We start from the raw sequence: 42549 nt of genomic DNA on the forward strand, positions 1-42549 counted from the left end.
TATTTTAATCATACAACACCATTCTCAGTGGCAGAAAAAGAATGTGAAAAAGGTAGTGAATGGTTAATGCCATTCACTACCAACATACTCACTATTTCTCTCCACCAACACAATTTGACGAAGAGCCGATATATTTTGAATAGTATTTTCATTTGGATAAGACTCCATTTTTTTACTACCTACATATAGAGATAGTTCACTACTTACTAAATAATCTTTATCTGATAGGTTTTTGACGTCATATATTACTTTTAAAACACGTTCAGGATTTGATTTATCAAATTGATTACGTTGATCCGTAAATTCTGCACTTTTTATGGTGATTTCAGCAACACCTTCAAATGTAATGGTATCACCTATTTTATATGATTTTTTAGCAGCCATAGTTGTTGTCGTTGTATTTTCTACTTTTGTGGTGTCTTTTTGATTATCTTTTTGTACTGTTTCTGTTTTGCTAGAAGTATCTTTTTGCTTATCTTTTGCTAATTGTGAACCAATTCCTCCAATAATAACAAGTGCGCAAACAATAATAAACTATTTACTTTTATAAAAAGGTTTCTGTTTCTTTCTTTTATTGTATAACGCTTTTCTTGATGTAGTCATAATCCTATCTCCTTTTCATGTTATTATAATATTATGTTGTATGTATATTATATTGAGTTTGGAATACTTAGTCAATGTTTCATTCAACAAGATAGACTAATATGTTTCATCTACTAGTTTATTTGATGAGTAACAATAATAAAAAACCGATACATGTATTTGTGTCGGTTCTTTATGTTATGCTCAGTCTTGCTCGGTTAGGAGAAAGATAAATGATTAACGGCGTTTTTTGGGACAGATTTCACAGCCGATGCCGTCGCCATCTCTATCTAAATGTTTAGCATATCCGGGTTGTCCTGCGTAAATGGGAGCTTTTCCTGCTTCACATACATCTTTGCAATTACGATAATAAACATTAGTTTGTGTTTCTTCTTGAACTTCTTGAGTTTCTTCGGTTTGAGGAGGCACAATATTTGTTTGTCCACTGTTCGTATTTTGAGAGGGTTGTATATTATTTGATATGTTTTGTTTCGTTTTGTTTTCTTTTGTATGATGTGGTGTATTTGATTCAGTATTTTCTGTATCGCTCGCATGATGCGTAGTACTTTGTGTAGTCGTTGTCATTTGTGTTGTTGTTTTGGAAGTAGTCGTGGTTGTGCGATGTGTTGTTGATGTTGATATTGTCGTATTTATTTCAGATGTCTTTTCTATTGTCTTTTCTGTTTTTGTTGTGTTATCGCAACCTGAACATACTAAGCAGTATGAAAGAATAGCCGCAAAGATTATTTTTCGTCCCATAAAATCTCTCCTAATATGATAAAGATACCGCTTACTTGTTCTTTATGATACAACTTTTAAACATTACTTGCAAATGTAAAATAGACGATTTTTCATGTTGAATATGATAGAATAAACATGATATCTATATAAAATGAGGTAGATGACATGAATGAATTAGGATATAAAGCATTAAACTCTATACAAGATAACCAAATGGAACTAACAGTACAATTATTTCAAAAATCAGTATTACAAGCTATGAGTGATAATGAAGAAAGTGATGCGTATGATGTTATTGTTTCTTTTGCACAACTAGGGTTTGTGGAACATGCAATCGAAAATTGTGAGCATGCCTATCAACTTTGGGAAAGTGAAGATTGGTTATTATTGTTAGCCGAATTAAAAGTGGAGATAGATGCTTTAGATGAAGCACTGGAGCAGTTATTGATGATACCTGAGCAGTCACCATTGTATGTTAATGCTTTGTTAATGATTGCTGAGATTTATCAAATTCAAGGTGTGTATGAGGTTGCACAGTATAAATTAGAATTGGCAAAAGATATGATGCCAAATGAACCAATTATTGATTTAGCATTGGCAACCTTGTATCAATTTATGGGAGAACACCAAAAAGCGTTACAACACTATGAAGTGGTACTACAACAAGAAGATGAGTATGATATGGTGGATATTTATTATAAAGCAAGTAAGTCATTGATTGCTTTAGGAGAATTTGAAGAAGCAATTTCGTATTTAGAAAAAATAGATATGACAAATCATCATTCAGAATCGTTATTTGAGTTGGCATTATCGTATTATCAGCTAGAAGAATATGAGCGGGCATTAAAATGGTTTGATGCTTTATTAGTGAGAGATCCAGACTATTTATCAGCACATTATTATATGGCAGATGTGTATACAAAATTAAAACAGTTTGATAAAGCAAAAGCGTTATTAAGAAAAGCGTTGAAAGAAAATCCTTATCAAGCAGCGTTATACATACAATTATATCAGATTGAAAAAGATATTGACGTTTTAAAAGAAGCGATTGTATATGTACCAGATGATATTCAAGTACAATTATTATATGCACATCGTCTAAAAGAGTTGGAAGATTATGAAGAGCTTGTAGCGTATGTGGAACCATTATTGACAGATGAGGAAGATAGTGAGTTGTATTGGTTACTAGCCTATGCTTACGGTAAGCTAGAAGATGATGATAAGGCACAAAAATATTATGAGTACGCCTATCCAATCTATCAAGAAGAGATTACTTTTTTACAAGAGTATGCATTATATTTACGTGAAATTGGTCAGCGAGATAAGGCAAAACAGATGATTGCTAAAATTAAGCAATTAGATCCTTTGTGGGAAATATATTAAGGAGATTATATGTTAAAACACCATTTATTTCAACAAGCATTACCTGTTCTTGAGCAAATCGAAAAAGCGGGTTTTGAAGCGTATTTTGTCGGCGGTTGTGTGAGAGATGCTTTATTAGGAAAGGATATTTCTGATGTGGATATTGCCACGAGTGCTTTTCCACAAGAAGTGAAACATATTTTTAAAAAGACAGTAGATGTTGGTATTGAACACGGAACAGTAATGGTGTTATTTAACGACAACACTTATGAAGTGACGACGTTTCGTACGGAGTCAACGTACCAAGATTTTAGACGACCAGATAAGGTAGAATTTGTACGTTCTCTTGAGGAAGATTTAAAACGACGTGATTTTACAATCAATGCATTGGCAATGGATAGACGAGGTCATTTGTATGATTTTCATAACGGGCAAGTTGATTTACATCATCAGTGTATTCGTGCCGTGGGATGTGCACATGAACGGTTTCATGAAGATGCGTTACGTATGATGAGAGCCGTGCGTTTTGCTGGGCAACTAGGATTTGAGATTGATGATAAAACGCAAGAGGGTATTGAAAAAAATGCACATCTATTAAAGAAAATAGCCGTGGAACGTATTCAAGTGGAATGGGAAAAATTGATGATGTCTTCGTTTAAAAAGAATGGGATTGATATATTTCTTAAAACAGGGTTATATAGATATTGTCCAGAATTTGCTGAACATAAAGATGCGTTACAAAGATTGGGAAATGATGTATTCGTACTTGAGACGGATGCTATGTATTGGACAATTTTATTATACTATATGGGTATCAAAGATACAGATGCTAAACAAGTATTAAAAAGTTGGAAATTATCCAATCAACTAATTGATGATGTGAGCATTTTGTTACGTATTTTGTTTTTTAGAAAAGAAAGAGATTGGACGGTTGATGATTTGTTCCAAATCGGGAAAAGATTGTCTGTTCAAGGAGAAACATTGGCATATTTATTATGTTTGACATCAGAAAAAACAGAGGTGGCAGACTTGTATGATGCTTTACCTATAAAAACTGTAAAAGATTTAGCGTTAAACGGTAAAGAAATTATGGCATTGTTACAACAAGAAACGGGTGGAAAATATTTAGGAGAATTGATTGAGAAAATACGTGTGAATGTATTGCATAGTGTGTTGGAAAATAATAAAGAGGAACTAACACGTTTTGTGAAAGAAAATCGTGAGTAAAGACATGAGTGTGAGGTGCTTATGAAAATAAATAGTCAAGTATTGAAACAACGTGTGCAATCTATCAATGCTTTTTTGAAAAAGTATCATGTGATAAAATGGGCAGTATTTATCATGCTTTGTATCAGTTTTGTTTTTAGTAGTTATCTTTTGTTTTTAGCACGTACAACAGATGTAAAAGCGTTAAAAGCCGGGTTGGAACAAACGACAAAAGTATATGATTTACACGATCAAGAAGCGGGGGAATTGTTTAGTCAAAAAGGGACATATGTTCCTTTAGAACAAATTTCTGAGAATATTGTTAATGCCGTTATTTCAACTGAGGATAAACGTTTTTATGATCATCAAGGCATAGATTATATGGGTATTGCGCGTTCTTTGGTAGGTTTTGTCACACATGGGTTTAAGCTAACTGGTGGTGGCAGTACTTTAACACAACAATTAGCAAAAAATTCATATTTAACGCAACAACAAACGTTTTTAAGAAAAGCTCAAGAAATTTTTTTGGCTTTGGAAATCGAAAGACACTATACCAAAGATGAAATTTTAACGATGTATTTAAACCACGCTTATTTTGGACATGGAGTCTGGGGAGTTGAAGATGCCTCGAAAAAATATTTTGGAAAGTCGGCAAAAGATATTAGTGTTTCAGAAGCAGCAGTCATTGCGGGGATGTTAAAAGGTCCGGGATACTACAATCCGATTGATCATGAAGATCAAGCAAAAAATAGACGAAATACAGTATTGCAGTTAATGGCTGATAATGACAAGATTTCAAAGGACATTTTAGATACAGTTTCTCAAGAACCGATTGTATTAAAAGATGCCTATGAAACGGCAACATCTTATAAATATCCTTATTTTTTTGATGCGGTTATTCGTGAGGCAAAAGAAAAGTATGGCTTAGATGAGGAAGATATTTTAACGAAAGGTTATAAAATATACACGACATTAGATCAGACATATCAAGATCAATTAGACAATGCGTATGCAAGAGGAGAGTTATTTCCAAATGCAGATGATGGCACACTTGTTCAAAGTGCTTCGATTTTAGCTGACCCAACAACAGGCGGTGTTATGGCGTTGATTGGGGGACGGGGAAATTATGTGTATCAAGGATTTTCACGTGCGACACAGATGTATCGTCAACCGGGTTCAACATTAAAGCCTTTAGTAGTGTATACACCAGCTTTAGAAAATGGATATACACCAGAATCGATGATGATTGATGAAGAATTATCATATGGAACAGATAACTACACGCCTAAAAACTGGGATCATCAAACAGTAGGTACATTACCGATGTATCAAGCATTAGCCTTGAGTAAAAACACTAGTGCTGTTTGGCTATTGGATAAAATTGGTCTAAAAAAAGGAATTGATAAATTGTATCAATTTGGTATCGAAACAGAAAAGGCAGATCATTATCTGGGTATTGCTTTAGGTGGAATGACAAAAGGAGTAACTCCTCTTGCTTTAACAAGTGCATATACAGCTTTTGCTAATAAAGGTGTTCGACAAGATGCTTATTTTATTCGACGTATTGTTGATGCGACCGGAGCGGTAATTGTGAATAAAACGCATACCGATAGCCAGCGTGTGATGAGTGAGAAAATTGCTACAGATATGACACGTATGATGTTAGGTGTTTATACAAGTGAGGGGACAGGTCAAGTACGATTACCAGCTGGGTTACAAATAGCAGGTAAAACAGGCACAACTGAGTTTGCCGATAAAGGCGTACAAGATCAGTGGGCTGTTGCTTATACACCTGATTTTGTGTTTACTTCGTGGATGGGATTTGATAAGACAGATGATACACATCATTTAAGTATTGACTATCAAAATAGCATTCACCCATTTTTTAATGTTGCTGTGAATAATATCATTGCTGTTTCACCAAAAACATCTTTTGAAACAACATCTATCCAATCTGAAAAGCAAGCAGAACAAGAACAGAAAAAACAAGATTGGTTAAGTGGTGTGAAAGATTTGGGAGAAACATTGAAAAAAGGTGCTGAAAATTTATGGAATGGTGTTATTGATTTTTTCAATGGGAAAAAATAAAAACGTCATACCTCGACATCTGAAGGTGTCAAGGTATGACGTTTATTTTCGGCTCTATAATAAATCGTGTTGGTGGAGAGCTTTTTTTGCTACTAAAAAGAAAAAACGCATTGTAAGACAATGCGTTTTGCTGTGTGATTAAACACGTTCAACTTTTCCAGATTTTAATGCACGAGCTGAAACCCAAACTTTTTTAGGTTTACCATCTACTAAAATGCGAACTTTTTGTAAGTTAGCTTTCCAAGTACGACGTGAAGCGTTCATCGCATGAGAACGTGAGTTACCTGTTTGACTTTTACGTCCAGTAACGAAACATTGTTTAGCCATTGTCTTACCTCCTTTGTCTGTTTAACTGTGAAGAGTATCAAACTTACATTCACATACTCCAATAATTTAGCATATATCGAAAAAAAATGCAAATAGAAAACAATAATTTTTGCTCTTTTTATTTGTAATTATAGTTTAATTATGCTAGAATTTGCAAAAGAAAAACCTTTAATATCGTCCGAGAGACGATCAAGGCAAAAAAGAATGAATGGATTGTTGCATTTGCCTTGATAAACAGTATCAAGGCATTTTGGTTTTTCAATAATAAAAAGGAGCCGAAAAAAATGACAGAAGTAATTGTTGCATTTGATGTATCAACACAAGAGGAATTAGCCTCAATGTTAGATATGTTTCAAGAACCTATTTATGTAAAAATTGGTATGGAGGCAATGTACCGCTTTGGAGCAAGTTTGTTAACACCAATTAAAGAAAGAGGGCATAAAATTTTTTTAGATTTAAAATTACATGATATTCCAAATACCGTGTATCACGCAATGAAACAATTAGCAGCCTTGCCTGTTGATATGATCAATGTACATGCCGGTGGTGGTATTGACATGATGAAAAAAGCTGTTCAAGCAGTCAAAGAAATCAATCCGAATATATTGTGCATTGCTGTAACAGTCTTAACGTCTTTAGATGATAAGGTTGTCACAGATGAATTATTATTAAATCAAGGACTAGAAAAAACAGCCTTACACTATGCTAAAAATGCTAAAGAAGCAGGTATGGACGGGGTAGTATGTAGTGTTCATGAAGTGGAAAAAATTCATGAAGTATGTGGTACTGATTTTTTATGTGTCACACCGGGTATTGCACTGTTAACAACACAAAAAAATGACCAAAAACGTATCGCAACACCACAATATGCCAAAGAAAAAGGCTCTGATTATATTGTTGTCGGTCGTGCTATTACAACAAGTGAAAATCCTTATCAAACATATAAACAAATTAAAGGAGATTGTGATCATGAGTAAAGATATAGCACAAATACTATTGGATACACAGGCAGTTTTTCTATCGGTAGAAAAACCATTTACGTGGGCAAGTGGTATTCAATCCCCTATTTATTGTGATAATCGAAAAGTATTGGCTTTTCCAAAAGAAAGAGAAACTATTAAACAAGCATTTTTAAATATTTTAAAAGAATATGACTATGATGCAATTATTGGTACAGCGACAGCTGGTATTCCAATGGCAAGTATATTAGCAGATGCAACAAATAAACCATTAGGTTATGTAAGAAGTAGTAAAAAAGACCATGGTAGACAAAATCAAATTGAAGGATTTTCGAAAGAACACAGTAAAGTGATTGTCGTTGAAGATTTAATTTCAACGGGGAAAAGTGTGCTAAAAGTTGTAGATGCATTAAAGGAAGCAGGTATAGAAGTCATTGCTGTTATTGCTATTTTTAGCTATAATATGCACTTATCACAAGAGCAATTTAGTGCATCAGGTGTGTCATACCGTGTGTTAAGTGATTTTAACACATTGATGCAACTTGCTTTAGAACAAGGCATGATTACCTCTCAACAAGAAAAACAGTTAAAGAAATTCCAAAAAAATCCTCAAAATAATGAATGGATACAAGCGTAAAGTTAGTAAGCAAAAGCAATATGATGATATGTTGTTTTTGCTTTTTCTGTTTATTTTTTGTGTTTTTAGAACATTCCTCCCTTTGATTTATAAAGCTTATTTTTGTATAATGGATAATAATGAAAGATGTTCTACAATTTATGTAGCACAATAAGAAAGCAAAGAGGTCATATTCATGATATATCAAGATGATAGTTTAGCGTTACACACAGATTTGTATCAAATTAACATGATGCAAACATATTGGTTAGAAGGAATTGCAGATAAACGTGCAGTTTTTGAAGCGTATTTTAGAAAAGCACCTTTTTCAAGTGAATATGCAGTATTTGCTGGGTTAGAACGATTGGTTCAATATATTCAAGGGTTACATTTTTCAGATACTGATATTGCATATTTAAGAGAGCAAGGACAGTATTCTGAAGAATTTTTAGACTATTTAAAAGCGTTTAAATTTAATGCAACAATTCGTGCACCTCATGAGGGTGAAATTATGTTTGCCAATGAACCATTGGTACAAGTTGAAGGAAGTTTAGCAACGTGTCAGCTAATTGAAACAGCCTTATTAAATATTTTGAATTTTCAAACACTCATTGCCACAAAAGCATCTCGAATACGTACAGTTTGTGGAAAAGATGATACTATTTCAGAATTTGGAACACGTCGTGCACAAGAAATGGATGCAGCAATTTGGGGAACAAGAGCAGCTTATATAGGTGGATTTGATTCGACAAGTAACATTAGAGCAGGTAAAATTTTTGGTATTCCAATTACGGGAACGCATGCTCATGCACTTGTACAAGCATATCGAAATGATTATGATGCATTTAAAGCTTATGCTCAGACACATAAAGATGTTGTTTTTTTAGTAGATACATACGATACATTACGTTCAGGTGTACCAAATGCTATCAAAGTAGCAAAAGAAATGGGAGATCGTATCAACTTTTTAGGTGTTCGAATTGACAGTGGAGATATGGCGTATACCTCTAAAAAAATTCGTGAACAATTAGATGAAGCAGGATTTCCAAATGCTAAAATTATTGCATCGAATGATTTAGATGAAAGAACGATTTTAAACTTAAAAATGCAAGGTGCAAAAATCAATTCATGGGGTGTTGGAACACGTTTAATTACAGCGTATGATCAGCCAGCTTTAGGTGTTGTGTATAAATTGGTTAGTATTGAAGATGAGAATGGCAATATGGTAGATACAATGAAAATTTCAAGCAATGCTGAAAAAGTGTCAACGCCAGGTAGAAAACAAGTCTGGAGAATTACACGTAATAGCGATGGAAAATCTGAAGGAGATTATATTGCATTATGGCATGAAAGACCAGACTTATTAGAAGAATTGTACATGTTTCATCCTGTACATACTTATATCAATAAAACGGTTAAAGATTTTACAGCACGTCCATTGCTTCATGATGTATTCGTTGATGGTCAATTAGTGATTGATTTACCTACTTTAGAAAGTGTTAAACAATATGCAGAACAATCGCTTAATCATTTATGGGACGAATACCGTCGTATTTTAAATCCAGAAAAATATCCAGTCGATTTATCTACAACATTGTATGAACAAAAGATGACCAGTATCGAAGAGATAAAAAAACGTGTCAAAAAACAAGTAAAGGAGGTGAACTAATGCGTCCATTACAACAAAATATTATTGAAACATTAAAAGTCAATCCGATAATAGAGGCTCACGATGAGATAAGGCGTAGTGTTGATTTTTTAAAGCGTTATTTATTGAAAAATCCTTCATTAAAAACATTAGTATTAGGGATTAGTGGTGGGCAAGATTCCACACTAGCAGGAAGATTATCACAGTTGGCTGTCGAGGAATTAAGACGAGAAACTGGAGATAATACATACCAGTTTATTGCTGTGAGATTACCTTATGGCATACAAGCCGATGAAGATGATGCACAAAAAGCATTAGCATTTATTTGTCCAGATAAAGTGATGACAGTTAATATTAAAGATGCTGTCGATGCTACACAAGCAAGTTTAGAAATATCGGGTGTCGTGATTAGTGATTTTAATAAAGGTAATATTAAAGCAAGACAACGTATGATTGTGCAATATGGAATTGCTGGTGCTACGCATGGCGTTGTAGTTGGTACAGATCATGCAGCAGAAGCAGTTACAGGTTTTTATACAAAATTTGGAGATGGTGGAGCAGATATTATGCCGTTGTGGCGATTAAATAAACGCCAAGGAAGACAACTATTGCAATATTTACAAGCAGATGAAGCTTTATATTTAAAAATACCCACAGCAGATTTAGAAGAAGATAAACCATTACTTCCAGATGAAGTTGCTTTAGGTGTTACATACGAAGATATTGATGATTATTTAGAAGGAAAAACCATTTCTGAAGAAGCTGCTGAAAAAATTGAATACTGGTATATACGTAGTCAACACAAACGTCAAATGCCATTAACGGTTTTTGATAATTAAAATATATTTTATTGGGTGGGAAAAATTATGGAAAATAATAATACAAATAATATAGTAGAAAAAATAAAAACGTATGTGATGTCAAATAAGAAAAAAGTAGGCATTATTTCAGGGATTGTCATTGTATGTTTGATTATCATGACAACTGTATTATCTGGACCAATTAGTGTGATAAATGATGTCAAACCGGAGTTTTCTGGTTATGATGGAAGTGGAACGTTAAGCTATAATGAAAAAGAAATTCGTCAAAAAGTGGAAGCTGCTGTTTTGAAAAAATATGGTGCTTCACAAGCAGATATTGATAACACATTACAAGGGGATATTACAAAAGTATTATCTAATATTTTTTCAAATGGGAAAAAATATTTAGAGATACAAAGTGTTTTATCAAGTATCTCTTATAAATTTGACAAAACAAAAGAATTGAAAAATGGCGATAAAGTCATGTTTACAATTAGTGCAACAGATAAAAATGCACCAATTCGACCTGAGAAAAAAGAATTTGTTGTGTCTGGATTGAAAGATGTTCAAAAAGTAAGTGCAGAAGATGTTGTCAAAGATAGTAAAATAAATGTAACTGGTTATAATGGTTTCGGTTCTTTAGAGTACAATCAAGATAAAGTAACGCTTGTATCTAGTAAAAATAAATCTTTCTCAAATGGTGATAAATTAACATTTAAAATAAATGATTACTATATTACTGGAATGAAAAAAGAAGGTAAAGTTGTAACAAATGGTACAGATGAAACGACTGTAACGGTTGAAGGTTTAAAAGAAGTTACCGATATTACGAATTTAAATACACTTATTGATAAGATTGATGATTACGCAAAAGCTGAAAATAAAAATGTACCTGAAAGTAGTTATGAAAAGAAAAAAGAATTTGTACTTGAAAGAGCAACAACATTCTTTAAATACTCAACTTCAAACTATAATTCAACAGATACAATGAATGTGGTCAATATTTATAAAATTACAGAAACAAAAGGTTCTGATACAAAAACATATTATAAAGTATATGGATATACAGTTAAAGTATCCGTTTCTGATAATCAGCTTATCTTAGCCGATTTAAGCAACAATAAATACAGTCTATATGATACATTTGAAGATTTAGAGTCTGCTAAAGTAAGTTTAAGATCTTCTGATTTTGTAGAATACACAAAAAAATAACGTTAAATCCCCTACGCAAACCGCTTAGCTGGTTTGCGTAGGGGATTTCGATTAAACGTATAGAAAAATTGAAAAGTACATAAATCCTGCACCTAACATCACAAATAGATGCCAAATAACATGCATAAATTCGATTTTTTTCATATTGTAAAAAATAGTACCGATTGAGTAACTGATACCACCTAATACAAGAAGTAAAATACCATTAAATCCAATTGCTTGATATAAGGGAACAATGAGTAAAAGTGAGAGCCACCCCATACCTAAGTATAAGATAGAAGATAATAGAACATTTTTACCGATGTTAAAGCATTTTACAATAATACCGATAAGGGCAATTATCCAAATGATGAAACACATCAACCATCCTTGTGTACCTTTGACAGCTAATAAACAATAAGGTGTATAAGAGCCTGCAATCAGTAAATAAATGGCAGAGTGATCAAAAACACGCATGATTTTTTTTGCTTTTGTAAATGAAAGGCTATGGTATAAAGTTGAAAATAAAAAGAGTAAAATAAGTGTTACACCGTAAATAGTATAGGAAATAATGTTTAATGTACTGATATGTATCCCTTTTACAATTAAAAAAATAAGTCCTATGATACCTAAAAGTGTGCCAATTCCATGAGTAGTAGCATTGAAAATTTCAGCAATAAGTGTTTTTGTTTCCATTTTGTGCATAAACGTTCCTCCTATATGAAGATAAAAGTATTTTACATAGAACTTTTAAATGAAATTTGTTATAATGAAACATATCATTTATTATAAAGCAATTTCAATAATAAAGAAACAAAATACAATCGATGAGGTGACTTCATGTCAAAAATTAAAATTGTAACAGATTCAATTGCTAATTTAACAGATGAAGAAATAAAGGTGTATGATGTACACATTGTAAATCTAAATGTGTTAGTAGACGGTGTGTCGTATATAGACAGTGATGAAAAAATTGCTAAAGAAACATTTTATCAAGTGTTAAAGGAAGCAAAAGAATTACCTAAAACAAGCCAACCATCTATTGGTACATTTTTAGATGTATACGATAGTTTTGAAGACGGTACAGAAATTATCTCTATTCATGTAGCGTCATCGTTGAGCGGTACAGCAAGTGCGGCTCAACAAGCAGGAGACTTGTCTAAAAATCATGTTACAGTGATTGATAGTGAATTTGCAGATAGAGGCCAAGCTTATCAAGTTATTGAGGCTGCAAAATTGGCACAAGCAGGTGCTTCTAAAGAAGAGATTTTAGAAAAAATTAAAGATGTTAAAGAAAAAACAACATTATATATTAGTGTGTTTTCGTTAGATAATTTAGTCAGAGGAGGACGTGTTAGTCGTGCCAAAGGTTTGTTGTCTAATTTATTAAATGTTAAAGTGATTTTTGAATTTAAAGATGGTGTATTAACACCAATGCAAAAAGGCAGAGGTTCAAAATCTATTCAAAAATTTTTAGATGAACAAGTATATCCAAAATTGGAAACATTAACGGTTAAGGAATGCTCTTTATCATACGTTTGTTTGACAGAATTTCTTCATGAGCAAATCGACAAATTAAAATCCATGTTCCAAGAACAAGTATTACATATAGGATTTACTGTTCCAACTGTATGTATTCATACTGGAGAAGGTGCTTTTGCCATGATGTATTATCATGACTAAAAAGATAGATAAACAGTTACAAAAACGTGGATGGAAATATGCCTTTTTATCTCTGGCATGTGTCAATCTACTAGTTGTTGCATTTTTGTTTTATGCTATCTCTAAACCAGCAGATATGGTCGTTAGAGAAAAAACAGGAGTCGCTGCTTCTAATAGTAAAATTCAAACAACATTATCGTTAAATAAAGCAGAAGTAGAAACGATTTTTTCATCATTTGTATCAGGAAATCAACAAAATGAATATGTATTGACACTTGATGATAAAATGCACATCACTGGAAAAGTTTCTATTTTAGGTATTCAGACTACTTTTGAATTAGTGGGTATGCCTTATCCAACAGAAAATGGTAATTTACAAGTAAAAGTTGATACTATTAGAGTAGGACAATTAAATATGCCTTTAAATGTTGTTTTAGGTATTATTGGACAACAGGCAAAAGATATTCTTTCAGTAGATGCGAAAAATCATGTGTTATATATTGAATTGGCATCGAAAGAATGGAAAAATGGTGTCGTTGTGAAAGTGAAAGCTTTTGATATTGAAAAAGATGAGTATATCTTTGATGTGAGTGTACCGAATGAAACCATTTGGCATTTATTACAACAGCATAAAGGAGAGTAGCATGTATCGTTCGTTTTATCAGTTTATGTTAACGTACGCAGATCCATATAAAAAAGATAAACAAACAGCCTTTGCCAATGTCGTATCAAACGATATTGGATTTCCAAAGCATGCTGAAGATTATGACACTATTGTGAATTATGTTGAATTAACAGATTTATATAGTAACTATTTAACTATATTTGATGAATTATGGGAAACTTATATGCAACGAAATCAAATGATTTAAGAAAGAAGGAAAAAAGAATGAGTATACATATTGCAGCAAAACCAGGAGATATCGCAGACATCGTATTATTACCAGGAGATCCGTTACGTGCAAAATTTATTGCCGAAACATTTTTAGAAGATGTGGTACAATACAATACAATTCGTAATATGTTTGGCTATACAGGTACTTATAAAGGAACACGTGTATCTGTTCAAGGAACCGGAATGGGTATTCCGTCTATGATGATTTATGCGAATGAGTTGATTACACAGTATGGTGTAAAAACATTGATTCGTATTGGTTCAGCAGGTGGTATGAATCTTGATGTAAAAGTACGTGATATTGTATTTGCACAAGGTGCAACGACAGATTCAGGTATTTTAAATCATATTTTTGAAAATCAAGTATCTTTTGCGGCGTTATCAAACTTTGCTTTATTAGACAAAGCATACCATACAGCAGAACGTTTAGGACATCATAATATTCACGTCGGAAATATTTTGTCTTCAGACCGTTTTTACAATGCAGAATTAAATACAAAAAAATTAGCTGATTATGGTGTATTAGCTGTTGAAATGGAAGCAGCAGGTTTATATGCTTTAGGTGCTCAACATCATGTACAAACATTAGCAATGGTAACAATTAGTGACCATTTAATTACAGGAGAAGAAACAACAGCACAAGAACGTGAGCAAACATTTACAGCAATGATGGAAATTGCATTAGAAACAGTAGTAAAGTAGTGTGAACCATGGAAGAAGAATTTTTAGAAGAAAAAGAAATACAAACAGGTCATGAAAAGAAAAAAGGTACCATTCATTTATCTGTTTCAAAATTCATTATGATTTTATTGGTAACAGTTTTAGGTTCTGTTGGCATTACGTGTGCAGCAATGATTGCTAGTGCACAATTACAAACACACATGTTATCGAGTACATCAAATTTACCGCCAAAATTGATTGAAGGACTATCTAAAAGTTATACATTATTGAAAAACGCCTATATGGGTGATTTAGATGACCAAAAATTGATTGATGGGGCATTAAGTGGTTTTGTTTCAGGTGCAGAAGATACATATACAACATATTTGAATGAGAAAGAATTCTCTGCATTGATGCAAGCAACAGACAGCACATTAGAAGGTATTGGTGTCGAAGTAGAACAAGTAGGTGAGTATATTCGTGTGGTCAGTCCTTATGGAGAATCTCCAGCAGCAAAAGCAGGTCTACAAACAAATGATTTATTTGTCGAAGTCAATGGAGAAAACATTGTAGGGAAATCTATTTCAGAAGTTGTGACTTTAATTCGTGGTAAAAAAGGAACATCTGTGACGCTGAAAATGAAACGTGGTAATAGTGAGTATACAGTATCTGTGGTTCGCGATAAAATTTCATTAACGACAGTCAAACATGAATTAGACAAAACCAATCAAAACGTCGGTATTGTCCGCATTTCATCTTTTGCCAAAACGACGTATGATGAACTTGTTGAAGCAGTAAAAGATTTAAGAACAAAGGGTGTAACATCGTTTGTTATAGATGTTCGTTCAAATCCTGGAGGTTTATTAGACTCTGTTCAAAAAATTGTGAATATGTTTGTAGAACCAAATAAAGTTATCTTTGAAATGGAAAATAAAGCAGAAGGTATTCAAAAAGTATTCTCTAGTGAATCTTTAGGTAGTTTCAAAGTAACAGAACCTATTACAATCTTGATTGATAAAGGTAGTGCTAGCGCATCAGAAATTTTTGCGGGAGCGTTATCTGATTTAGGACGTGCAAAATTAGTTGGTGAAACAAGTTTTGGGAAAGGAACTGCTCAAACAGTTCAACAATTATCAGCAGAAACAGGTATTAAAATCACGTATTCAAAATGGTTAACACCTAATGGTACTTGGGTACATAAAGCAGGTATTAAACCAGATTATGAAGTTGCTTTACCAGAATATAGTAAATTGTCGTTTATCAATCCAGATGATATACATCAGTCTGGCGAATCTTCTGATAGTGTGTTAAATATACAAAAATTATTACGTGCATTAGATTATGGTGCTCATTTGACGGGTACATACGATGAGGAAACTGTGCAAGCAGTGAAACAGTTCCAAAAATCTGCTCAATTAGAAGAAACAGGTGTTGTTTCTGGTGATACAACAAGAGCACTGCTAAAAACATTACGCGAGAAAATTATACAAAACGATACACAACTACAAAAAGCTGTAGAATTATTAAATGAAAAATAGGAGGAATTATGTCTGAAGAAGTTGTTTTAAGAAAGAAAAAGAAAAAATCAGCAAATAGACTAAAAGAAAATATCCTATTTGTGTTGTATATTTTAGGGGCATTGGCGTTGGCGATGGTATTGAAAGCGTATGTGATTACGTCTATGAGTATTGTAGGGCATTCCATGTCACCGACTTTAGAAACCGGTCAAACAGTTGTTGTATATAAATTAGGAAAACCAAAACGTTTTGATATTGTCACATTAAAAGCTCCTGACGGTGCTATGGAAAATGGGCAACGTAAAGTTTATATTAAACGTGTTATTGGATTACCCGGAGATGAAGTAGAATATAAAAACGATACTTTATATATTAATGGAAAACCTTATGATGAACCATATCTAGCGAATTTAAGACAATCTTTAGGAGAAGGTCAAACACTAGAGCCAAATAGAACCTTGAAACAAATATTAGATAGTGTTAAATTAACAAACTCGACCTTACCGGAAGAAAATACGACTCTCGTACAAAATGAACAAGGAAAATACGTCATTCCAGAAAATCATTATTTTGTTTTAGGAGATAATCGTTTAAATTCTAAAGACGGAGATGAGTTTGGTTTAGCAAATGCTAATTTATTAGAAGGCACGGCGATTTTCAGATTTATGCCACTAGATAAAATTGGTCCGTTAAAATAATTATAAAAAACTGATTAAAGGTCAATCTTTAGTTAAATAAACGTTCAAAAGCCCTTGCAATCAACTTATGCAGTATGTTGATGGCAAGGGCTTTTAGTGTATCTGAAAAGGTTTTCTTTGAATAATTTTTATATATTTATATTATTTATGATAAAATATACAAAATATTTGTGTTGTAGAAAATATTTCTAAAGAGGAACTACTAGATTTATTAAGAAAAATTATATATAATGAATAAGTAGAAAGAAATTGGAGGGTATCAAAATGAAAGATGCATTAGGTATGGTAGAAACAAAAGGTTTAGTCGGAGCAATTGAAGCAGCAGATGCTATGGTTAAAGCTGCTAATGTGACACTAGTCGGCAAAGAACAAATCGGTGCTGGATTAGTAACAGTTATGGTTCGTGGTGATGTAGGTGCTGTTAAAGCTGCAACTGATGCAGGTGCTGCAGCTGCTGAAAACGTTGGGGAATTAGTATCTGTTCACGTAATCCCACGTCCACATTCAGAAGTTGAAGTGATTTTACCAAAAAAATCAACTGAAAACTAATCTAAATTAACCTTTGGTTTTTCCCTCAATACCGTTAAGGTATTGAGGGATTTTTCATTTATTGATTGGTGTTAATGTAAAAAAAGCATTAGCACTTTTTTGTGCTATATTATCTCGTATTTTATATAAATTGTTTCTTTTTGATATTTTTTGTATGCGTTATCAGAAATGTGTTGACATCCTTTGTCACTAGTGGTACTATCACTTTATAAAGTTGTTCAACCAATTTTATATTTTGTTAGACAAATTATCCGAGTAATGACATTGAGAGAAAATGAGAGGAGGCACTATATTGTTATGTATCTAAACAATGTGATTTCATTGGATAATAAAAAACTTAGAGGAGAATAATTATGTCAAAATCTTTAAAAATGGTCTATAAAGTGGTAATTGCATTATTGGTTGTGGTATTAGCAGCGTGTTCTTCACAATCAAGTGAGAAAACGGATACAAAAATGATGTCTGATAAAAATGAAAAATCATCTGTACGAGTAGGCGTTGTATTTACGACTGCTGGATTAGGGGGAGAGTCGTTCAATGATTTAGTATTTGAAGGTGTAAAACGTGCTAAAGATGACTTAGGCGTTGAGTTTGATTATGTAGAACCAAAATCTGTTTCTGACCAAGAAATTACATTAGATGAAATGGCAAGTTCTGGTAAATATCAACTTGTTATTGCTGTAGGATTTGAACAAGTTGACGCTATAAAAGTGGTTGCTAAAAATTATCCAGAACAAAAATTTGCTTTAATTGATGCTCAAGTGGATTTACCAAATGTTTCTTGTTATGTATCACGTGAAGAAGAAGGTACTTTCTTATTAGGTGCATTGGCAGCGCTTGTAAAAAAAGAAGGTACTCTTAATATGTTGAATAAAGAAAAAGTAATTGGTTTTATTGGTGGTGTTGAAAGTCCTCTTATCAATAAATTTGCAGCAGGATATACAGCAGGTGCAAGATATGTTGATAAAGACTTAACTGTATTAGTTGATTATGCAGGTAGCTTCAATGATCCATCTACAGCAAAAGTTATCGCAGAAACAATGCACAGTAAAAATGCAGATATTGTTTTCCATGCAGCAGGTGCATCAGGTATGGGATTATTCCAAGCAGCTGAAGAAAAAGGATTTCTTAGCATGGGAGTTAACTCAAATCAAAATAAAATTAAACCAGACTATATTATGGCAAGTATGTTGAAATTAGCAAATCAAGCGTCTTATGAAGTGATTAAAAGTGTTGTAGAAAATGCTTATAAACCTGGTATTAATACACTTGGTTTGAAACAAGAAGGTGTTGGTATTACATTAGATAAAAGTAATATCAAAGTATCTGAAGATATTGTGAAAACAGTTGATGACATTAAGAAAAAAATTATTGATGGTTCAATTGAAGTGCCTACTGCATTAGATAAAGTAGACAGTTTTGTTGAGAGTCATCAATTAGGAAAATAACAGAACCTCTCGTGTAAAGGAGGAAATAAAATGGCTTATGCTATTGAATTAAGAAACATTACAAAACAGTTTCCCGGAGTATTGGCAAATGACAATATTACTTTAAAAGTTGAAGAAAATACAGTCCATAGTATTTTAGGAGAAAATGGTTCAGGGAAATCAACATTGATGAATGTTTTATTTGGATTACATAAAGCTGATCAAGGTGAGATTTATATCAATGGACAAAAAGCTGTCATTCACAATCCAGAGGATGCCTATAGATATGGTGTCGGAATGGTACATCAACATTTTATGTTGGTAGAACAAATGACTGCTTTGGAAAATATTATTTTAGGAAAAGAAGTCGGTAACTTTTTTATTGATAAAGAGCAATCTTATAAGGAAGTCAGTGCATTAGTTGAAAAATATGGTTTCCAATTAGATTTGAATGAAAAAGTTGCGAATTTATCTATCGGTATGAAGCAAAGGGTAGAAATATTAAAAACATTATACCGAGGTGCTGATACTGTAATATTAGATGAACCGTCTGCTGTATTGACCCCACAAGAAGTATTAGAATTATTCGATATGATTCGTTCATTAAAAGAAAAAGGAAAAACAATTATTTTTATCACACATAAACTTAATGAGATTATGGAAGTAGCCGATACAATTACGGTTATAAGACGTGGTAAAGTCATCACGTCTATTGATAAAAATAGTACAAATACGGAAAAATTAGCGAATGCTATGGTGGGACGCGATGTCACGATTATTCAGTCGGTTGAACAAGAGATACAAGGTGATGTCGTGTTAGAAGTGAATGCGTTACCACTATTATCTCATACGAATAAAACAGTGTCATTTTCTATTCGAGCAGGTGAAATTTTTGGTGTAGCAGGTGTTGAAGGAAATGGACAACTTCAATTAGAAGAGTCAATTGTCGGATTGATTAAATCATCAGAAAATCAAGTGATGTTTCATCAACAAGATATTGGTCAATTAAATCCGGCTTCACGGAAAAAATTAGGGATTGGATATATTCCATCAGATCGCTTTAAACGTGCTATTTTACCAGATTTTTCTGTTTTAGAAAATATTCTATTAGGTTTTCAAGATAGTGAGCCGTTTGTGAAAAATGGAGTTATCCAAGAAAAAGAATTGTATAAGTATAGCAACGAATTGATCGAAAAATTTGATATTCGTTTACCAAATGCATCTGTACCAATTAAAACATTATCTGGTGGAAATCAGCAAAAAGTTGTTGTTGCCAGAGAAACGAGTAGACATCCTAAATTAGTAGTGGCTTGTCAACCAACTCGTGGATTAGATGTTGGTGCTATTGAGTTTATTCATGAAACATTATTAAAACTACGTGATGAAGGAAAAGCGATTTTACTCATTTCGGCTGAATTGACAGAAGTCATGAATTTAAGTGACCGTATAGGTGTGATGTTTGAGGGAGAATTCCAAGATATTTTAACGCGTGATGCATTTGATCAAGAGCATATTGGAAATCTTATGGCAGGAAATAAGAAAGTAGGTGAATCATCATGACTAAAAAAACATTTATGAAATATTCGATATGGTATGACTTATCAGTATCTTTATTTGCGATTGTTGTGGCATTAGTCATTGGTGCTATTGTTATTGCTGTTATGGGAGAAAATCCTGTTAAAGTTTATCAATCATTGCTAGCAGGAGCATTAGGTAGCCCTCGTGATATTGCCAATACAGTAAGTAAAACTATTCCGCTCATTTTTACAGGTTTAGCTGTTGCTGTAGGTTTTAGAAGTGGTGTTTTTAATATTGGGGCAGAAGGGCAATTAACTTTTGCTGCTATGGTATCTGTTATCGTTGCTTTAGCCATGCCAAATATGAGCCCGTTCATTGCTTTACCAATTATTTTTATCTCTGGTATTTTAGCAGGAGCATTGATCGGTGCTATTTCAGGTGTTTTTAAAGCTGTATTTCAAATAAACGAAGTAATTGTTGCGATTATGTTGAATTATATCGTTAAACATTTTACATCATTTTTAGCAAACGGTCCTTTAAAAGCGCCTGGTACTGTGGCACAAACAGAAATGATTGCTGAATCATTTCAATTACCAAAATTGTTACCAAGAACACAACTAACAAGTGCTTTATTTATTGCTTTAATTGTTGTAGCAGCTATTTATATTTTATTATGGAAAACAAGTATTGGTTATAAAATTCGTGCTGTAGGTTCTAATAAATCAGCTGCACAAGCAGCAGGAATAAATAGTAAAGCAACTATGATTTTTGCTATGGCACTTAGTGGAAGTATCGCTTCTTTAGCAGGTATTACCGAAGTGTTAGGAAAGCAGTATCGTTTCATTGAAGGATTTTCTCCTTCGTTTGGCTTTACAGGAATTGCAGTTGCTGTTTTAGGGAAAAATAATCCTCTTGGTGTTATTTTATCAGCTTTCTTATTTGGTATTATGGATAATGGTGCTTTGAGAATGAGCCGTGAAACAGCTGTTTCAAGTAGTATTATAGTGGTTATTCAAGGTTTGGTTATTTTATTCATTTCAGCACCTAAAATTATTAGTTTTGTATCGAAAAGAAAGGAGATGATTAAAAAATGAATCATGTCACATTTGTACTCGATATTTTGTATCTTGCTATTCAACTATCTATTCCCATTGTATTAGGTGCTTTGTGTGGAACTATTGCGGAACGTAGTGGTGTTATTTTACTTGGTGTAGAAGGATTGATGTTATTTGGTTCTTTCTTTGGTGTATTAGGCGTATATTTAACAAATAATCCTTGGATAGGTGTCATAGCCTCTATTGTAATTGGTGGATTGATGGGATTATTGTATGGTGTATTTGTTTTACGTTACCGTGCCCAACAATCAGTTGTAGGTGTTGGTTTTAATTTTCTAGGAAGTGGTGTAACGGCTGTATTATTAAAAATGATATGGGATGCAGAAGGATTATCAACAACTGTTCAAACTGTTCCAACAGTTACTATTCCTATTTTGAGTGATATTCCGTTTATAAACCGTTTGTTCTTAGATCAAAGTCCATATTTGTACTTTATGGTTATCATTGTCGCAGCGACATATATTATCATGTATAAAACAAAAGTTGGTCTACGTTTACGAGCAATGGGAGAAAATCCTTATGCAGTACAAACAGCAGGTATTTCTGTAAATCGTTATCGCTATATTGCGTTGATGATAAGTGGGATGATTGCAGGTCTTGCCGGTTCTTTCTTATCTATTTCACAAAATAATTTATTTGTAACAGATATGGTTGCCGGAAGAGGATTTATGGGATTAGCGGCAAATATTTTTGGTGGATGGCATCCACTAGGCTCACTAGGTGCAAGTTTTATTTTCTCAACAGCGCAAGCAGTGCGTTTTAAATTAGTTGATGCAAGTATTCCAACGCATTTAATATCGCTTTTACCATATATGACGACATTATTTGTATTGTTAGTCGTTGGATTAAAATCAAAAACACCAACAGCTCCAGAGGGACTTGGAAAGTTGGTGGACTAAAGATTGAGTAAAACTAGACAATATATATACCTAATCACTGGACTATTGGTGATGAGTTTAGGAATAGCGCTTTTTCTAAAATCTGGGCTAGGAGCTAATCCGTTAACTACTTTTACTAATGGCGTTTCTTTAACAGTAAACATTAGTGTGGGAACTGCTTCTCAACTAATTATGTTATCGTTATTGATTGTTGTGTTTGCTTTAGATAAAAGCCGCATAGGAATAGGGACAGTGATAAACGGGGTATGTGTTGGCATATTTATTGATATGTTTATGAAATTACCACTTGAAGCAACTCATTGGAGTATACAGTGGATACTTTTGATAGTAGCTTGTGTGCTATTTTCAATGGGGTTAGGCTTATATGTATCATCTAATTTAGGTGAAGGAACAGTCGATGCTTTTATGATTATTATTAAAAATAAATGCCATGTGCCAATAAAAATTGCTAGAATTATTTTAGATATGATTTTAGTAGGATTAGGGTTTTTATTAGGAAGCAATATTGGAATCGGAACAATTATAGGCATGGTAACGACTGGACCAATAATGAATCAAACAATGAAATATATAAAGAAAAAGTGAGGTTATGATAATGGATGAAAACATGAAAATGTTACATATTGCATTAAAAAAAGGAGATGTAGGAGAGTACGCTTTTTTACCTGGTTCTCCAGAACGTGCATTAAAAATATCAAAATATCTTGAAAACAGCGAAAAAGTTGCACAAAATAGAGAGCATACAACATATTCTGGATATTTAGACGGTGTAAAAGTAACCGTTACATCAACAGGTATGGGAGGCCCATCAACAGCCATTACAGTTGAAGAATTGGCTAAATTGGGTGTTAAAACATTTATACGTATAGGGACATGTGCTTCTGTTTCTCCAAAAGTGAAGAGGGGGGATGTTGTTATTCCTAATGGATGTGTTAAAATGGAAGGAACAAGTCTACATTACACACCAGTTGAGTTTCCAGCTGTTCCGGACTATTATTTATTGAAAGAACTTGAAAAGGCAGCAATTAAGTTGGGGTATGAATATAATATTGCACCGTCTATTACAAAAGATTCTTTCTACACACAAACAGAGCCTGAAACAAAACCAGTTAGCTATGAGTTAATTAATAAATGGAATGCTTATGAGCGAAGTGGTGCAACAAGTACAGAAATGGAAAGTGCAACATTATTTTCTGTGACAGGAACAATAGAAGGTTGTCGTTCCGCAACAGTACTTGTTTCTGCGACTAATTATAAAAATTATAGTTCAGATGCAAAAACATATCCTGGTGATTTAGAAGAGCGTGCTATCTTAACTGCTATTGAAGCAATGAAAGAAGTCATTAAGGCAGATTCGCAACAAAAATAAAAAATACAGGAGTTTATATTATGGTAAAAGAACAAACAGAAGTATCTAAATCAAAAGTCCCTTTATATGTCAGTGCTTATGAAACATTATATAGTTTGATGGCAGATGGGCATTATTTACCAGGAGATAAACTCCCAAATGAAAACGAATTGGCTAAAATGTTAAACATTAGCCGAGGTACTTTACGACAAGCGTTACTTCTTTTTCAAGAGGACGGACTTATCATTAATAAACATGGCTCGGGTAATTATGTCACAGAAAAAATTGCTAAAACATCAGAAGGTTTAGAAAAAAAGACCGTTATTTGTGATCGCTTTTCGAGAGAAAAAGGAAAATGGACACTGACAAATATTTCTTATCAACCTGCAACTAAAATTATTAGTGAAACTTTGCGTATTGATAATGAAAAGTTAGTTGTTCTCTTTGAATTGATTTATTGTGTCGATGATAAGAAAATCAGTTGCATGGATATATTTTTACCGTATGATATTTTACAACATGAAAATATATCATTAAATAATTATGATGACATGCAAACGTTCATTTTTAATTATATTGCCCAAAAGACAAATGAGTCTTATGTTGATTTGCGTGTTATTGATGTTAGAAGTCGTATCGCAAAACGATTAGAGATTACAGAAGGCAGTTCATTGTGTTGTTTTTATGAAGTAATGTATACAGAAATGGGCATACCGACTGTTTATACAAAATCATATTGTGTACCGTCTGAATATAATTTTTATATTCATTCTAAAAGATAATATTCTTTTAAAAAGATTGAATTTTGATTTTATTATATTGAGAAAATTTTTGGTAGGAATGGATAATATTCATTCCTACTTTTTGGTGTTGATGGCTTCCGAAAGGAAGCTATCAACACCTTTTCATTATTTTATAGTGTTTATAAAGTTTTATTGAAATAGAGGCATAGAAGATTTTTTAATCATACGTTATTTTTCTCAGTGGGAGAAAAGTACAAAAAGATTTCTTGTTTTTATTAACTCATATTATTTGACAGAGAACTTTTTTATGTTTAGAAGATAGTTTCAAAGAATACGTTAAAAACCGACTATCCTATTTGTTTTTATTTTCCTTTCCTAATAACATAAGCTATAATAAACAAGCGTAGATGAAACAGTAAATAAAGGAGTTGCAAATATGAGCACAATTCAATGGTTTCCAGGGCATATGGCAAAAGCCAAGAGGGAAGCAATCGAGAAATTAAAATTAGTGGATATTGTCATTGAATTATTGGATGCACGCATTCCTTATTCAAGTCGTAATCCGATGATTGATGAGATTGTGGGTGAAAAAAAGCGTCTTGTAGTATTAAATAAAGTTGACTTAGCTGATGACAAACTCACAAAAGAATGGGTATCCTATTTTAAAGAACAAAGCATTGATATTTTAACTATTTCTGCAAAAGACGGAAAAGGATTAAAACAAATTCAAGAAAAACTCAAAGACATGATGTCTGAAAAGTTTGAAAAACTACGTGCAAAAGGCTTGAAATCACGTCCGATTCGATTGATGATTTTAGGTATCCCAAATGTTGGAAAATCAACGTTAATCAATCGCTTTATTAAAAAAAATAAAGCTGTGACAGGTAATAAACCGGGAGTAACAAAAGGACAACAATGGTTAAAGTTAGGAACAGAATTTGAATTGTTAGATACACCGGGAATTTTATGGCCGAAGTTTGAGGATGAAAGTATTGGGAAAAAATTAGCCTTAACAGGTGCCATTAAAGATACGATTCTTCAATTAGAAGATGTGTCTTTATTTGCGATTGACTTTTTTGCTCGTTATTATCCTGAATCATTCAAAAAATCATTTGGTTTAACCCAAGAAAACTTAGACTTACCAAATGCAGAATTATTGATGTATATGACGGAACGTATGGGACTAAAAGACGATTACGATAAAGCAAATGAAAAAATTATTTTTGATATTAGAAGTGGCAAATTAGGTGGCTATACATTGGATCATGTATCGGATATGTTATTGGAAGAAGAGGATATGTAATGACAAAATGGACAACGTCGCAAATTAAGGATGCATTGAACAGTATACAACATAAACAGGATATACCTGTGGAATGGTATAAAGATGAGAGAAAAAGTGTTCAACAGGCGTTAAAAAGTTGGGAAGACAAGCTAGTAAAATTCAAGAAACTTCAAGAAAAATTAGATAGTATGCTATCTTTTGAAAAAGCATTGACAAAAAATGGATACAAAGCTATTGCAGGAATTGATGAAGTTGGGCGTGGGCCACTAGCAGGACCAGTTGTTGCAGCGTGTGTTATGATGCCAATGGATACCTTTATTTTATCAGTGAATGATTCAAAACAATTATCTGAGAAAAAAAGGGAGCAATTATATAAAGAGATTATGGCAAATGCAATTAGTGTTGGTATTGGCATTGTTGAACCGAATGATATTGATACATTAAATATTTATCAAGCAACAAAAGTAGCTATGCAACAAGCCGTTGATAAAATGTCAATAAAACCAGATTTCTTATTGATTGATGCGATGACATTAACAAATGATTTACCACAAGAAAGTTTGATTAAAGGTGATGCAAGAAGTTATAGTATTGCCTGTGCAAGTATTATTGCTAAAGTAACACGAGATAGAATGATGTGTGAGTATGCTCAACACTATCCACATTATGCTTTTGATAAAAATGCTGGATATGGCACAAAAGACCATTTATTAGGTTTAGAAAAATATGGTATAACGCCTATTCATCGTAAAAGTTTTGAACCGATTAAAACGATGTTAAACAACAATTTTCACCAATAAAGTGAAAATTGTTGTTTTTTTGCATATATAGTATATAAAAAAGAAAAGGAGAAAAGAAATGTTTCAAGATGTACTTTTACTTTTTATTCATGCGTCTTACGGTACTTGGAAAGACGGTATTGATTTGGTGAAGTGTCTATTACACTATCAACATATACAAACAGCCATTTATCATGTGTTGGATAAACAGAAAGCTCAGCAGTTTTTATTTGATTTAAAGCAGATTGAACAGATTAGGGCAATGTATCAACAACATCAAATAAAAATTATAACGATTTTTGATAGTATTTATCCGATAGATTTATTACAAACACGTAAACCACCTCTCGTTTTGTTTTGTAAGGGACAGATTGATTTGCTTAAGGCTAAAAAGATAGGTGTTTTTAGTTCTAGGTATTTTGATCACTATGGTGAACAAGTGCTTTCAAATGTGTTAATGAAAAGTCATTATGACGTATTTGTGAGTAGTTTATGCGACAAGCATATTGGTCAATTATATGAACAAACGTTAATAGCACATAAAAAATGTATTGCTGTTTTGGCAACAGGTTGTGATGTGTCCTATCCTTTAAAATATATTTTCTTACAAAGACGCTTACAAGAAAAGGGCTTGATTATTACAGAATATCCGTTAGGAACATTTTTTAATAAACAAGTATTAAAGCGACAAATGGAGTTAGTTGTAAGTTTGTCCGATAAAATCTGTGGTATTCAAACTTGTTCACAGCATATTGCGGTTGAGTTTACACTCGAGCAAGGAAAATCTTTATTTGTACCACCGCATTCATTATTTTTAAAACAGGGTGACAATCAACTCATAAAAGAAGGTGCTATTCCATTATTAAGTCCAACAACATTAAACGAGGAATGAGAGTACCTATTTAGTTGTATTTATGGTATAATTTTTTTATAAAGGACATTTTTGGAGGTTATTATGACACAAAATTTATATGATATTGCTAACGAATTGGAACGTGCTTTACGTGTATCAGAACCAGTGAATGCATTAAGAGAAGTGATTCAAAAAATTGAAGGAAATGCACAAGCGAAAGAACAGTTTGAAGCATTTAAAGCATTGACAGAAAAATTCCAAACAATGCAAATGACAGGTACACAGCCAACAGAAGAAGATTTAAAAGAAGCTGAGGAAGTATCTAAAAAAGCACAAGATAATGAATATATTATGGAATTGGTGAAAGCTGAGCAAACATTAAGTGTTCTTATGGAAGACTTAAATCGTATTATTACAAAACCACTTTCAGAATTATATCATCCAGAGAACGCATAGTTCTCTTTTTTCTTACAATATGGAACGGAAAGGTACTGTATGAGTATTCAATTTTTACACATTTCAGATATACATTTGGATAGTCCATTTCATCATATTCGTAATATTTTTCCAGAGTTGATGATAAAATGCCAAGAGGCGAGTAAAATATCTTTTCAATATTTGGTAACGTATGCTATTGAACAGCAGGTTGATATTGTGGTGATTGCAGGGGATAGTTTTAATAGTGTGTATCCAAGTGTGTCTGCACAGTTATTTTTTAAGGAACAATTACAGCGATTAGTGGATCATCATATTCAAATTGTGCTATGCCATGGAAATCACGATTATGTACGCTTACCTAAAATTGTTGCTTTGCCAGAGAAAGTGCATGTATTTGATGAACATGTTGAAACATTTGTTTTAACGACAAAATCTCAAGAAAAAGTAGCCTTTAGTGGTTTTAGTTATCATCATCTACACGTGCAAGATAGAAAAGTAACGCATTATCCAGTACGGTTTTCAAATGTTGATTACCACGTAGGTGTGTTACATGGTGCATTAGAAAGTATCGCAACAGAAAAGGGATTGTATGCACCTTTTTCTGTAAGTGAATTAAACAGTAAACACTATGATTATTGGGCATTAGGACATATTCATAAACGATCTATTTTACAAGAAAAGCCTCCTATTGTATATGCTGGTAATATTCAAGGATTAAATCGCAAAGAAACAGGAAAAAAGGGAGCATATCTTGTGACTTTAGACAAAGGCAAAGAGGCAGTACTTGAGTTTATTCCTGCGGAAACAATTTTATGGGAACATGTGACACTTTCGTTATCTGAATGCTCTACTGTAGAAGATGTGCAATCTTTACTAAAAAAAGAGGAAATAACATTTTCACAGCAAACAAAAATTATATCGATCGACTTCATAGAGCATGCACATATTCCAGAAGAATTACGACAATTTTTACAAACAGATGAGGCATTACAAGTGTTATCACAAAACGCTATGTATATATATCGTTTAACATTTTTATCATCCCATACACATACATTAAATTTAAATGTATCCATGGAGAAAAAATGGGGGAACATACAACAATATGGTGTGGAAAATAAAGAGTATCAGACGGCTCTGCAATCATTGTTTAAAAATACAACGATAAGAACGCTCTTTCCTGATTTATTACATGATGATGTCTTTAAAGAAGAAGTTTTCTCAAAAGCAATAAATACTGTTGAACAGCAGATAAATCATTAAAGAGAAAGGAGGTAATTCATGCGTCTGTCAAAATTACATATATATGGATATGGGAAATGGAGCAATAAAATCATTGATTTAACGGAAGATTTGGTGGTTTTTACAGGTCATAATGAAGCGGGTAAGTCCACTTTACAATCGTTTATTAAGAGTATTTTATTTGGATTTCCAACAGCACGTAAAAAGGATATTAACCAATATATTCCAAAAACAGATACGCAATATGGTGGACAAATTGTACTAGAAGATACCCAATATGGAACGGTTATTGTTGAACGAGTTAGACAGTTAAAAGGTTCAGCCAGTGGCATATTAACAATAAAAAATGAAAAAGGTGATGCACTTCCAGATAATGTATTAGATGATATATTAGGGAATGTCACACAAGATATTTATGATAGTTTTTATGCACTACAATTATCTCATTTACAAGAGTTGACAAAAGTAGATGCCAATGATTTAAATCGTTATTTTTTAACGATTGGTACAAGTGGTAGTGATACATTGTATCAATTAAGAGATATGTGGCTATCTAAAGCACAAGGATTGTATAAACAATCTGGAAGCAATCCATTACTCAATCAAAAATTAACATTATTGAAAAAACTAGATGAAAAATTACAATATTTACAAAATCAACAAGAAACCTATGCACAATTATTAGCGGATAGACAAGACGTTTTATCTTCTAAAGAAGAATTATTTCAAAAAGAAACAGCATTGAAACAAGATATTCAATCCATTGAAAAAGGACTTGCACTATATGACATATTAGTAGAATCTCAACAAATAGAATTAGAATATGGACAGTTTAAATCAGTTTCGATACCGGAGCATGCGAAAGAAACATTGCAGAAGATAGATGAACAAATCGCTTATTATGATAAACAGCTTGGAACATTAAAACAACGTACAGTGAGTGCAATACAAGAAGTTGATTTAACTTGGTACAAAGAACAGGCACATTTGATTAAACAGACCATTCAATTATTGCCAAAAATTGAACAGTTTATGCAAGTATTATTAAAGTCTGATTATGAAAAAAGTGTGAAAGAAGATGCTTTGTTATTAGAATGTCAACGTTTTGATATAGATAGACTACCAAATGAGGCTTACCAAAAAGATGATACATTTGAAACGCTTTGTCAAGAAGAGGAAGCTATTTCACAAGAAAGAATCCCTTTAGAAGAACAAATAAAAACTCTTAAACAACGTTTGTTAGATAAACAAGATCGACTAGAACAACTTAGAAAATCACCTGTTTCTAGACTAAAACAAGAAAAACCAAGTGCGATATGGTGGATAAGTGCTTTGTTTGGATATATTTTGAGTATAATTGCCTTTGTTTTTATGCCTGTTTATATTGGTATATTAGTAGCCGTTTTAAGTAGTGGACTAATAGCATATTTTGCGGTAGGGCAACGGCATTATTATCAAGCAAAAAAAGAGCAGGATACAAAAAAATATTATATTAACGAACAAATAAAAGAAGAAGAACAGCGTCTAAATATTGAGGTAACAGCTTTAAAAGATTTACAGAATGAATTGCGTTTATTGCAAGATAAACAACAAATCTTTGAGAATAAAGCTATATCATTTAAACAAGCCTATGCTATACCTGAAGTACTTTCTTTGAAGCAGTTAAAATCTCTTGACTATGCATATGACTTAAAACATTCTCTTGAGAATATTCAAGCTCAACAAGATATGTATCATCAACAAGTTCAAAAATGGTTAGCTTCTTTTTCATTTTATGAACAACAGTATCCATTACTCGAAACAGATTTAGATGATGTGTCGCATTTAAGACAAGTATTAACAGATTTTAAAAAATATGTTGATACAATGAATATTGTCGTTGCAAAAGAGCATCAAAAATCAGAACAACAAAAGCAATTAGCTTATGATATAGCAACTTTAAATCAAGAAATTACACTTTTAAAAACGAATCGTCAGCATTTATTGGATGAAGTAGGTGTAAAAGATACAGCAAGTTTTTATGAAAAAGTCATGTTGTATGAAAAAGCAAAACGTTTTTTAGATAGACAAGTACTTTTACAAGAGCAATTACAATCTTCGACGGTGGATTTAAGTGTCTATGCAGATAAACAAGCTATTGAAGAAAATCTCCAACAAAAACAGGTATATTTAAACGACATAATACGTCAGCAAGCTGATATTTATAAACAGTTGGCATCTATTGAGGAGAGCATGAAGCGATTAGAAAAGGATGGGGAGTACACGCAAGTTTTACAAGAATATACATCGTTAAAAGACGAGGTGTATGACTTGATGAGTGAGGTTGGAAGTTATTTGTTGTCAGCAAGATTCATTGAAATGTTGTTGAGTGTTGGTACTTCGGGACATTTAGATGATTTATTAGTTGAAGCTTCGAAACTATTTGCAAAGCTGACACATCAACGTTATGTTGCATTAACCTTTGATAAAGAAACAATTCGAGTGGTTAAGGCAAATAGCGATGTTTATTTATTACATGAATTATCGCAAGGAACTTTGGAACAATTATATGTTTCTCTACGATTTGCTTTTATTCGATATATTTCAAGCCGCTTATCCTTACCTGTTTTGATTGATGATAGTTTTGTGAATTTTGATAAAACAAGATTGACTGTTGTATACGAGTTATTAGAAGATTTGTCAAAAACAAATCAAGTCTTGTATTTCACATTTGATACAGATATGGAAAATCAATTAAAAGAAAAGGTACAAATAGAAAGATTGCACGCATAGATGGGAGGAGTGTGTGATGACGAAAAAATTATATGATTATGTTGTTGGGGAAGACATGAATTTACCTGTTTTGATTAAAGCAGCAGATGTTCGTTTAACCAAAATGGATAAAGAATACATAGCTTTTACCTTTCAAGATAAAAGTGGACAAATGGATGCGAAATTTTGGGGAGCATCAAAAGAAGATATTGAGGCATTTCAAGTGGGTAAAGTTGTTTTATTGATAGGACAACGTGATGTCTATAAGAATACCCCCCAAATAAAAATAACAAGTTTAAAACTAGTAGAAAATGCTCGTGTGGAGCATTTTATGGAAAGAGCCCCTATGGATGTGTTAGAAATAGAAGAAGAAATGAATGTGGCTTTGTGTTGGATAGAAGACGCTATTATGGCACGTATTGTACGCTATATTTATCAAAAATATAAGCAAGTATTTTATGAATACCCGGCTGCTAAAAGACATCATCATGCTTTAGTCGGGGGATTGAGCTACCACACTTTGTCTATGCTTCGATTGGCAAAATCTGTATCAGAACAGTACCCAGAAATTAATTTATCATTATTAGCAGCAGGTGTTGTCCTACATGATATTGGTAAAGTTGTTGAATTATCAGGTAGTGTTGGAACAGACTATACATTAGAAGGAAATTTGATTGGGCATATTGTCATTATGTCAGATGAAATTACAAAAGCGTGTATTGAGTTAAATATTGATGATAAAAAAGAAAGTGTTCTATTATTAAAACATATTGTATTATCGCATCATGGCAAATTAGAATACGGCTCTCCAGTTGTACCTAAAATACTAGAAGCAGAAGTATTACATCATTTGGATATGTTAGATGCAACATTAAATATGATGACAAATGCTTTAGATAAAACAGAAGCAGGGCAATATTCTGATAAAATCTATGGTTTAGATAATCGAATGTTTTATAAACCCAAATGATGCGTTGATAATATATCGAGTTAAAAAGAGTGAACTAGCAGCGACTAGTTCACTCTTTTTAGTATAAAGGAAGTATAAAGAAAATTTGTTATAATCTAAATTACTGTGTATATTAAAGAAATAACTAAACAGATATAATATTGTTTCTTCTATATAGCTATACAGAAATGACGTCGATGAAAAGATAGTTATTTCTAAAAGGTTTAATCCCTTGATATGACTGTTTTTGATGTTTTTATTTTATACTAAATCTATTAGTAAATCTTCTTATGATATGCTTCAAGTTTAAGAAATGTTTTGACAGTTACAAAAGGTAGCCCTTATATTAGTTGTTTTTTATCAATCCATAAAAATATTATCTGTAATACAATAAAAACACTTGTATAGGCAAAGATATATGGCATAATAGAGATTGAAAGCGTTGTAAGGAGGATTGTATCATGAAACGATTATTTGATATTGATCAATGGCATATTATTTCAAATAAATTAGAAAAAGAAGATAAACGTCTACAAGAAAGTTTGACGTCTATTGGAAATGGTTATATGGGTATGCGAGGTTTTTTTGAAGAGGGATATTCAGGAGATACGCATTTAGGAACTTATATAGCTGGTGTGTGGTATCCAGATAAAACACGTGTTGGTTGGTGGAAAAATGGGTATCCGCAATATTTTGGGAAAGTCATTAATGCAACAAATTTTTTAGCTATAGATATTAGTATTAATGGTAAGCCTTTGGATTTAGCAGTGGATACTATTGAAGATTTTAGTTTAGATTTAAATATGAAAAATGGTGTATTAACACGTTCATTTACGCTAATAAGAGAGGATGCAAAAGTACGGTTTTCATTTGAACGTTTTTTGAGTATTGTGCAACAAGAATTGGCACTTATTTCTCTAAATATAGAGGTATTATCAGATAATGTAAACATAGGTATAGCATCTAAATTAGTAGGTGATGTATGTAATGAAGACAGCAATTATGATGAACATTTTTGGGAAAGTGTTTCTTATGGTGTCGAGCCATTATATCTTCAAACGAAAACAACGCATAATCCATTTGAAGTACCTCGTTTTACAGTTTTAACAGCGATGAAAAATGAATGGTCTACCTCTTTTACGACAGAATATGATGCGACTGATTTTTCTGCACATGAGATATGGCGAGGTATGTTGCATACTGGAAATACATTAAAGTTGATAAAATATGTGTCAGTTGTAACAAGTCGAGATGTTGCCGAAGAAAATCAGCTAGATGTATCTCAGGCTATTTTAGAAAAGGCAAGCCGAAAAGGATACGATGTATTAAAACAAGAACATGAACAAGCATGGAAAAAACGTTGGGAAAAAGCAGATGTGCAAATTTTTGGAGATGATGAGGCACAACAAGGCATTCGTTTTAATATTTTTCAACTATTTTCAACTTATTATGGAGAAGATTCACGATTGAATATTGGTCCAAAAGGATTTACTGGAGAAAAATATGGAGGGGCTACTTATTGGGATACAGAAGCCTATATTATGCCGATGTATTTATCAGTAGCAGATGAGCGTGTAACAGAAGAATTATTAGTGTATCGTTACAACCAATTAGACGGAGCGTATCATAATGCTGCACAACAAGGACTACAAGGTGCGTTGTATCCAATGGTAACATTTACCGGAATAGAGTGTCATAACGAGTGGGAAATTACATTTGAAGAAATTCATCGTAATGGAGCTATTGCTTGGGCAATTTATAACTACACCAATTATACAGGAAACACACAATATTTATTGAATAAAGGAATTGATGTTTTAGTTGGTATTTCAAGATTTTGGGCGGATAGAGTACATTATTCAAAACGGCATGAACAATATATGATACATGGTGTGACAGGTCCAAATGAGTACGAAAATAATGTGAATAATAACTATCATACAAATAATATAGCGAAGTGGACCTTATCGTATACACTAGAAACAATAAATCAGTTGACACAAGATAAATACAACGCATTAGCATTGACGAAAGAAGAAATGAATAAATGGCAGGATATTGTCAATCGTATGTATTTACCTTATGACGAAACATTGGGTATTTATATCCAACACGATACATTTTTAGATAAAGATTTAACGCCAGTTTCTGAATTGAAACCAGAAGATAGACCTCTCAATCAAAAATGGTCATGGGATAAAATTTTACGTTCGCCATATATTAAACAAGCAGATGTTTTACAAAGTATTTATTTCTTTAATGATACATATACATTTGAGGAAAAAGAGCGTCATTTTAATTTTTATGAACCTTTAACGGTACATGAATCGTCGCTTTCTCCATGTGTCCATGCTATTTTAGCTGCTGAATTAGGCAAAGAGAATAAAGCTGTTGAATTATATGCACGTACAGCACGCTTAGATTTAGACAATTATAATCATGATACAGAAGATGGGTTACATATTACGTCTATGAGCGGTAGTTGGTTATCCATTGTACAAGGTTTTGCTGGTATGCGTGTATATAAGAACATGCTAAGTTTCCATCCTTTTGTTCCAAAAAATTGGCAAGGCTATTGTTTTAACATTAACTTTAGACAACGATTATTACACATTTCTGTGGATAAAGAGTACATTACTGTTAAACGTGTTAAAGGAGATGCGCTATCTATTTGTATAAAAAATGAAATCGTTCGATTAGAAGATACTATACGTATTTTATTGTAGTTTGTTAAAGAAAGGGAAGTACAATGATAAAAGGACTTATTTTTGATTTAGATGGCGTCATTACAGATAGTGCAGAATATCATTATCAAGCGTGGAGAGCATTAGGGCAAGACTTAGGCATTCCATTTGATAGAGCATTTAATGAGCGATTAAAAGGGATTAGTCGTATGGAATCTCTTGAATTAATTTTAGAGCACGGTCATCAGTCGGAGCAGTATACACAAAAACAAAAGGAAATATTAGCCGATAAAAAGAATATACATTATTTATCTTTTGTTGAGAAGATGACAGAAAAAGATGTTCTACCAGGTATTCGCGATTTATTAAAAGAGGCAAAACAAAGACAATTAAAAATAGCATTGGCATCTGCTAGTAAAAATGGGCCGATGATTTTAAATCGTTTGGGTGTGCAGTCCTATTTTGATGTCATTGTTGACCCTTCGTCTTTAATACACGGTAAACCAAATCCAGAAATTTATATGAAAGGTGCAGATATGCTTGGATTGCAGCCAAGTGAGTGTATTGGATTAGAAGATGCACAAGCAGGTATAGAAGCGATACATCGTGCAGGGATGTTTGCTGTTGGCATTGGGGATTTCATTGTATTAAAAGAAGCAGATTATATCGTATCAGATACAAGTCAATTACAGTTAGATAAATTATTAGAAAATGCTAGAAAATGACTGAGAGAGGAAAAAAGAATGGAATTAGCATCTTTATATCATAGACCAGAAAGTGAATATGCTTATTTATATACAAAAGATACCATGCACATACGTTTTAGAGCCAAAAAAGATGATGTTAAAGATATCGTGATTTTTTATGGAGATCCGTATTTAATGAGTGAAACGATTGATGCATTACAAAATAAATCTATGAGAAAAATAGCTTCTACTAAGTTATATGATTATTTTCAAGTCAGTGTATGTGCCCCTCATAGACGTTTAGCATATTTATTTGTTGTGACTTCTTTGAATGATACACGGTACATTTATAGTGATAAAGGTGTGAATATTTATTCTGATAAAGGATTACAAACGATTTCTCATTATTTCAGATTGCCTTATTTTCATGAAAAAGACATGGTTAAAACACCTCAGTGGGTAAAGGAAACGGTTTGGTATCAAATTTTTCCAGAACGTTTTGCCAATGGTAATCCTGATTTATCTCCTCAAAATGTGCTATCTTGGGATAGTAAAGAACACCCTAGTCGTACCGATTTTTTTGGTGGGGATTTACAAGGTGTTTTGGATAACCTAGACTATTTAGAAGAACTTGGTGTCAACGGATTATATTTTTGTCCGATTTTTGAAGCGAGTACCAATCATAAATATGACACCATTGATTATATGCAAATTGATAGACATTTTGGTGATAAATCTTTGTTTAAAACATTGGTTGATACCGCTCATCAAAAAGGAATGAAAATTATGCTAGATGCAGTTTTTAATCATCTCGGTCATCACTCAAAACAATGGCAAGATGTTTTAACACATCAAGAACACTCTAAATATAAAGATTGGTTTCATATTTTACGATTTCCAGTTGGACAAACAGAAATTGTAGATATTGAAAATACAAAAAATTTAGAGTATGATACCTTTTCTTTTAGTGCCAATATGCCAAAATTAAATACAGCTAATGAAGAGGTACAAAAATACTTATTAGATATCGCAACATATTGGATTCGTGAGTTTCACATTGATGCATGGCGATTAGATGTTGCCAATGAAGTAGATCATCATTTTTGGAAGAAATTTTATGAAGAAGCAGTTGCCTTAAATGAAAATTTTTATATTTTAGGAGAAATTTGGCACTCTGCTCAAGCGTGGTTAAATGGTGATGAATTTCATGCTGTGATGAATTATGCTTTTACAGATAGCATTAAAGAAGGTATTCTCACTAAAAAAATAACACCAGAAGAGATGATAAGTCAACTTCAAGAGCAAATGATGATGTATCGCCAACAGACAAATGAAGTGATGTTCAACTTATTAGATTCCCATGATACACCTCGTGTATTAACTGTAGCAAAAGGAGATAAAAAGCGCGTGATGTGTGCTTTGGCATTTATGTTTATGCAATTTGGGACACCATGTTTGTATTATGGTACAGAAGTAGGAATGACGGGGGAAGGAGATCCAGATTGTCGTAAGCCAATGTGGTGGGATACAGCCAAACAGGATAAAAAAATGTTGAATTTTACCAAACAGTTAATTCACTTTAGAAAGAGTTACGCTGATGTATTAGGAACAGGAGATGTTCAGTTTACATGTCAACAACATCTTGTGACGATAACACGAACATGTGGAAAACGTATGCTGAAAGGTTATTTTAATTTAAGTGAAAATCAAATTGCTTTAGAATGCACGTCAGTTTTTTCAACACAAGAAAAAAAGGGTATCTTATCTCCTAATGAATGTACTATAGAATATACTGTTTTTTAAGGGATTTCTTTCAAAGTGCATTTTTATGTTTATCAAAACAGTGATTTAAGACATTACTTTTCATGAAAAATAAAAAAAGAAAAGTCTACGCAATAGTATTCTAGTGATTTGTGATATAATAAAGCTATCTTAATTTTTGGAGGAAAAAGTATGAAACTAGTAGATAGAAAAGATGTTAACCAAGCACATACATGGGATATGAGCTTGTTGTATCAAACAGATGAAGCCTTTCGAACAGAGTTAAAAACATTTGAGAAAGATATTGAAACATTTAAAGAAACATTTGAAAATACATTAAACACAATCGAACAAATGGACTTAGGTGTGAAAGCGTACGAAGTGTTGCTTGAAAAACTTTATCGCTTATCTCACTATGCGGAATTACCAATGACAGTAGACCGTTTCAATGATACTGTTGTGGAAAATGCCACATTATTTGAAGCAGTTGCTTCTAAATTTGCAGCCTATACAAGTTTCTTTGAAACAGAATTATCTGGATTAAATGACGATATATTAGATACATTTGTTGCTGAAAAACGTTCAGATTTAGCGTATTTCTTTGAAAAAATTAAACGTGCAAAAAAACATACATTGTCTAAAGATGTTGAACAAATCATTGCAAGTTATGAAAGTCTACCGTCATTTTATAACTTATACGAAGTGACAAAATTTGAAGATATGCAATTTGATTCGTTTGAAGTAGACGGAAAAACATACGAAAATAGTTATGTTTTATATGAAAACTTACATGAAATGGATAATAACACATCTGTGCGTCGCCAAGCAGCAAAAAGTTTCTATAAAACATTGCGTGCGTATCAAAATACAACAGCCAATGAATATATTTCACATATTAAACGTGAAAAAATGTTGGCAACAGCTCGTGGTTATGAAAGTGTGATTGACTATTTATTAGATAAACAAGATGGAAATCGTGATTTATATGACAGACAAATTCGTGTCATTATGCAAGAATTAGCACCACATATTCGTCGTTATATTAAACTTTTAGCAAGAGAACATGGTATTTCTGATATGCAATTTGCTGATTGTAAAATCAATTTAGACCCAGAATTTGAAGTAGATATGACAATCGAAGAATCTCGTGATTATTTGAAAAAAGCATTAGGCCTTTTAGGACAAGACTATGTAGCGATGATTGATGAGAGCTATGATAAACGTTGGACAGATTTCCCACAAAATATTGGAAAAAGTACGGGTGGATTTTGTGCAACTGTTAAAGATGTGGCAGCATTCATTCTATTATCATGGACAGGTAAAATGAATGAAGTATTTGTCTTAGCACATGAATTAGGACATGCATATCACTTCATGTCCACTGGTAAACACCAATCTATTTTAAATTTTGATTGTCCATTATATTTTGTTGAGGCACCATCAACATGTAATGAAGTTATTGTATCGAATTATCTATTAAGTACAAGTACAGATGCACGCTTTAAACGATGGGTTATTAGTAATATGATTAGTCGTACATATTTTCACAATATGGTAACGCACTACTTAGAAGCTGTATACCAAGATCGTGTATACAAAAAAGTTGACAATAACGATATGCTAACAGCAGATGTATTAAATCAAATCAAGAGAGAGGTTTTAGAAGAATTTTTTGGTGATAGTCTTGTTGTTAATGAAGGTGCTGAATTAACATGGATGCGTCAACCACATTATTACATGGGCTTATACCCATACACTTACTCAGCAGGTTTAACAATTGGTACAGCTGTTGCCAATAAAATGAATGAACAAAGTCAAGTAGATGCATGGTTAAACACACTAACAAAAGGTAGCAGTATGTCTGCACTTGAATTAAGTCAATTAGGTGGTTGTGATGTATCAACAGAACAACCATTAAAAGAAGCGATTGCTTATGTTGGACATTTAGTTGATGAATTATACCGTTTAACAGATGAATTAAAATAAAACAGAAAACCAGAGTGAACCGATAGTTCACTCTGGTTTTGTGATATTAGGATAAAATTTATAGCCTATCAAAGAATTGTTATAAATAGTATTTTTAGTTTTTAAAACGTATAAAAAAACATTTATTATATGTGGATTTATTGTTAGAAATATGATTGAAATGGGGGTAGGGTGCATTTACACATTTTTCTTTAAGTTGTATAATTATCATACAGAAAACACTCCAGTATTTTTATTTATTTTGAGAAGGGGATATTTTATAAAATAGTTGTTATATCGTTTTATATAAGTTATTGAGTTTTAAACGAATAGTTGGTTAAATAGAGGGTATGATATAAAAATAAAAAGTAAGGAATGTTTTCTGTATATCTATAGGGCTTATCTTTCCCTATCCTATAACCATACGAAAAAACACCAATTATTTCATAAAATAATTGGTGTTTTTTCTTATTTTTTCATTAAAGGGACAATATATTTTTTCATAGAAAAATATAGAATAGGTGCAATAATTGCTGTAATGGTTGAGGTAATGAATGTATTGGTCATACCGATAAGTGTAGCGATAAACGTCGTTCCATTTCCGATAATAAAGGCATTTGTGATATATTTTCGAGTGAAAATCACAATGATTTTAGTTAAGCCTGCAATAAAAGCTAGTAGTGTTACATTTGTTAATGTGTCTTTTTGGTGAAGTTGACGATAACAAATACCCAATACAGCAACAACAATTAAAGATTCTAGGACTGTAAAGACAACAGAGTTGGCATAGCCACTTAATAAGTCGAAAATACCAAAACCAACAGATGCAGCAATCATAGCACTTTTTGTTCCAAGAATAAAAAATGTCACTACAACAAGAGCATTTCCTAAGTGCACCATAACTTTTGGAGCAATTTCAATTCTAAATAAATAAGTACCAATAAAAATAATAGCAGCGAATAAAGCTGTTAAAATAAGTTGTTTAAATTCTTTATTTTTCATGCGAGTATCCTTTCAGTAATTGTATATGTTTAGATAAATTTGGTAGTTGTTTTTCAAAGACGATACCATAAAGTGTATTTTTTTTTGAAGATAGTGTATCATCTAAGCAGGCAATAATGAAATCAAGTGTCGTTTGTACAGCTTGATGAATAGGGATATGTTGAATTAGTAATGAGCTTATCAGTGCTGAGCAAATATCTCCAGTTCCTGAAAAATAATGTGGGATATACTTTGTATCGCAGTATCCATATACGCCGTGATGTAAATAGGCAACACCGATTTTACCTTGTTCATAAGAGATACCTGTTAAAATCACAGTTTGTGTTTTTTCATTGGATAGAGCATGTAAAATATTTAAAATATCGTCTTGTGTATATTGGTCAGGAATTGGTTTATTCAATAATAGACAAGCTTCTGTTAAATTGGGTAAAATAATATCTGCTTTATCGCATAACGATTTCAATACCATTGGATAATCATGTGGAAATCCACTGTACAATTTACCATTATCTGCCATAACGGGATCTACAATTAGTAAGTCTGTATCTGGTAAATGGTCTAAAAATAGTTTGATTTGTTCTTTATGCCCAAAATAACCAGTTAGAATAGCATCAAAAGTTAAGTCGATATTTTCTTTCCAGTGATGTAAAATGTCTTCTAAATCTGATGTTAATATGTGTTTATAAACATTTGGAAATCCTGTATGCGCAGAAAGTAAAACCGTAGGTAATAAATGTGTTTCAATCTGCGTTGTTGCTAAGATAGGTAGCGTAACAGAAATCGCCACTTTTCCAAGACAGGATAAATCATTTACAACGAGTAATTGTTTCATGAATTTCCCCTTTCTAATAAAGATGTTGATTTATTTTAACAAAGTTTATCACAAAAATCTAATGTTTTGGAGTATAATAAATTAAAAAGGTGACAAAGAAAGGAAGTTATCAAATATGTATGTAACAAGATTATTGAAAAAATATTTATTATTAGGAGAACAACCAATACTTCACGAAATGGCTCCTAATTTTAATGGCGTGACAAGTAAAGGTGATGCTATTTCTTTAGAACAATTAAAAGGAAAAGTGACGATTATTAGTGTTATTCCAAATATCAATACACCGGTTTGTGACATGCAAACAAGAGCATTTAATAAACAAGTTAGTGAATTAAACGATGTTACACTCGTTACAGTTGCGAAAAATACACCAGAAGAATTTAATAATTGGTGTGCATCAAAAGGTGTCGATATGATTATGTTACCAGATATTGAAAAAAACTTTGGTATGGCGTATGGTATTGTTATGGATGAATTAGACGTGTTGGCACGTTCTGTATTTGTCATTGATAAAGAGGGAATTTTGGCATATATGGAAATTGTGCCTAAAATGACACAAGAACCAGACTATGAAAAAGCTTTAGAGGTTGCTAAAGAGTTGGTAGGATAAATATGAAGAACAGACCATAGAGATTATTCTATGGTCAGACTGTTGACAAATTAAAATGTCGACAGTCTTTTTTCGTATCAGACGTTAAGTTGTACGGCTTACCATGATGTACACGATACATCGCTCGTTCTCTACTACGTGCGAGAACGAAGCCATTCGTA

The 42549-nt window shown here is 32.5% G+C and carries 40 protein-coding genes; 34 read left to right on the forward strand and 6 right to left on the reverse strand.

All coding sequences use genetic code 11. From position 1 onward, the window contains the following. Nucleotides 1-63 precede the first annotated feature (63 nt). Together GMA11_RS05740 and GMA11_RS05745 are read right to left on the reverse strand one after the other, a co-directional pair. Nucleotides 64-384, reverse strand: a complete 321-nt coding sequence (locus GMA11_RS05740) for a hypothetical protein (RefSeq protein ID WP_163546270.1) — start codon at nucleotides 382-384, stop codon at nucleotides 64-66. Nucleotides 385-819: 435 nt separating this feature from the next. Continuing rightward, complete coding sequence (locus GMA11_RS05745; RefSeq protein ID WP_163546271.1) at nucleotides 820-1341, reverse strand: excalibur calcium-binding domain-containing protein; 522 nt, start codon at nucleotides 1339-1341, stop codon at nucleotides 820-822. 147 nt (nucleotides 1342-1488) lie between these two features. Between GMA11_RS05745 and GMA11_RS05750 the strand changes: the two genes are divergently transcribed. Genes GMA11_RS05750 through GMA11_RS05760 form a run of 3 tightly spaced genes read left to right on the forward strand, consistent with a single transcriptional unit; the run spans nucleotide 1489 to nucleotide 5979 of the window. Beyond that, nucleotides 1489-2706, forward strand: coding sequence for a tetratricopeptide repeat protein (locus tag GMA11_RS05750; protein WP_163546272.1), 1218 nt, complete (start codon nucleotides 1489-1491; stop codon nucleotides 2704-2706). Nucleotides 2707-2715: 9 nt separating this feature from the next. Further along, nucleotides 2716-3912: a CCA tRNA nucleotidyltransferase gene (locus GMA11_RS05755; RefSeq protein WP_163546273.1), complete on the forward strand. Its 1197-nt coding sequence runs from the start codon at nucleotides 2716-2718 to the stop codon at nucleotides 3910-3912. A 21-nt stretch (nucleotides 3913-3933) separates the two neighbouring features. Continuing rightward, on the forward strand, nucleotides 3934-5979 hold the full coding sequence (locus tag GMA11_RS05760) for a PBP1A family penicillin-binding protein (RefSeq protein ID WP_163546274.1): 2046 nt from the start codon (nucleotides 3934-3936) through the stop codon (nucleotides 5977-5979). A gap of 138 nt (nucleotides 5980-6117) precedes the next feature. On the opposite strand, the gene rpmB is transcribed toward GMA11_RS05760, so the two are convergent. Next, a complete protein-coding gene (gene rpmB / locus GMA11_RS05765; protein WP_163546275.1) occupies nucleotides 6118-6306 on the reverse strand; it encodes a 50S ribosomal protein L28 in 189 nt (62 codons plus the stop codon). 284 nt (nucleotides 6307-6590) lie between these two features. On the opposite strand from rpmB, the gene pyrF reads away from it, so the two are divergent. From pyrF to GMA11_RS05790, 5 genes are all read left to right on the forward strand, one after another. Then, nucleotides 6591-7283, forward strand: a complete 693-nt coding sequence (pyrF, locus tag GMA11_RS05770) for an orotidine-5'-phosphate decarboxylase (RefSeq protein ID WP_163546276.1) — start codon at nucleotides 6591-6593, stop codon at nucleotides 7281-7283. Beyond that, nucleotides 7276-7902 (forward strand): orotate phosphoribosyltransferase, encoded by a 627-nt coding sequence (gene pyrE, locus GMA11_RS05775; protein WP_163546277.1) that lies wholly within the window; start codon nucleotides 7276-7278, stop codon nucleotides 7900-7902. Before pyrF ends, pyrE begins: the two co-directional genes overlap by 8 nt. A 175-nt stretch (nucleotides 7903-8077) precedes the next feature. Next, nucleotides 8078-9550, forward strand: coding sequence for a nicotinate phosphoribosyltransferase (locus tag GMA11_RS05780; protein ID WP_205422905.1), 1473 nt, complete (start codon nucleotides 8078-8080; stop codon nucleotides 9548-9550). Continuing rightward, complete coding sequence (nadE, locus tag GMA11_RS05785; protein WP_163546278.1) at nucleotides 9550-10368, forward strand: ammonia-dependent NAD(+) synthetase; 819 nt, start codon at nucleotides 9550-9552, stop codon at nucleotides 10366-10368. The genes GMA11_RS05780 and nadE overlap by 1 nt, the downstream gene beginning before the upstream one ends. A 27-nt stretch (nucleotides 10369-10395) precedes the next feature. Next, nucleotides 10396-11541 (forward strand): hypothetical protein, encoded by a 1146-nt coding sequence (locus GMA11_RS05790; protein ID WP_163546279.1) that lies wholly within the window; start codon nucleotides 10396-10398, stop codon nucleotides 11539-11541. Between the two features lie 51 nt (nucleotides 11542-11592). Here the strand turns inward: GMA11_RS05790 and GMA11_RS05795 are convergent, their stop codons facing one another. After that, nucleotides 11593-12225 carry a hemolysin III family protein gene (locus GMA11_RS05795; RefSeq protein ID WP_163546280.1) on the reverse strand — a complete coding sequence of 211 codons (633 nt, stop codon included), beginning with the start codon at nucleotides 12223-12225 and terminating at the stop codon, nucleotides 11593-11595. A 135-nt stretch (nucleotides 12226-12360) separates the two neighbouring features. Here GMA11_RS05795 and GMA11_RS05800 point away from each other — a divergent pair, with 135 nt between their 5' ends. From GMA11_RS05800 to pepF, 25 genes are all read left to right on the forward strand, one after another. Then, nucleotides 12361-13203, forward strand: coding sequence for a DegV family protein (locus GMA11_RS05800; protein ID WP_163546281.1), 843 nt, complete (start codon nucleotides 12361-12363; stop codon nucleotides 13201-13203). After that, nucleotides 13196-13825, forward strand: coding sequence for a YpmS family protein (locus tag GMA11_RS05805; RefSeq protein WP_163546282.1), 630 nt, complete (start codon nucleotides 13196-13198; stop codon nucleotides 13823-13825). Before GMA11_RS05800 ends, GMA11_RS05805 begins: the two co-directional genes overlap by 8 nt. Nucleotide 13826: 1 nt before the next feature. Then, nucleotides 13827-14054 carry a YozE family protein gene (locus GMA11_RS05810; protein ID WP_163546283.1) on the forward strand — a complete coding sequence of 76 codons (228 nt, stop codon included), beginning with the start codon at nucleotides 13827-13829 and terminating at the stop codon, nucleotides 14052-14054. Nucleotides 14055-14071: 17 nt separating this feature from the next. After that, nucleotides 14072-14779 (forward strand): purine-nucleoside phosphorylase, encoded by a 708-nt coding sequence (deoD, locus tag GMA11_RS05815; RefSeq protein WP_163546284.1) that lies wholly within the window; start codon nucleotides 14072-14074, stop codon nucleotides 14777-14779. An 8-nt stretch (nucleotides 14780-14787) separates the two neighbouring features. Continuing rightward, complete coding sequence (locus GMA11_RS05820) at nucleotides 14788-16275, forward strand: S41 family peptidase (RefSeq protein ID WP_163546285.1); 1488 nt, start codon at nucleotides 14788-14790, stop codon at nucleotides 16273-16275. An 8-nt stretch (nucleotides 16276-16283) separates the two neighbouring features. Next, nucleotides 16284-16952 carry a signal peptidase I gene (gene lepB / locus GMA11_RS05825; protein ID WP_163546286.1) on the forward strand — a complete coding sequence of 223 codons (669 nt, stop codon included), beginning with the start codon at nucleotides 16284-16286 and terminating at the stop codon, nucleotides 16950-16952. Between the two features lie 264 nt (nucleotides 16953-17216). Beyond that, a complete protein-coding gene (gene pduA, locus GMA11_RS05830; protein ID WP_205422906.1) occupies nucleotides 17217-17501 on the forward strand; it encodes a BMC domain-containing protein in 285 nt (94 codons plus the stop codon). 353 nt (nucleotides 17502-17854) lie between these two features. Beyond that, the gene (locus tag GMA11_RS05835; protein WP_163546287.1) at nucleotides 17855-18949 is read left to right on the forward strand and encodes a BMP family protein; all 1095 of its coding nucleotides are present in this window, start codon (nucleotides 17855-17857) and stop codon (nucleotides 18947-18949) included. Nucleotides 18950-18979: 30 nt separating this feature from the next. Then, nucleotides 18980-20488, forward strand: coding sequence for an ABC transporter ATP-binding protein (locus GMA11_RS05840; RefSeq protein ID WP_163546288.1), 1509 nt, complete (start codon nucleotides 18980-18982; stop codon nucleotides 20486-20488). After that, the gene (locus tag GMA11_RS05845) at nucleotides 20485-21540 is read left to right on the forward strand and encodes an ABC transporter permease (protein WP_163546289.1); all 1056 of its coding nucleotides are present in this window, start codon (nucleotides 20485-20487) and stop codon (nucleotides 21538-21540) included. The genes GMA11_RS05840 and GMA11_RS05845 overlap by 4 nt, the downstream gene beginning before the upstream one ends. After that, nucleotides 21537-22460, forward strand: a complete 924-nt coding sequence (locus GMA11_RS05850; protein WP_163546290.1) for an ABC transporter permease — start codon at nucleotides 21537-21539, stop codon at nucleotides 22458-22460. The genes GMA11_RS05845 and GMA11_RS05850 overlap by 4 nt, the downstream gene beginning before the upstream one ends. 3 nt (nucleotides 22461-22463) lie before the next feature. Next, nucleotides 22464-23045, forward strand: coding sequence for a YitT family protein (locus GMA11_RS05855; RefSeq protein WP_255466014.1), 582 nt, complete (start codon nucleotides 22464-22466; stop codon nucleotides 23043-23045). Between the two features lie 22 nt (nucleotides 23046-23067). Further along, nucleotides 23068-23829: a nucleoside phosphorylase gene (locus GMA11_RS05860; protein WP_205422907.1), complete on the forward strand. Its 762-nt coding sequence runs from the start codon at nucleotides 23068-23070 to the stop codon at nucleotides 23827-23829. 20 nt (nucleotides 23830-23849) lie between these two features. Then, nucleotides 23850-24590, forward strand: a complete 741-nt coding sequence (locus tag GMA11_RS05865; RefSeq protein ID WP_163546293.1) for a GntR family transcriptional regulator — start codon at nucleotides 23850-23852, stop codon at nucleotides 24588-24590. Nucleotides 24591-24987: 397 nt separating this feature from the next. After that, on the forward strand, nucleotides 24988-25854 hold the full coding sequence (gene ylqF / locus GMA11_RS05870) for a ribosome biogenesis GTPase YlqF (RefSeq protein ID WP_163546294.1): 867 nt from the start codon (nucleotides 24988-24990) through the stop codon (nucleotides 25852-25854). Then, nucleotides 25854-26636, forward strand: coding sequence for a ribonuclease HII (locus tag GMA11_RS05875; RefSeq protein WP_163546295.1), 783 nt, complete (start codon nucleotides 25854-25856; stop codon nucleotides 26634-26636). The genes ylqF and GMA11_RS05875 overlap by 1 nt, the downstream gene beginning before the upstream one ends. A gap of 58 nt (nucleotides 26637-26694) precedes the next feature. Further along, the gene (locus GMA11_RS05880) at nucleotides 26695-27507 is read left to right on the forward strand and encodes a DNA-processing protein DprA (protein WP_163546296.1); all 813 of its coding nucleotides are present in this window, start codon (nucleotides 26695-26697) and stop codon (nucleotides 27505-27507) included. A gap of 63 nt (nucleotides 27508-27570) precedes the next feature. Next, nucleotides 27571-27924, forward strand: coding sequence for a YlbF family regulator (locus GMA11_RS05885; protein WP_163546297.1), 354 nt, complete (start codon nucleotides 27571-27573; stop codon nucleotides 27922-27924). Nucleotides 27925-27963: 39 nt separating this feature from the next. Continuing rightward, nucleotides 27964-29169, forward strand: coding sequence for a DNA repair exonuclease (locus GMA11_RS05890; RefSeq protein WP_163546298.1), 1206 nt, complete (start codon nucleotides 27964-27966; stop codon nucleotides 29167-29169). A gap of 18 nt (nucleotides 29170-29187) precedes the next feature. Further along, a complete protein-coding gene (locus tag GMA11_RS05895) occupies nucleotides 29188-31920 on the forward strand; it encodes an AAA family ATPase (RefSeq protein WP_163546299.1) in 2733 nt (910 codons plus the stop codon). A gap of 16 nt (nucleotides 31921-31936) precedes the next feature. Then, the gene (locus GMA11_RS05900; RefSeq protein WP_163546300.1) at nucleotides 31937-32869 is read left to right on the forward strand and encodes a 3'-5' exoribonuclease YhaM family protein; all 933 of its coding nucleotides are present in this window, start codon (nucleotides 31937-31939) and stop codon (nucleotides 32867-32869) included. Between the two features lie 440 nt (nucleotides 32870-33309). Further along, nucleotides 33310-35574, forward strand: coding sequence for a glycoside hydrolase family 65 protein (locus GMA11_RS05905; RefSeq protein WP_163546301.1), 2265 nt, complete (start codon nucleotides 33310-33312; stop codon nucleotides 35572-35574). A gap of 23 nt (nucleotides 35575-35597) precedes the next feature. Further along, the gene (gene pgmB, locus GMA11_RS05910) at nucleotides 35598-36257 is read left to right on the forward strand and encodes a beta-phosphoglucomutase (protein WP_163546302.1); all 660 of its coding nucleotides are present in this window, start codon (nucleotides 35598-35600) and stop codon (nucleotides 36255-36257) included. Nucleotides 36258-36275: 18 nt separating this feature from the next. Beyond that, the gene (locus tag GMA11_RS05915; protein WP_163546303.1) at nucleotides 36276-38021 is read left to right on the forward strand and encodes a glycoside hydrolase family 13 protein; all 1746 of its coding nucleotides are present in this window, start codon (nucleotides 36276-36278) and stop codon (nucleotides 38019-38021) included. A gap of 150 nt (nucleotides 38022-38171) precedes the next feature. After that, the gene (gene pepF / locus GMA11_RS05920) at nucleotides 38172-39965 is read left to right on the forward strand and encodes an oligoendopeptidase F (RefSeq protein WP_163546304.1); all 1794 of its coding nucleotides are present in this window, start codon (nucleotides 38172-38174) and stop codon (nucleotides 39963-39965) included. 447 nt (nucleotides 39966-40412) lie between these two features. Here pepF and GMA11_RS05925 read toward each other — a convergent pair whose 3' ends face one another. Further along, nucleotides 40413-40946, reverse strand: coding sequence for an ECF transporter S component (locus GMA11_RS05925; RefSeq protein WP_163546305.1), 534 nt, complete (start codon nucleotides 40944-40946; stop codon nucleotides 40413-40415). Then, complete coding sequence (locus tag GMA11_RS05930) at nucleotides 40936-41778, reverse strand: pyridoxamine kinase (RefSeq protein ID WP_163546306.1); 843 nt, start codon at nucleotides 41776-41778, stop codon at nucleotides 40936-40938. The genes GMA11_RS05925 and GMA11_RS05930 overlap by 11 nt, the downstream gene beginning before the upstream one ends. A gap of 115 nt (nucleotides 41779-41893) precedes the next feature. Here GMA11_RS05930 and tpx point away from each other — a divergent pair, with 115 nt between their 5' ends. Further along, nucleotides 41894-42388 (forward strand): thiol peroxidase, encoded by a 495-nt coding sequence (gene tpx, locus GMA11_RS05935; protein ID WP_163546307.1) that lies wholly within the window; start codon nucleotides 41894-41896, stop codon nucleotides 42386-42388. Nucleotides 42389-42549: the final 161 nt, after the last annotated feature.

Origin of the sequence: Granulicatella sp. zg-ZJ, assembly GCF_010892355.1 — a bacterium.
Classification (GTDB): Bacteria; Bacillota; Bacilli; order Lactobacillales; family Aerococcaceae; genus WM01.

Coding starts and splice junctions, on each gene's coding strand:
- GMA11_RS05835 (WP_163546287.1), top strand. CDS start 17,855: ATGTCAAAATCTTTAAAAATGGTCTATAAAGTGGTAATTGCATTATTG.
- GMA11_RS05820 (WP_163546285.1), top strand. CDS start 14,788: ATGGAAGAAGAATTTTTAGAAGAAAAAGAAATACAAACAGGTCATGAA.
- GMA11_RS05795 (WP_163546280.1), bottom strand. CDS start 12,225: ATGCACAAAATGGAAACAAAAACACTTATTGCTGAAATTTTCAATGCT.
- pyrF (WP_163546276.1), top strand. CDS start 6,591: ATGACAGAAGTAATTGTTGCATTTGATGTATCAACACAAGAGGAATTA.
- GMA11_RS05740 (WP_163546270.1), bottom strand. CDS start 384: ATGGCTGCTAAAAAATCATATAAAATAGGTGATACCATTACATTTGAA.
- nadE (WP_163546278.1), top strand. CDS start 9,550: ATGCGTCCATTACAACAAAATATTATTGAAACATTAAAAGTCAATCCG.
- GMA11_RS05895 (WP_163546299.1), top strand. CDS start 29,188: ATGCGTCTGTCAAAATTACATATATATGGATATGGGAAATGGAGCAAT.
- GMA11_RS05800 (WP_163546281.1), top strand. CDS start 12,361: ATGTCAAAAATTAAAATTGTAACAGATTCAATTGCTAATTTAACAGAT.
- GMA11_RS05745 (WP_163546271.1), bottom strand. CDS start 1,341: ATGGGACGAAAAATAATCTTTGCGGCTATTCTTTCATACTGCTTAGTA.
- pepF (WP_163546304.1), top strand. CDS start 38,172: ATGAAACTAGTAGATAGAAAAGATGTTAACCAAGCACATACATGGGAT.
- GMA11_RS05790 (WP_163546279.1), top strand. CDS start 10,396: ATGGAAAATAATAATACAAATAATATAGTAGAAAAAATAAAAACGTAT.
- GMA11_RS05880 (WP_163546296.1), top strand. CDS start 26,695: ATGTTTCAAGATGTACTTTTACTTTTTATTCATGCGTCTTACGGTACT.
- GMA11_RS05865 (WP_163546293.1), top strand. CDS start 23,850: ATGGTAAAAGAACAAACAGAAGTATCTAAATCAAAAGTCCCTTTATAT.
- GMA11_RS05915 (WP_163546303.1), top strand. CDS start 36,276: ATGGAATTAGCATCTTTATATCATAGACCAGAAAGTGAATATGCTTAT.
- pyrE (WP_163546277.1), top strand. CDS start 7,276: ATGAGTAAAGATATAGCACAAATACTATTGGATACACAGGCAGTTTTT.
- pgmB (WP_163546302.1), top strand. CDS start 35,598: ATGATAAAAGGACTTATTTTTGATTTAGATGGCGTCATTACAGATAGT.
- GMA11_RS05885 (WP_163546297.1), top strand. CDS start 27,571: ATGACACAAAATTTATATGATATTGCTAACGAATTGGAACGTGCTTTA.
- GMA11_RS05810 (WP_163546283.1), top strand. CDS start 13,827: ATGTATCGTTCGTTTTATCAGTTTATGTTAACGTACGCAGATCCATAT.
- GMA11_RS05930 (WP_163546306.1), bottom strand. CDS start 41,778: ATGAAACAATTACTCGTTGTAAATGATTTATCCTGTCTTGGAAAAGTG.
- GMA11_RS05905 (WP_163546301.1), top strand. CDS start 33,310: ATGAAACGATTATTTGATATTGATCAATGGCATATTATTTCAAATAAA.
- deoD (WP_163546284.1), top strand. CDS start 14,072: ATGAGTATACATATTGCAGCAAAACCAGGAGATATCGCAGACATCGTA.
- GMA11_RS05845 (WP_163546289.1), top strand. CDS start 20,485: ATGACTAAAAAAACATTTATGAAATATTCGATATGGTATGACTTATCA.
- GMA11_RS05850 (WP_163546290.1), top strand. CDS start 21,537: ATGAATCATGTCACATTTGTACTCGATATTTTGTATCTTGCTATTCAA.
- GMA11_RS05755 (WP_163546273.1), top strand. CDS start 2,716: ATGTTAAAACACCATTTATTTCAACAAGCATTACCTGTTCTTGAGCAA.
- pduA (WP_205422906.1), top strand. CDS start 17,217: ATGAAAGATGCATTAGGTATGGTAGAAACAAAAGGTTTAGTCGGAGCA.
- lepB (WP_163546286.1), top strand. CDS start 16,284: ATGTCTGAAGAAGTTGTTTTAAGAAAGAAAAAGAAAAAATCAGCAAAT.
- tpx (WP_163546307.1), top strand. CDS start 41,894: ATGTATGTAACAAGATTATTGAAAAAATATTTATTATTAGGAGAACAA.
- GMA11_RS05840 (WP_163546288.1), top strand. CDS start 18,980: ATGGCTTATGCTATTGAATTAAGAAACATTACAAAACAGTTTCCCGGA.
- GMA11_RS05760 (WP_163546274.1), top strand. CDS start 3,934: ATGAAAATAAATAGTCAAGTATTGAAACAACGTGTGCAATCTATCAAT.
- ylqF (WP_163546294.1), top strand. CDS start 24,988: ATGAGCACAATTCAATGGTTTCCAGGGCATATGGCAAAAGCCAAGAGG.
- GMA11_RS05875 (WP_163546295.1), top strand. CDS start 25,854: ATGACAAAATGGACAACGTCGCAAATTAAGGATGCATTGAACAGTATA.
- rpmB (WP_163546275.1), bottom strand. CDS start 6,306: ATGGCTAAACAATGTTTCGTTACTGGACGTAAAAGTCAAACAGGTAAC.
- GMA11_RS05860 (WP_205422907.1), top strand. CDS start 23,068: ATGAAAATGTTACATATTGCATTAAAAAAAGGAGATGTAGGAGAGTAC.
- GMA11_RS05805 (WP_163546282.1), top strand. CDS start 13,196: ATGACTAAAAAGATAGATAAACAGTTACAAAAACGTGGATGGAAATAT.
- GMA11_RS05780 (WP_205422905.1), top strand. CDS start 8,078: ATGATATATCAAGATGATAGTTTAGCGTTACACACAGATTTGTATCAA.
- GMA11_RS05925 (WP_163546305.1), bottom strand. CDS start 40,946: ATGAAAAATAAAGAATTTAAACAACTTATTTTAACAGCTTTATTCGCT.
- GMA11_RS05890 (WP_163546298.1), top strand. CDS start 27,964: ATGAGTATTCAATTTTTACACATTTCAGATATACATTTGGATAGTCCA.
- GMA11_RS05750 (WP_163546272.1), top strand. CDS start 1,489: ATGAATGAATTAGGATATAAAGCATTAAACTCTATACAAGATAACCAA.
- GMA11_RS05900 (WP_163546300.1), top strand. CDS start 31,937: ATGACGAAAAAATTATATGATTATGTTGTTGGGGAAGACATGAATTTA.